The sequence below is a fragment of the Bacillus sp. OTU530 genome (assembly GCF_038440375.1).
On the sequence record NZ_JASATP010000004.1, the window covers coordinates 173,015 to 230,685 of the forward strand.

At 41.6% G+C, this 57,671-nt stretch carries 49 protein-coding genes, 1 pseudogene and 3 other annotated features (2 of these 53 running past the window's edge); of the genes and pseudogenes, 18 read left to right on the top strand and 32 right to left on the bottom strand.

Annotation, left to right across the window (positions count from 1 at the left end; genetic code table 11):
• From AAHB12_RS04510 to AAHB12_RS04540, 7 genes are all read right to left on the bottom strand, one after another.
• Positions 1-706: the 5' portion of an ABC transporter permease gene (locus AAHB12_RS04510; protein WP_410776939.1), read on the bottom strand. 125 nt of this gene lie to the left of the window's left edge; the window shows 706 of its 831 coding nt (coding positions 1-706); the start codon lies at positions 704-706; the stop codon falls past the left edge of the window.
• Between the two features lie 50 nt (positions 707-756).
• Positions 757-1,782, bottom strand: coding sequence for an aliphatic sulfonate ABC transporter substrate-binding protein (locus AAHB12_RS04515; protein ID WP_342044448.1), 1,026 nt, complete (start codon positions 1,780-1,782; stop codon positions 757-759).
• A 15-nt stretch (positions 1,783-1,797) separates the two neighbouring features.
• Positions 1,798-2,589, bottom strand: coding sequence for an ABC transporter ATP-binding protein (locus AAHB12_RS04520; RefSeq protein ID WP_246040296.1), 792 nt, complete (start codon positions 2,587-2,589; stop codon positions 1,798-1,800).
• 299 nt (positions 2,590-2,888) lie between these two features.
• Complete coding sequence (locus tag AAHB12_RS04525) at positions 2,889-3,962, bottom strand: sulfate/molybdate ABC transporter ATP-binding protein (protein ID WP_342044449.1); 1,074 nt, start codon at positions 3,960-3,962, stop codon at positions 2,889-2,891.
• Between the two features lie 16 nt (positions 3,963-3,978).
• Positions 3,979-4,848 (bottom strand): sulfate ABC transporter permease subunit CysW, encoded by an 870-nt coding sequence (cysW, locus tag AAHB12_RS04530; protein ID WP_342044450.1) that lies wholly within the window; start codon positions 4,846-4,848, stop codon positions 3,979-3,981.
• A 10-nt stretch (positions 4,849-4,858) separates the two neighbouring features.
• On the bottom strand, positions 4,859-5,686 hold the full coding sequence (cysT, locus tag AAHB12_RS04535; RefSeq protein WP_129729348.1) for a sulfate ABC transporter permease subunit CysT: 828 nt from the start codon (positions 5,684-5,686) through the stop codon (positions 4,859-4,861).
• 39 nt (positions 5,687-5,725) lie between these two features.
• Positions 5,726-6,778 (bottom strand): sulfate ABC transporter substrate-binding protein, encoded by a 1,053-nt coding sequence (locus AAHB12_RS04540; protein ID WP_129729297.1) that lies wholly within the window; start codon positions 6,776-6,778, stop codon positions 5,726-5,728.
• Between the two features lie 622 nt (positions 6,779-7,400).
• On the opposite strand from AAHB12_RS04540, the gene AAHB12_RS04545 reads away from it, so the two are divergent.
• The 5 genes from AAHB12_RS04545 (at position 7,401) to AAHB12_RS04565 (ending at position 9,452) form a co-directional block, all read left to right on the top strand.
• The gene (locus AAHB12_RS04545) at positions 7,401-7,562 is read left to right on the top strand and encodes a Fur-regulated basic protein FbpA (protein WP_129729295.1); all 162 of its coding nucleotides are present in this window, start codon (positions 7,401-7,403) and stop codon (positions 7,560-7,562) included.
• A gap of 15 nt (positions 7,563-7,577) precedes the next feature.
• Complete coding sequence (locus AAHB12_RS04550) at positions 7,578-7,718, top strand: YezD family protein (protein WP_342044451.1); 141 nt, start codon at positions 7,578-7,580, stop codon at positions 7,716-7,718.
• A gap of 408 nt (positions 7,719-8,126) precedes the next feature.
• Positions 8,127-8,288 carry a Fur-regulated basic protein FbpA gene (locus AAHB12_RS04555; RefSeq protein WP_129729291.1) on the top strand — a complete coding sequence of 54 codons (162 nt, stop codon included), beginning with the start codon at positions 8,127-8,129 and terminating at the stop codon, positions 8,286-8,288.
• A 33-nt stretch (positions 8,289-8,321) separates the two neighbouring features.
• Positions 8,322-8,462 carry a YezD family protein gene (locus AAHB12_RS04560; protein WP_129729289.1) on the top strand — a complete coding sequence of 47 codons (141 nt, stop codon included), beginning with the start codon at positions 8,322-8,324 and terminating at the stop codon, positions 8,460-8,462.
• 201 nt (positions 8,463-8,663) lie between these two features.
• Positions 8,664-9,452 (top strand): EcsC family protein, encoded by a 789-nt coding sequence (locus AAHB12_RS04565; RefSeq protein ID WP_342044452.1) that lies wholly within the window; start codon positions 8,664-8,666, stop codon positions 9,450-9,452.
• Positions 9,453-9,928: 476 nt separating this feature from the next.
• Here the strand turns inward: AAHB12_RS04565 and AAHB12_RS04570 are convergent, their stop codons facing one another.
• From AAHB12_RS04570 to AAHB12_RS04595, 6 genes are all read right to left on the bottom strand, one after another.
• Positions 9,929-10,894: a sporulation protein gene (locus AAHB12_RS04570; protein WP_342044453.1), complete on the bottom strand. Its 966-nt coding sequence runs from the start codon at positions 10,892-10,894 to the stop codon at positions 9,929-9,931.
• Positions 10,895-10,952: 58 nt separating this feature from the next.
• Entirely contained in the window at positions 10,953-12,275 is a 1,323-nt protein-coding gene (locus tag AAHB12_RS04575; RefSeq protein ID WP_129729283.1) for a hemolysin family protein, read from the bottom strand.
• A 158-nt stretch (positions 12,276-12,433) separates the two neighbouring features.
• Positions 12,434-12,844: a MerR family transcriptional regulator gene (locus AAHB12_RS04580; RefSeq protein ID WP_342044454.1), complete on the bottom strand. Its 411-nt coding sequence runs from the start codon at positions 12,842-12,844 to the stop codon at positions 12,434-12,436.
• Between the two features lie 509 nt (positions 12,845-13,353).
• Positions 13,354-14,187: a BglG family transcription antiterminator LicT gene (gene licT / locus AAHB12_RS04585; protein WP_342044455.1), complete on the bottom strand. Its 834-nt coding sequence runs from the start codon at positions 14,185-14,187 to the stop codon at positions 13,354-13,356.
• Between the two features lie 322 nt (positions 14,188-14,509).
• Complete coding sequence (locus AAHB12_RS04590) at positions 14,510-15,457, bottom strand: alpha/beta hydrolase (protein WP_129729277.1); 948 nt, start codon at positions 15,455-15,457, stop codon at positions 14,510-14,512.
• Between the two features lie 508 nt (positions 15,458-15,965).
• The gene (locus AAHB12_RS04595) at positions 15,966-16,937 is read right to left on the bottom strand and encodes an NAD(P)H-dependent flavin oxidoreductase (RefSeq protein ID WP_129729275.1); all 972 of its coding nucleotides are present in this window, start codon (positions 16,935-16,937) and stop codon (positions 15,966-15,968) included.
• Between the two features lie 977 nt (positions 16,938-17,914).
• Between AAHB12_RS04595 and AAHB12_RS04600 the strand changes: the two genes are divergently transcribed.
• Positions 17,915-18,820 (top strand): cation diffusion facilitator family transporter, encoded by a 906-nt coding sequence (locus AAHB12_RS04600; RefSeq protein ID WP_129729273.1) that lies wholly within the window; start codon positions 17,915-17,917, stop codon positions 18,818-18,820.
• A 284-nt stretch (positions 18,821-19,104) separates the two neighbouring features.
• Here the strand turns inward: AAHB12_RS04600 and AAHB12_RS04605 are convergent, their stop codons facing one another.
• Positions 19,105-20,349 carry an NAD(P)-dependent malic enzyme gene (locus tag AAHB12_RS04605; RefSeq protein ID WP_342044456.1) on the bottom strand — a complete coding sequence of 415 codons (1,245 nt, stop codon included), beginning with the start codon at positions 20,347-20,349 and terminating at the stop codon, positions 19,105-19,107.
• Positions 20,350-20,641: 292 nt separating this feature from the next.
• On the opposite strand from AAHB12_RS04605, the gene AAHB12_RS04610 reads away from it, so the two are divergent.
• Complete coding sequence (locus AAHB12_RS04610) at positions 20,642-21,529, top strand: LysR family transcriptional regulator (protein WP_342044457.1); 888 nt, start codon at positions 20,642-20,644, stop codon at positions 21,527-21,529.
• A gap of 143 nt (positions 21,530-21,672) precedes the next feature.
• On the opposite strand, the gene AAHB12_RS04615 is transcribed toward AAHB12_RS04610, so the two are convergent.
• A complete protein-coding gene (locus tag AAHB12_RS04615) occupies positions 21,673-22,971 on the bottom strand; it encodes a hemolysin family protein (protein ID WP_446715516.1) in 1,299 nt (432 codons plus the stop codon).
• Positions 22,972-23,240: 269 nt separating this feature from the next.
• Here AAHB12_RS04615 and AAHB12_RS04620 point away from each other — a divergent pair, with 269 nt between their 5' ends.
• On the top strand, positions 23,241-23,432 hold the full coding sequence (locus tag AAHB12_RS04620) for a hypothetical protein (RefSeq protein ID WP_129729265.1): 192 nt from the start codon (positions 23,241-23,243) through the stop codon (positions 23,430-23,432).
• 448 nt (positions 23,433-23,880) lie between these two features.
• Here AAHB12_RS04620 and AAHB12_RS04625 read toward each other — a convergent pair whose 3' ends face one another.
• A complete protein-coding gene (locus AAHB12_RS04625) occupies positions 23,881-24,180 on the bottom strand; it encodes a YxcD family protein (RefSeq protein WP_342044459.1) in 300 nt (99 codons plus the stop codon).
• Complete coding sequence (locus AAHB12_RS04630; protein ID WP_342044460.1) at positions 24,168-24,593, bottom strand: hypothetical protein; 426 nt, start codon at positions 24,591-24,593, stop codon at positions 24,168-24,170. The genes AAHB12_RS04625 and AAHB12_RS04630 overlap by 13 nt, the downstream gene beginning before the upstream one ends.
• 169 nt (positions 24,594-24,762) lie before the next feature.
• Between AAHB12_RS04630 and AAHB12_RS04635 the strand changes: the two genes are divergently transcribed.
• The gene (locus AAHB12_RS04635; RefSeq protein WP_342044461.1) at positions 24,763-25,542 is read left to right on the top strand and encodes a DUF1836 domain-containing protein; all 780 of its coding nucleotides are present in this window, start codon (positions 24,763-24,765) and stop codon (positions 25,540-25,542) included.
• A 401-nt stretch (positions 25,543-25,943) separates the two neighbouring features.
• Here the strand turns inward: AAHB12_RS04635 and AAHB12_RS04640 are convergent, their stop codons facing one another.
• Positions 25,944-26,354, bottom strand: a complete 411-nt coding sequence (locus AAHB12_RS04640) for an Lrp/AsnC family transcriptional regulator (protein ID WP_129729259.1) — start codon at positions 26,352-26,354, stop codon at positions 25,944-25,946.
• A 131-nt stretch (positions 26,355-26,485) separates the two neighbouring features.
• Here AAHB12_RS04640 and AAHB12_RS04645 point away from each other — a divergent pair, with 131 nt between their 5' ends.
• From AAHB12_RS04645 to AAHB12_RS04655, 3 genes are all read left to right on the top strand, one after another.
• Entirely contained in the window at positions 26,486-27,244 is a 759-nt protein-coding gene (locus AAHB12_RS04645) for an MBL fold metallo-hydrolase (RefSeq protein WP_342044462.1), read from the top strand.
• A gap of 218 nt (positions 27,245-27,462) precedes the next feature.
• On the top strand, positions 27,463-28,776 hold the full coding sequence (locus AAHB12_RS04650) for an MFS transporter (protein WP_129729255.1): 1,314 nt from the start codon (positions 27,463-27,465) through the stop codon (positions 28,774-28,776).
• 226 nt (positions 28,777-29,002) lie between these two features.
• Positions 29,003-30,277 carry an MFS transporter gene (locus tag AAHB12_RS04655; protein ID WP_342044463.1) on the top strand — a complete coding sequence of 425 codons (1,275 nt, stop codon included), beginning with the start codon at positions 29,003-29,005 and terminating at the stop codon, positions 30,275-30,277.
• A gap of 87 nt (positions 30,278-30,364) precedes the next feature.
• Here the strand turns inward: AAHB12_RS04655 and AAHB12_RS04660 are convergent, their stop codons facing one another.
• The 7 genes from AAHB12_RS04660 to AAHB12_RS04690 all read right to left on the bottom strand — a co-directional run bounded on the left by AAHB12_RS04660 (position 30,365) and on the right by AAHB12_RS04690 (position 40,824).
• Positions 30,365-31,459, bottom strand: coding sequence for a bifunctional 3-deoxy-7-phosphoheptulonate synthase/chorismate mutase (locus AAHB12_RS04660; RefSeq protein ID WP_129729251.1), 1,095 nt, complete (start codon positions 31,457-31,459; stop codon positions 30,365-30,367).
• An 81-nt stretch (positions 31,460-31,540) separates the two neighbouring features.
• Positions 31,541-31,772, bottom strand: a binding site (T-box leader).
• Between the two features lie 76 nt (positions 31,773-31,848).
• Positions 31,849-32,079, bottom strand: a binding site (T-box leader).
• Between the two features lie 101 nt (positions 32,080-32,180).
• Positions 32,181-32,999, bottom strand: a complete 819-nt coding sequence (locus AAHB12_RS04665) for a uroporphyrinogen-III synthase (RefSeq protein WP_129729249.1) — start codon at positions 32,997-32,999, stop codon at positions 32,181-32,183.
• A gap of 228 nt (positions 33,000-33,227) precedes the next feature.
• Entirely contained in the window at positions 33,228-34,691 is a 1,464-nt protein-coding gene (cobA, locus tag AAHB12_RS04670) for a uroporphyrinogen-III C-methyltransferase (protein ID WP_129729247.1), read from the bottom strand.
• A gap of 120 nt (positions 34,692-34,811) precedes the next feature.
• Positions 34,812-35,147, bottom strand: a complete 336-nt coding sequence (gene nirD, locus AAHB12_RS04675; RefSeq protein WP_129729245.1) for a nitrite reductase small subunit NirD — start codon at positions 35,145-35,147, stop codon at positions 34,812-34,814.
• A 156-nt stretch (positions 35,148-35,303) separates the two neighbouring features.
• On the bottom strand, positions 35,304-37,715 hold the full coding sequence (gene nirB, locus AAHB12_RS04680) for a nitrite reductase large subunit NirB (RefSeq protein WP_129729243.1): 2,412 nt from the start codon (positions 37,713-37,715) through the stop codon (positions 35,304-35,306).
• Positions 37,716-38,342: 627 nt separating this feature from the next.
• Entirely contained in the window at positions 38,343-39,698 is a 1,356-nt protein-coding gene (locus AAHB12_RS04685; protein WP_129729241.1) for an aspartate kinase, read from the bottom strand.
• A gap of 238 nt (positions 39,699-39,936) precedes the next feature.
• Positions 39,937-40,824, bottom strand: a complete 888-nt coding sequence (locus AAHB12_RS04690) for an AraC family transcriptional regulator (protein WP_129729239.1) — start codon at positions 40,822-40,824, stop codon at positions 39,937-39,939.
• A 145-nt stretch (positions 40,825-40,969) separates the two neighbouring features.
• Between AAHB12_RS04690 and melA the strand changes: the two genes are divergently transcribed.
• Positions 40,970-42,289 (top strand): alpha-glucosidase/alpha-galactosidase, encoded by a 1,320-nt coding sequence (melA, locus tag AAHB12_RS04695; RefSeq protein ID WP_342044464.1) that lies wholly within the window; start codon positions 40,970-40,972, stop codon positions 42,287-42,289.
• A 461-nt stretch (positions 42,290-42,750) separates the two neighbouring features.
• Positions 42,751-44,070, top strand: a complete 1,320-nt coding sequence (gene brnQ, locus AAHB12_RS04700; RefSeq protein ID WP_342044465.1) for a branched-chain amino acid transport system II carrier protein — start codon at positions 42,751-42,753, stop codon at positions 44,068-44,070.
• Between the two features lie 169 nt (positions 44,071-44,239).
• Here the strand turns inward: brnQ and msrA are convergent.
• A pseudogene (gene msrA, locus AAHB12_RS04705) lies at positions 44,240-45,173 on the bottom strand (peptide-methionine (S)-S-oxide reductase MsrA).
• Positions 45,174-45,424: 251 nt separating this feature from the next.
• Positions 45,425-45,638: a binding site (T-box leader), on the top strand.
• 40 nt (positions 45,639-45,678) lie between these two features.
• Between msrA and proB the strand changes: the two are divergent.
• Both proB and AAHB12_RS04715 read left to right on the top strand, forming a co-directional pair.
• The gene (gene proB / locus AAHB12_RS04710) at positions 45,679-46,770 is read left to right on the top strand and encodes a glutamate 5-kinase (protein ID WP_342044466.1); all 1,092 of its coding nucleotides are present in this window, start codon (positions 45,679-45,681) and stop codon (positions 46,768-46,770) included.
• Positions 46,771-47,008: 238 nt separating this feature from the next.
• Positions 47,009-48,256 carry a glutamate-5-semialdehyde dehydrogenase gene (locus tag AAHB12_RS04715; protein WP_342044467.1) on the top strand — a complete coding sequence of 416 codons (1,248 nt, stop codon included), beginning with the start codon at positions 47,009-47,011 and terminating at the stop codon, positions 48,254-48,256.
• A gap of 147 nt (positions 48,257-48,403) precedes the next feature.
• On the opposite strand, the gene AAHB12_RS04720 is transcribed toward AAHB12_RS04715, so the two are convergent.
• Positions 48,404-49,168: an NRDE family protein gene (locus AAHB12_RS04720; RefSeq protein WP_342044468.1), complete on the bottom strand. Its 765-nt coding sequence runs from the start codon at positions 49,166-49,168 to the stop codon at positions 48,404-48,406.
• Between the two features lie 128 nt (positions 49,169-49,296).
• On the opposite strand from AAHB12_RS04720, the gene AAHB12_RS04725 reads away from it, so the two are divergent.
• Positions 49,297-50,214, top strand: a complete 918-nt coding sequence (locus AAHB12_RS04725) for a metallophosphoesterase family protein (RefSeq protein WP_165350846.1) — start codon at positions 49,297-49,299, stop codon at positions 50,212-50,214.
• A gap of 40 nt (positions 50,215-50,254) precedes the next feature.
• On the opposite strand, the gene mscL is transcribed toward AAHB12_RS04725, so the two are convergent.
• Positions 50,255-50,653 carry a large conductance mechanosensitive channel protein MscL gene (gene mscL / locus AAHB12_RS04730; protein ID WP_129729344.1) on the bottom strand — a complete coding sequence of 133 codons (399 nt, stop codon included), beginning with the start codon at positions 50,651-50,653 and terminating at the stop codon, positions 50,255-50,257.
• A gap of 237 nt (positions 50,654-50,890) precedes the next feature.
• On the opposite strand from mscL, the gene AAHB12_RS04735 reads away from it, so the two are divergent.
• Complete coding sequence (locus tag AAHB12_RS04735; RefSeq protein ID WP_342044469.1) at positions 50,891-51,610, top strand: class I SAM-dependent methyltransferase; 720 nt, start codon at positions 50,891-50,893, stop codon at positions 51,608-51,610.
• 172 nt (positions 51,611-51,782) lie between these two features.
• On the opposite strand, the gene AAHB12_RS04740 is transcribed toward AAHB12_RS04735, so the two are convergent.
• From AAHB12_RS04740 to AAHB12_RS31670, 4 genes are all read right to left on the bottom strand, one after another.
• On the bottom strand, positions 51,783-53,363 hold the full coding sequence (locus AAHB12_RS04740; RefSeq protein ID WP_342044470.1) for a SagB family peptide dehydrogenase: 1,581 nt from the start codon (positions 53,361-53,363) through the stop codon (positions 51,783-51,785).
• Between the two features lie 24 nt (positions 53,364-53,387).
• The gene (locus AAHB12_RS04745) at positions 53,388-55,328 is read right to left on the bottom strand and encodes a TOMM precursor leader peptide-binding protein (protein ID WP_342044471.1); all 1,941 of its coding nucleotides are present in this window, start codon (positions 55,326-55,328) and stop codon (positions 53,388-53,390) included.
• Complete coding sequence (locus AAHB12_RS04750; protein WP_342044472.1) at positions 55,325-57,280, bottom strand: putative thiazole-containing bacteriocin maturation protein; 1,956 nt, start codon at positions 57,278-57,280, stop codon at positions 55,325-55,327. The genes AAHB12_RS04745 and AAHB12_RS04750 overlap by 4 nt, the downstream gene beginning before the upstream one ends.
• Positions 57,281-57,445: 165 nt before the next feature.
• Positions 57,446-57,671, bottom strand: the 3' portion of a protein-coding gene (locus tag AAHB12_RS31670) for a heterocycloanthracin/sonorensin family bacteriocin (RefSeq protein WP_446715514.1). It continues 44 nt past the right edge of the window; only the last 226 of its 270 coding nucleotides appear in the window; its start codon lies beyond the right edge, outside the window; its stop codon occupies positions 57,446-57,448.

The following is a 57,671-nucleotide window of genomic DNA, read 5'->3' on the forward strand; positions in this document are numbered from 1 at the left end:
CCGTGCGGGTAAATTGTCTAGCATCCATAATGAGGTATCCAATTCCCTCGCTAGCTCCCATTAATTCTGAAACAACTAATCCAAGCCAAGCTGCACCAAGTGACAATCGGACCCCAAGCAGAATATTTGGCAGAGAAGCTGGTAAAATGAGCTTTGTTACTTGCTGCCAGCGGCTAAATTCCAGAATGCGCGCTACATCAAATAATTTTTTGTCTACCCCTCGTATACCAAGCAATGTGTTGACATATAACGGGAAGAATGCACCAAGGGCAATTAATAGGATCTTTGATAGTTCGCCTAGACCAAACCAGAGAATAAATAACGGCGCCAATGCTAAGTGCGGTACTGTGCGCAGCATTTGCAAGGATGGATCCAAGAATTGCTCCATTTTATTGGAAAGGCCCGTTACTGTCCCAAACAAGAGACCTAAGCTGGCACCTAATAAAAATCCAATAAGGGCACGGGTAACGCTAATTTTCAAGTGTCCAAACAGTTCCCCCGACGCTATCAGCTCCTGAAGGGAAGCCAAGATATGTAAGGGTGCTGGCAATACTGTATTCGGTACATGTAAAAGTGATACGGCTAACTGCCAGATTACTAATACAAAGATTGGTACAACTAAGCCCCGAAACATTACACCTGTAGTGCTGCTAAAAGAAATCCTCTTCCGTTGTTTAGACGCGATCGGCTTTCCGATGTTACCGATGGAACGAACGGGTGATACTGCTGTTTTTACCTTATTCACCCTACATCACCTCACTTATTCTGTTCTTCTTTTATTTCTTGTAATGCTTTCTTAATATATGAATTATCAACTACTTGAGATGTATCAATTTTCTTCGTAATGGCTTGAAGAGAATACTGAAAATCTGCGGTATCCTGCTGTGCCTGGATAATTTCCTCTGTAATTGGCAGATTCAAGGATTGATTGTTTTCAAGTATATGACCCACAATATCCTTATCGATTTTTTTCGCATTTGCATACAACTCGATCGCTTCAGTACGATTTTCTTTTTCGAAAAGACGAGCTTTTTCGTACACCTTTAGAAAACGCACAACCAGTTCCGGATGTTCCTTTGTAAATGCAGTCCGTGCAATGACAAAGCCCGGTGAGTATACATTTAAGGATGCGCCGTCTGCCAATATTCTTGCGTCCTTCTGAATGGTTTGGAGAGAAACGAACGGCTCCCAAATTGACCATGCATCTACTGCTCCTGTTTCAAATGCAGGCTGTGCCTCATCCGGTTGTAGTTGAATAACCTTCACATCCTCCGGTTTCAAACCAGCTTTATCTAACGCACGATATAATACATTAAATCCGCTGCTTCCTTTCGCTACTGCAATCTTTTTCCCCTTTAAATCCTTCAGCGTTTGAATTGAACTGTCTTTGCGAACAAGAATTGCATTTCCTTTTAATCCATCACTTGCCAGGGCAATTTCCTTGAATTGGATATTGGCTGCTTGGCCGGCAATTACTGGCGAATTTCCTACTGCTCCAAAGTCTAACCGATTTGCTGCTAATGCTTCAAAATGAGGCGGACCGCTTTGGAACACTGTCCATTTTACTTTAACCCCGACCTTTTTGAACTCTTCTTCAAACCAGCCTTTTTCCTTCGCAATTAATAAAGGTCCTAGACTTTGTTGAATTCCAATGTTTACTGTAAGATTTTCCTTACTTTCCTTTTTCTCGCTTGCCGTTGTCTCCTTTGATGCGCAACCGGCTAGAATAGCCATTACCAGTGCTGTAAGTATGAGTACAGAAATCTTTATGTTTCGAATCATATTCTTCATCCTCCCCTAAATACCCGATCCTTCAATGAGCTGAAGCTCTTCTACTTTTTCAAATTCACTTAATACCAATTGCCTGAATTCCTGAAAAGAACGACTTGCTCTTTTTCGGGGGTGTGGTAAATCCACTGAAATAATGTTGCTAATTTGGCCTGGTCTTGCGCTCATGATGACGATGCGATCAGCAAGATAAATAGATTCGTCAATGTCATGCGTCACGAGAATCATTGTCGTTTTCTTTTGCTGCCAAATCTCAAGCAACGCATCCTGCAAATGAGTTCTTGTGAAAGCATCAAGTGCACCGAACGGCTCATCGAGCAGCAGCACTTCTGGATCTCGCAATAATGCTCTTGCAATCGCTACCCGTTGTGACATTCCTCCAGATATCTCCTTTGGGTATGCCTTCTCAAAGCCTTTCAATCTTACAAGTTCAATGAGCTCATCCACCCTGCTTCGCACCTGAGGATCCTTTAGTGATAAGTCGGCAGCGATATTTTTTTCTACTGTTAACCATGGAAAAAGACGATGCTCCTGAAAAATAAATCCTTGTTTGATGCTTGGTCTGGTGATTGGCTCACCATTCAGGTGGATTGCTCCTTCAAACTCGTGATCAAGACCCGCAATTAGCTTCAGCAATGTGCTCTTACCGCATCCGCTAGGACCAATAACTGTAACAAATTCCCCTTTCTTGACTTGTAAATTAATATCTTGTAGTACCTTTACTTGCCCTTGAGACTTCACAAATGTTTTATCTAATGACGTAATCGAAATACTCACTGTGTTCTCCCTCCCTACAAAAATGGATTAGCTGCTCTCTTATTTGATTAACTCTCTGCCTTTACACATTGTAAAACCCCCTTAGCGTATGTAGTACGCTTTAAATACCCTTTTCTTATCTGTTAACTAGGATTAAAGAGCCAAAAAAGGTCCTTAACCCTTTTGCTTTGGCAGTTAAGGACCTTCGGTTTTTCCGATCAGTCAGGTAAACTATTTATTATCTTGTGGATAATAATAGTATGCATTACTCCTATAAGTCAACTAAGATTTTAAATAAATTTCCATACATGTAAAACATATACTCACAATCTAGGATTCACACTTCAAATTACAAAATCCTCTGGCACAAATACTTTCACTTCTTTTGGACGAACATAGACAATCTCGCCAACTTGGAGCCCTAGCTTCGTAAACTGCTCCTTGCTAATTTCTGCCTCTACATACTCATTCGTGTCCTCCCGCTTTAGCTCAATATGCACAACAGGACCAACAACGTGCGAATGGAAAACCTTAGCAGAGATGGCATCCTCGCTTTGTTTTACACGTTCAATGGACAAATGATGTGGACGCACATAGCCAATGGCATCTGTATCTAAAATATGGGAATGCTCTGGTGCTTCTAGCTGTGCGGAGCCAAGATTCAGCTTGCCTCGATGCAAACGACCGCGAAATAGATTGACGCTTCCTAGAAAATCATACACGAACGGACTGGCAGGATGATCATATACCTGATCCGGTGTCCCCATCTGCTCAATCTTCCCTTTGTTCATCACAACAATTCGATCGGCTACATCTAATGCCTCCTCTTGATCATGCGTCACAAATACACTTGTAATATGAAACTCATCATGCAGCTTCCGCAGCCAGCGGCGCAGCTCTTTACGTACCTTGGCATCTAATGCGCCAAAGGGCTCATCAAGCAGCAAAATCTTCGGTTCTACTGCGAGTGCTCGCGCAAGCGCAACACGCTGACGCTGTCCGCCTGATAGTTGCGCAGGGTAGCGATTGGCAAAGCCGTCTAATTTCACTAGACGCAGCAATTCATGTACCTTTCCCTCAATCACGGCCGCAGCCGGCCGCAGTCTCCGTTTGCGCGCCTTTAGCCCAAAGGCAACATTTTCAAATACGGTCATATGTTTAAATAAGGCATAATGCTGGAAAACAAAGCCGACCTCGCGATGCTTAACATGAACATCAGTTAAATCTTCTCCATCAAATAAAACAGACCCTGTATCCGCTGCTTCTAAACCAGCAATAATCCGCAGCAGCGTCGTCTTGCCTGAGCCAGAAGGGCCTAATAACGCAACAAGCTCCCCCTTTGGGATATCTAACTCAATATCTGTCAGCGCTTGAAATTCCCCATATTGCTTTGATACATTTCGAATTTGAATTGTCATCGTTTTTTCTCCTTTCTCACACTTCCCGCTTCTCTGTTCGCCACTCAATCCAGCTTTTCACGATAAGTGTGATGAGCGCCATAAGTGACATTAAAGAAGCTACAGCAAACGACGCGGAAAATTGATATTCATTGTATAAAATCTCAATATGCAGCGGCATCGTATTTGTCATTCCGCGTATATGTCCAGACACAACAGAAACCGCTCCAAATTCACCAATTGCTCGGGCATTACACAAAATCATACCGTATAATAAGCCCCATTTTATATTTGGAAGCGTAACCCGAAAGAACATATACCAACCGTTTGCACCAAGCGAGAGAGCAGCTTCTTCCTCCGCTGTCCCTTGAGATTGCATAATTGGAATAAGCTCGCGGGCAACAAATGGCAGCGTGACAAAGACTGTCGCAATCACAATCCCAGGTACAGAAAAAATAATTTTTAGTCCATGCTCTACAAGCCACGGACCCAATACCCCGCGCGGACTAAATAACAATACAAACACCAAACCGGCAATAACAGGAGAAACCGCAAACGGCAACTCAATGAGAGATAGCAACAGCTGCTTTCCTTTAAAGCGAAACTTGGTAATCAACCATGCCGCTGCAACTCCAAAAATAGTATTCAGTGGAACAACAAGTAATGTAACAATAAAAGTAAGACGAATAGCAGCAAAGGCATCACTATCTGTCACTGCGGCTGTATATACAGCTACCCCCTGCTCAAAAGCCTTTGCGAAAATGGTAATGAGCGGAATAAAAAGAAATAGAAATAAGTACAGAATCGCTATTGAAATAAGGATGATTTTCACAATTCTAGATTCACTTGTTGTTTGACGAGGTGCTGATGCGGTCTGTCTCGTCGTTTTTGATGCTGCCAGTTCCATACTTCTCCTCCTATTCACCTCGAAGCTCATGCCTGCGGCTCCATGCTTGAAGCAGGTTAATGATAAATAAAAACAGCAAGGAAACCAGCAGCATTACAACTGCAATGGCCGTCGCTCCCGCATAATCATACTGCTCAAGCTTTGTCATAATCATAAGCGGAGTAATCTCCGTTTTCATTGGCATATTCCCTGCGATGAACACAACAGATCCGTACTCTCCTAAGCCGCGTGCAAACGCTAATGAAAATCCAGCTAGTAAAGCAGGGAATATTTCAGGGAAAATAATCTTACAAAAGATTTGCAGGCGGGATGCTCCTAGGCTGGCGGCAGCTTCCTCCACTTCCCTCTCAATATTTTGCAGCACTGGCTGCACCATGCGCACGACAAAGGGAAGCCCGATAAATGTTAAAGCAATAGTAATACCAATTGGAGTAAAGGCAACCTGAAAAGGAAGGAGCTTTCCAATCCAACCATTCGGCGCATACAGCGTTGTGAGCGTAATTCCCGCTACCGCAGTAGGCAAAGCAAACGGCAAATCTATAAATCCATCTAACAAGCGTTTACCAGGGAAAGGATATCTAACCAATACCCAGGCAATTAGTAAACCAAATATGACATTGATACAAGCTGCTGCAAATGCAGTTCCAAAACTGATCTTATAAGAATGCAGGATCCGTTCACTTGTTACCACTTGAAAAAATTTGCCCCATCCAAGCTGTGAGGTCTTTATAAATACCATAGATAGCGGGATGAGCACAAATAAGCTCAAATACAATGTAGTAAAGCCGAGCGAAAGACCAAAGCCCGGCAAGATCTTTCGCTTCGTTGTTCTGCGTATATTCACCTTTCTTCACCCCATTGAGTACAACGACTCTCTTTATTTTTGGTAAATAGAATCAAACACTCCTCCATCATTAAAATGTCTTTCTTGTGCTTTCTTCCATCCACCGAATACTTCATCAACTGTGAACAATTTTACTTTTGGGAATTGAGATGCATATTTCGCAGCTACCTTCTCGTTACGCGGACGATAGAAATTTTTTGCTGCAATCTCTTGCCCTTTTTCTGTGTATAAATAATCCAGATACGCTTCAGCTACTTTACGCGTTCCTTTTTTATCTACTACTTTATCTACAACAGCTACCGGCGGCTCAGCAAGGATGCTAATAGATGGAGTTACAATTTCAAATTTGTCCGCTCCCAGCTCCTTCTGTGATAACAATGCTTCATTTTCCCAAGCAATTAAAACATCACCAATGCCCTTTTCTACAAAGGTAGTCGTTGCCCCACGCGCTCCAGAATCTAATACCGCAACATTTTTGTAAATATTTTTTACAAACTCCTGTGCCTTCTCGTCGCTATTACCGTATTTATTCAGAGCATATCCCCAAGCTGCTAAGTAATTCCAACGAGCGCCTCCTGATGTTTTCGGGTTTGGTGTGATAACAGAAACCCCAGCTTTCGTTAAATCATCCCAATCTTTAATTCCTTTTGGGTTTCCTTTTCGAACAAGAAATACAATTGTTGATGTATATGGAGTTGAATTATTTGCTAGCCGCTTTTGCCAGTCCTCCGACAGCAGCTTTTGCTGACTGATTGCATCAATATCATAGGCAAGTGCCAACGTTACAACATCCGCATCTAAACCGTCAATAACCGAGCGAGCTTGACTTCCCGATCCGCCATGTGATTGTTTCACTGTAACGGTCTGCCCGGTTTTTTCTTTCCAATATGCCGCAAACTCCTTATTAAATTCTTGATACAGCTCACGAGTTGGATCATATGATACATTAAGAAGCTCAATTGGCTTTGCTTTTTCCTGCTTCGCTGTGTCCCCCGTTGTCTCGGACGAGCATCCTGACAGCAAAATAAATGTAGAGAGTAAGATGCCCGCCTGTTTTACAATTGATTTTTTCTTCCATAACTTCATGTAAGTTCCCCCTTTTTATATAACAAAAAGCACACAACATGCCCTAGGGAGCAAACGTCGTGTGCCTTCAGTTGTCTGATCGGCTTATGCAATTTTAAGTCTCTTCAAAAAAATTGAATTGATTACTTGCACTCATTCTATATACACTATTCATATCTGTCAACTAAGAATTTAAATTTGAATAAATAATTTTAAAAAAACCTTCTCTCTTATAAGAGATTAACATACCTTTTCTATGCGAATTATATTACATTCAGCATGCAGAAAAAGAAACTGAATGTAATATAAGAAAAAGCAGAAAGAGGAAAATAAACAATGTTCCCAAATTCGTACATTCCTATTTTCTAAAATTACTGTAAATTAATTAAAAACATACTTGACTCATAGGAATAATACACTTTAGTATGGTGTTACATTCTATTTTGCTGATTGGTCTACCGAAGGCACCGAACTATGCTCGTATGGTGCCTTATAATTTATCCTAGCTTTACTTCGGGCTGTATGAAAAGATAAGGCATAGAGACACGAGGAGGGATAATATGACAAAACAATCGGGAAGAAGTGGTTCCACTTCAAAGAAAAGCATGAGGGTACACATGTTTATGATAGGACGCGTTATAAAATGAGTAATGAGTTCCGCAGTGCTTTGGAAAAACGAAAACAATACTTGATTGATCAACTGATTGCATCGGGCATTTATAAAAAAGGGTCTAAGCATCTCTTCGAGTGGACACTAAATGATCTTGAAAGAGAATACAAATGTGTGAGAAGGAAAAAAAACTAGTAAGGGGGAAATATTATGGCGGAGGTCAGTCAAGAAAAAATTAATTATATTCTAGATTTATTAGAGAGAATCAAATATGGGTCTGTAACAATCGTAATTCATGATGAAAAAATTGTACAGTTGGATGTAATTGAAAAGCATCGTTTATCCAAGTAGAGGATATACCTTGTGAAATACAGCTATTTTGTGCTACAAATTTATACACATACACCTATATCCTAAGACCATTTGGCCTCAACCAGATCACTGGAGAGTCGCCATTGTTCTACTAACACGCATTAAAACATACTTTATCAATCGGAATAGTGAATAAAACTCGTCGATTGATGAGCCCTGCCTTTGGACGAAGACAGAGGCGTAGTTGCCCTTATACTTTATTCCTAAAATTTCTCGCTACGTCGAGTTAGCTTCCGGCTAGAAATTTATACTTTCTTAAAGTGTAAAATTAATATAGGGACTATAGTTATGGATAGCTTCAATTGGGAATTTTGATACTTAAACCTCATCTTGCTGAATAGACTCTTTTACAAAAAGATACTTTTTAGTGATTGGATGTGTGTTAGAATGAACAATTTGCTCCGTTACGCTATAGAACAACGAAAACAATACTTGATTGATCAATTGATTGCATCAGGCTTATATACAAAAGAATCTACTTATCTTTTTAGATGGACGTTAAGTGACCTTGAACAAGAATATACGTTCGTCAAATGTATGAAAAAATAATACGAAATGTTTAAATTGGGAGGGGGATTATAAATGATAAAAACGAATCAAGAAAAAGCAGGTTACATCTTATCGTTATTAGAAAAAATTCAGTATGGCTCCGTGACCATTATTATTCAGGATGGGAAAATTATACAATTAGATGTAACAGAAAAACATCGATTATCCAAGTAGAGACTGTATGTCATATATCATCAATAGGGCCTCAAGCTCATGATTTGTTTGCTCTCTGAACCTTCCTTTCGAATTAACGATACCTTTAGAAATGCTTCCATCTTTCTAAAAACATTTCATTACGATGTTCTAGAAAATTTGACAATAATAGCTATTAAATAGGTTACAATAGTAATATGAATGAATGTAAGGAGAAAATAGATGCGAGAGCAAAATGAAGAGCTGTTAACACAATTGGAAGAAATCAAACAATGGGAGCAAGAACAAGAAGATCTTTGGTTCTGGGAAAAGTGGGGGAAAATTCCGTTTACAATCTTAGATAAACTTACACCAAAATTTCTCCACCAAAAGGTAAACGCCGTACTTGATGAATTGGTTCAGTATATTCATAGCGGCAGCCGATATCTTGTAAACAAGGAAGCAACTCTGCAGAAGCTTGGAACCAATATTTCTTTAGAGGATGTTCGTCACTTGCCGCTTCGCGAGATCGATCGGGTTGCCCAGGAATTTGCACAATCGCGTAAAAGATTAGCAACAGCACAAGGGGCGACAACGGGGTTCGGTGGAATTTTCACATTAACAATTGATATACCGGCTGTACTTGGCATGTCATTAAAAATTCTCCAAGAGATCGCGATCTGCTATGGGTATGATCCTCATGATGAAACAGAACGATTGTTTATTGTGAAATGTCTGCAGTTTTCTTCCTCTGACATCATCGGAAAACAGACAATTTTAAAGGAGTTGCAAAACTTTGACAACCGTGCCCATCAACGAGATGGCATTTCCCAAGTCGCATCCTGGCGTGAAGTCATTACTGTATATCGTGATAACTATGGCTGGAAAAAGTTATTTCAGCTCGTTCCAGTTGCAGGAATGGTTTTTGGAGCCTATTTAAACCGGAAAGCAATTGAGGATATCGCTGAAACAGGAAGAATGCTTTATAAAAAAAGAAGGATTTTAGAACGATTATCTGCAGAGGTTCAATAAGAAAGCTTCCAAAAGGTTGTACGTTATTCTAACAGCTTTTTAGATGGCGATTTACAAAAGCTTACAGTATAAAGAAAACTCGCTGATTGGCAAGCCGTTAGGCGAAGACAGAAGCGTAGTGGCACTTACACTGTACTCCTAAAATTTCCGACTACGTTGAATGACTTCCATCTGGAAAGTGTATACTTCCTACAGAGTAAACAAGAAAACCTCTCAGCACTAAGCTGAGAGGTTTTCTTTCCTGCACGATAAAAAAGTATAACTTTTCGAGGCGATATCTAGCTCCCATGGCCCCAAATGGCAGCGTAGGGCTAAACCTCCGCAACAGGAGTTTATCTCTAGTTGTCCATAGCGGAACTTTATCGTTTGAATCTAGTATTCTCTTTAATTCATCTAGTTCCGTTCATAAAAATATAGCTGTCTTGTCTATATTCCCCATAAAAGTCTACTAAAACAGGGAAACAGCCCTTTCTATATTAAAACTCTCCGTCATCTCCGCCGAAGAAGTCACCGAAGCCTGATTCTTCTTCAGAATCCTCTTCCTCAAAGCCAAGCGCTTCTCCAGCCGCTTCCAGCGCTTCACCCATCATTTCCTCTAACAGCATAGCCCCTAGAATTCCCATGGCCAGACCACCAACCATGCCAGCTACTGAACTGCCATGATGACCATGGCTGTGATGACCATGATGTCCGTATTTCTCATAGGAAAATGGATGCATAAAGCTATGCGGCTGTTCCGCAGCTTCAATAATAGTTTGTCTCAATATATCTACCAATTCCTCAGCATCCTGCAGAGTATCTTGATCTAAAAATAATTCCCGTTTCGCCTCGATTTCGTGATAAGCACCGCGACAGTCCACTTCCATCCAGATGCGTAAGCCGCCCATCGCTTCAGAAGCAAAGCGAAGTTCTATCTCGCTTACTTGTCCCGCAAACAATGTTGTCGGGAAAAATGCGAACTCTTGACCGTAAGTGTCCAGCTTACCAGAGCTTGGCTTTTCGTGGAACCCAAGCTGCTGGAGTGCCTGAAACACAGCTTGTACATCCTTTGGTGCTTCAACAATAAGACGATCAAGGTCCGTACGATCTACACCGCCGTCAATATCTAGGTGCGTATCAAAGTAATAGGAAACAGTTCCTCTAGAAACAGGCAGGTTAGCTGGAATCGTATAAGTGAACGGAATCGCCTTTTGTTCCTTTGGAAAAATCGTAAATGCGCTGCTAAGCGGAATCGTTGTAACTTCGCGTGCAACAGTTCCTTGCTTCGTATTAACATTCATTATCAGCTTGGCTGCCAGATGATTAATTTTTTGTTCCACTTCCCCGCCTTGGATCAAAACTTCTCCTTGCACCGTTTCATTTGCACGATACGGACGACCTTCAAAACGCAAATCAACCGTTGCTGCTCCTTTTCCCAAACGTGCTAAAAATTTCTTGAACATCTCCATCTCTCCTTTTAATAATTGTAAAGCTAATATGTAGGGAAAGCAGGCAGTAGCCCTATACAGTGGCTGCCTGCTGTTCTTGTTTCTCTTGACGACGAATTTCTACAAGCTTGACTTGGTGAGCATCCTTCTCTAACACCTTAAACTCATAATCATCCATTCTAATAGACTGTCCTTGCCCGATCTCATGATTTTGCGTCATCACCCAACCGCCAATTGTATCGACATCTTCATCAGTAATATGAATACCGAACAAATCATTTACATCGCTAATAAGCACTTTGCCATCGACGATTTTATGATGGTCATCAATATGCTGTACGGGCGGTTTTTCATCTTCATCATACTCATCGCGAATTTCACCAACAATTTCTTCTAAGATGTCTTCAAGTGTAACCAATCCCGCTGTTCCACCATATTCATCATACAAAATCGCCAGAGCAACCCGTCTTTTCTGCATCTCAAGCAGCAAATCATGGATTGGAACAGTTTCCATTACTTCAATAACTGGTCGCATAAAGCCACGGATAGACTTCGGTTTTATTTTTAAGCTGTCTGTATAATGGATGAAGAAGTCCTTCACATTGATCATCCCAATGATATCGTCCTTATCTTCACCAAAAACCGGATAACGTGTATATTTTTCAGTTTTAATAAGATTCATATGCTCTTCTATCGGGTCATCCGCATATAAACCAACAATTTCTGTGCGTGGAACCATAATTTCTTTTGCAATGCGATTGTCAAACTCAAAAATATTGTTTACATATTTATACTCAACCTGATTGATTTCTCCACTCTCATAGCTTTCTGATAAAATAAGACGCAATTCCTCTTCTGAGTGTACCGCTTCATGCTCGGAGGCCGGCTTTAATCCAAACCATCCAACAAGAATACGTGCAGAACTATTCAAAACCCAAATGAATGGGTAAGCAATCTTATAGAAAATAATAAGCGGACGAGCAAACAGCAAGGTAACCTGCTCTGCCTTCTGAATTGCCACTGTCTTTGGTGCCAGCTCGCCAACCACAACGTGCAGGAATGTAACGAGCGAAAAAGCTACAATAAAAGCACTCGTGCTGGCAACTGCATCAGATACATTTAACTTGTGAAATAGCGGCTCTAGCATATGGTGTACGGTTGGTTCCCCTAACCATCCGAGACCGAGCGCTGTTACAGTGATGCCAAGCTGACAAGCAGATAAATACTCATCCAAATGGGTTATAACACGTTTAGCAGATAAAGCGCCTCGTTTTCCTTCAGCGACTAGCTGATCAATTCGGCTGCTGCGTACTTTTACCACGGCAAACTCTGCTGCCACGAAAAAGCCTGTAAGAGCGATTAAAACTGCAATCATGATTAAATTAAATATCTCCAAGAACATCCCTTAGCTATAACAGCTAAGAGGTTCACCTCCCCGTTTTCTCCTATTGTATCTTTCTTGATTATTCTTCGTTGTTCCCTCTGAAGAAAATCTAGTTATGTTTAATAATTTACAATTTTTAAAATACGAATCTGCTTAGTTTACCACCCTCTCTATGCAAGCAGTACTGAAAGTGTGTGCACCAAGGCTGATGTTTGTGTGGATAAATGCTGTTTCAGTCGCTGCTTTTGTTCATCTGTCAAGGAGTCCAACAATGGACGAATCTGCAGCAATTCATGTTCAAGTTCATGCATCTGCTTTGAAATCCCGCTCAGCTGTTCCATCACAACATCTTTATTCTGACGTTCCAACTGTCGTTGCTGCAGTAATTCCTTAATCTCACAAAGAGGTACATGTATCTTTTTGTAGCTCTCAATATACTTCAATGTGTCAAGTGCTGTCTCATCATAATATCGATAGTTAGAATCCGAACGTTCAGCCTTCAGCAACCCTAAATTTGTATAATAATCGATAGTTCGTCTTGAAACATGGGCCAACTGCGCTAGCTCTCCAATTCGATACACATTCCCAACTAGACAACCCCCTTTGTAGCTGTTGAATTCAGCATAACACAATAAATACCGTACAGTCAAACGTTTAGGTTTTTTGGCAGGGTTTTATGAACTCAAAAAAAATAAAAAAAGACGCCTGCTCTTAATACAGCAGCGTCTTCTTCCTGATAGATACTTTACAATAATGATTTAGTAAAGCGTTGTATATGCTTCTTCATTTCATGCTCTTTCTACTTGATATTTTTATAAAAGTAACGTCTCCTCATTTGCTGTGAGAACATGTTGTCTTGTCCACAATGGTCTCCTAGCTAGAAGTTTATACTTTCTTACAATGTAAAAAAACCTAAATCACTACTAAGAGAGTACATCCCTTCTCTGTCAGCGATTTAGGTTTTGCCTGCTTAACCAGTAACAATCCTAAAATGAATCAGATACTTAATTTATGAGTGCACTGTAACAAGGTAAAAACCAGATGTCAACGCTTTCTTTTTTTAGTAGAAAATACATGCTAAGCAAGCTCTTTACTTTCGATTTACAACTCGTTCAATATGAATTGTTAAATACAGCATTTCTTCATTCGTTAACTCGTATGCATGCTGCTTCTTAATATATTCGTTTATCTTTTGTGTACATTCGAATGCTTCTTTATGCTTATTCTTTACCGCTTCAAATAGAAAATCATCCTGATCTTCCATATATGTTTTGCCAAATAATCGTTGGGCAAAGAATTTCAAATGTGTTACGAAGCGATAATAATTCAATGATTCCTCGTCAAACTGAATTTTAAAGTGATACTTTACAATATTTAAAATATCCTGCATCACCTTCGTGATATTTACGATGTTTGGCATTTCTTCATTCAATTCGGCATTCACAATATGCATTGCAATAAAGCCAGCTTCATCCTCTGGAAGGACTATGCCAAGCTTGTCCTCAATTTTAGTTAAAGCCTCTTTACCAATGGAAAATTCATCCTTATATAAGCGCTTAATTTCCCAAAGCAGCGCATTTTTAATGTCCATTCCCTTTTTATTTCGTTCAATGGCAAAATGAATATGATCTGTTAAAGATACATAGATGCTGTCATTTAATTCTCTGCTAAGCCTCATTTTGGCAGACTGGATAATTTCTTCAGAAACCTCCATATACTCCATAGGAATTTCGTATAAAAGCGTTTTAAATTTTTCTGAGATGTCCTTATTTTTTAATGAGAACACCTTCTCAATCCGTTCCTCATCTACTGGATCGCCTGGTTTTTTCTGAAATGCAAGCCCCCTGCCCATTATGACCAATTCCTCGTTTTGATCATTGAAAACACTAATAACGTTATTGTTGATTACTTTTGCGATTTTCATTGAGATCACCTTTATGAATATAAGTATATTATATAAAGAATAACGGTTAAGGTTTTGCCTGCTCTACCAGTAACAATCCTTCATGAAAGAATAAATTTAATTTATCATTGAAGAAGAGGAATAGCAACTGTTTTCAAAATCGATTTTCCCCTAGCTGGTGAAGTATCTTTCTGTCTAACCTTATAAAAAGGCTCTATCATACATCATTATATGATACTCCATTCATCATATCCATACACATTATATTCCTTTCTTTATAAACACAAAAACCTAACTCGTTCTCTCTAGGGAGAAATCGAGTCAGGTTTTACACATAAACTCCTTATTTTTGCATCACAAACGGCGTATTTACAAAATCCCTAATAAGCTCCAGTGCTTCTCTTCCTTCTTTCTGATCTGGAAATAGCGAAACAAAACCGTGAATCATGCCATCAAAGCGTTTTGCTTGTACATGCGTACCAGCCTGTCGAAGCTTTACTCCATATAACTCCCCTTCGTCGCGCAGCGGGTCATATTCAGCAGTGATGAGAAGTGTTGGCGGCAGATTGTTGAAATCACGTGCACGGATAGGAGATGCGTAAGAGTTAGCTGCATGCATCTCATCGCCTAAATAAAGTGTCCAAAAATAGGACATATCTACATTTGTTAAAACGTAGCCATCGCCATTTTCAATAATGGAGTCATACTCCGAATAAACACGGTAATGATAGTAATCTGTTGCAGGATACATGAGGACCTGTCTAGAGATGAACGATTTATTCCGATCTCGCGCCATAAGCGCAACTGCTGCCGATAAATTCCCTCCCGCATTATCACCGCCAATTGTGAGATTGGTTGGGTCTCCATTTAATTCAGCAGCATGCTCAAAAATCCATTCTGCCGCTGCATAGCAATCCTCCAGCCCCGCTGGAAATGGATGTTCCGGTGCCAAGCGATACTCCACAGAGATCACCTTGGCTCCTGTCTCGTTAGCGAGCAGTCTGCATGTGGTGTCATATTCTTCGATACTCCCTATCGTCCATCCCCCGCCATGTATATAGACAAATAGAGGAAAAGGTCCTTTTCCAGAGGGGGTATACATCCGAACGGGAACAGCTCCGTTTGGTCCAGGAATGAGGCGGTCTTCTGCTTTTTCTGCCGAAGGACGCGGCCCCACTGGCGGAAGCAAGGTAGTCATTGTACCACGCAATCTTACCATATCAATAGGGCTGTGTGGCGTTTCCTTTCGAGCTGCTTGAAGAAACTGCTTAACATACGGTTTTAACGTCATGATCACAACTCCTTTCGTGATTCATACACATATTGGGATAACAATAGGAAAATAGAAAACTAGTTTGATAGAATCAAGTGGTGTAAGGCGAAAATAGATACGTAAAACGATGTCTTTGGAGGAACTTAAGTGGCAATTTAATAGAGATGCATACAATTCATTCTATACTTAGATAATAAGCGACAAATTTAGCAACCTCCTTTTCAAGAACATTTGGACAAGTGCTATCTTGGAGTTAATTATTACCATCATAACTAGATGGCTTACGCCTGTCAATCAGAAAATGATAACGTTTTCTTTGGGATCCTATACGATTAATTGAACTACCCCCACCTACTCGCTAACGCTCCTTGAGGTGGGAGATTCCGTATCCTCTTCCTAGGAAGCGAAATACAGAGCCGTTCAACAGGCTTCTCATAGAGCAAATAGGGAGAGCTCACACTTCCTTGTAAGGGGCAAACATCACCGATCCTATGAAGAATATCGGCTCTTTTACCTCTCTATGTACCTACTCTACGCTTCTAAATATTCTGCCAAGACGCAATCGTCCTTCTTCAGCTTCGGAAATCATCTCATTCAATAGCTCTTGTACTGTAGGGATAGTATCAATAAGACCAACAACCTGCCCGGCCCAGCCGAACCCATCTGTTTCCTTTCCCTCATAAATATAACGGCAGTTAGCCTTGCCGCTAATCGCATCCTTTAAGTCTTCATACGTTGCACCTTCTTGTTCCCGGGCGATAATCTGTTGCGTATATTCTGTTTTTAACACACGCCCCGGTGCTCCTAATGTTCTTTTAATAATAACTGTATCTGTTTCCTTTGCATTCACAATCGCTTGTTTATATACTTCATTCGCATGAATACATTCCTTTGTTGCAATAAAGCGTGTACCCATCTCAATCCCTTCTGCTCCAAGTGCAAGCGCAGCTAATAAGCCACTGCCAGTTCCAATCCCGCCGCTAGCTAATACGGGTATGGATACAGAGGCAACAACACGCGGAATGAGTACCATTGTCCCGATATCATCACGGCCTATATGGCCACCGCCTTCCTGACCAACAGCCATCACTGCATCTGCACCAAGTGCCTCGGCTTTTTGCGCTTGTCTAACACCTGCGACAAGTACGAGCGTTCGAATATTTTCTCCCTGCAGCCGTTCAAAAATAGGTGTTGGGTTTGCGCCAGTGATAGAAAGTACCGGCACCTGCTCCTCAATAGCAACCTCCAGCAAATCCTTATATTGTCCATGATGTGCACCAATAGCAAAATTAACGCCAAATGGCTGACTAGTAAGCGTTCGAACCTTACGAATTTCGTCCCGCAGCTTTTCTGGTGTGCCAAGTGTCATAGCGGTAATTTGTCCGAGACCGCCTGCATTTGAAACAGCCGCCGCCAGTTCTGCGTAAGCCAGATGAGCTAAGCCGCCCTGTACAATTGGATATTGAATACCGAACATTTCTGTTACGCGTGTTTTCACTTTTTCCCCCCCTCTTTTTCCTCCTCTTTTTCCTCCTGCTTCTCGACTTCTTTCAAGTGCTGTATTCGCTTCAGAATGGTGAATTCCTGTTTCAATGAGCCGTATGAAACGGGTTACTTTCTAAATAAAGAAAACTCGCCCTCTAGCTAGAAATTTATACTTTCTTACAGTGCAAAACATTCGTATAGGCAAATTAACCCCCTGAATGAACACATTCAGGGGGAGATTTAATCATTCTGAGTCACTATAAATATATAAAGCTGTACTGTTTATTTGAAGTCTCGGCGGGTTCTTTACGTCGAGTGTCGTTACAGCCATAAAAAATAACCTCATTAATAAAAAGATGGGCAAATATATGACGTATGACGAGGCTTCTCCTGTCACTCATGTCCAATCAAATCGGCTCTCCTTATATGTAAGTAGGTAATCTGTTTAGATGACAATTATGTTCTACATCATATATCTCCCTTTTTGTGAAATATACGTTTATTATAACACGTCATCTCTATAAGTAATGCTGTGTCCATCTTTTTATTCCTTTCTCCTATCTTTCCTGTTTAATATGCATCAATTTATATGCTTTTATTTCACAAACGACACATCGTATTCAAAGTAAAACTATCGTGCATCTGAATGAACAATGAACAGGAAGGAAAGGATACAATACAGAAACAAAACGAGGCTAAATGGCAGAGACAAAAACAAACAAATCTTTAATTTCTAACGCTTTGCTATTTCTCAGTACGATACGTTTCTTTTTATTTGTCACAACAGGTAATGTGTATACATGTTATAAAAGTATAAAGGAAACTTGCTGATTGGAGAGTCATTAGGTGAAGACAGAGGCGTAGTTGCCCTTACACTGTATTCCTATAATTTCCGGCTACGTCGAATTTGCTTCCAACTGGAGATTAATCCTTTCTTACAGTGTAAGAAAAAATAGCCTATATCATTACACACTATAGGAGGTGACCAATTTGAAAACAAGCACAATTGCCTCTCTTTCCGTAGCCAGCAATGCGTTTATAGTAGCTCTAAAGCTTGTCATTGGATTTGTCACAGGATCCGTTGCTATTGTTTCTGAAGCAATTCATTCATCTCTAGATCTCGCTGCTTCTCTTATTGCTTTTTTTGCGGTACGCGTTGCAAGCAGACCACCTGATCCAAAGCATCCCTATGGTCACGGGAAATTTGAGAATGTATCGGGAACCGTTGAGACACTGTTAATTTTTGTAGCCGGCATATGGATTATTTACGAGTCAGTAGAAAAAATCCTGCATCCTGCTCCCATCCGGCTTCCTTGGCTTGGTGTAGGAGCAATGCTTCTCGGTGCCGTTATTAATTTTATTGTAGGAAAAACAGTGCAAAGGGCAGGAGAGAAGGCCCGTTCCGTTGCAATGCGCTCGAATGCTTTGCACTTATTAACAGATGTGTATTCCTCACTCGGCGTTGCTGCAAGCTTAGTGTTAGTCAGCCTAACGAACTGGACAATTCTAGACCCGATTATCGGAATTGCCATCGCGCTATATATTATGAAAGAAGCACTTCATCTTGTAAAAGAGGCATTCCACCCTTTAGTAGATACCGGGCTGTCTGACAAAGAAAATGCGACGATCCGCAGCATTTTGGATAAGTACCAAAACCGCTATCTTGAATACCATGATCTTCGTACACGCCGCGCAGGTTCAGAAGAACATATTGACCTCCATCTTGTTGTACCAAGCAACATGAAGGTCGAAATGGCACACGAAATTTGTAATGATATTGAGAAGGATTTACAACAAGTTCTGCACAATCCGAAAGTATTAATTCATATAGAACCAGAGCAGGAACGTATCTCCACAATACAGCAGGGAAAACCTGACTCAGGAAATGCCACATAATCAGAGTACGGGCTCTCAGCATACTTGTTTATGAGAAAAGAAAACGTCTGCCATCAGATTAAGCAGTTCTTTTTCGGAGTACCCGTAGCTTCTACTTTGTTCTATTGTAATTCACTACCTCTTCATGTCAATTAAAGTATTTTCCCAATCAAAAAGCTAAAAGCAGTGTGATTTCTTCTCTGAAATCCACTGCTTTTAGCTTTGTTGTGATGTTTGTTTCTTCTATATGGGTACCATGCTTACCCTCAGATGCACAGATTTTTTCTTTCGTCAGGGTAGTATCTTTATACAAGAACCGCTTTCTTATCAGCCGCTGCCAATAAGCGTTGTTTGATTGCTTCCGCGTTAGCTGTTCTTTGTGCAACACCCGTCTCCATGGCCGCGTTCGCAACAGCTGCTGCTACCTCAGCGGCAACGCGGTAATCAAATGGATCAGGAATAACATAATCAGCGTGAAGATCTTCCGTTGAAATTAATCCGGCAATTGCGTGAACAGCTGCCAGTTTCATTTCCTCATTAATTTCGCTCGCTTGTACATCTAACGCGCCTCGGAAAATGCCTGGGAAGGCTAAGACGTTGTTCACTTGATTTGGTAAATCAGAGCGTCCTGTCCCGACAACAAGCGCTCCAGCCTCCTTTGCCTCGTCCGGCATGATTTCCGGTACCGGATTTGCCATAGCAAAGATAATTGGTTGACGGTTCATTGTTCGAACCATGTCCTTTGTAACCGCTCCTGCAGCTGATACACCGACAAATACATCAGCCCCAACAAGCGCATCTGCAAGTGTGCCTTGTTTTTTCTCTTTATTTGTAATAAGTGCCATTGCTTCTTTAAATGGATTCATACCAACTGGGCGTCCTTCATAAATAATTCCCTTTGTATCACAAAGAATAACGTCCTGTACTCCCATACGAAGCAATAGCTTCACAATGGCCACGCCAGCCGCACCAGCACCATTTACCGCAACGCGAATATCTTCCATTTTTTTATCAGCTAGCTTTAAAGCATTGATAAGTCCAGCAGCAGTAACAATCGCCGTTCCGTGTTGGTCATCATGGAAAATTGGGATGTTACAGCTTTCACGCAGGCGTTCCTCAATTTCAAAGCATTTTGGAGCTGCAATATCTTCTAAATTTACACCGCCGAATGTCGGTTGAAGCAATTGTACCATCTCGACAATTTTATCAGCATCTGTAGTGTCCAAACAGATTGGGAATGCATCAACATCAGCAAATGACTTGAAAAGAAGAGCCTTTCCTTCCATAACCGGCATAGCTGCCTCAGGACCAATATTTCCAAGTCCAAGCACCGCAGTTCCATCCGATACAACCGCCACAAGATTTCCTTTCATCGTGTAGTCATACACTTTACTTTCATCCTTGTGAATTTCTAAGCACGGTTCTGCCACTCCTGGAGAATAAGCCAAACTTAAATCTTTTGCATCACGCACCTCAACCTTGGAGTGCACGCCTAGTTTTCCTTGCTTTTCCTTATGCATTTGCAATGCTTCCTCGCGTAAAGTTAACATACAATATCCCCTTTTCTGCTTGTTTCATCTACAGCAATTTGATATAAAGATTCTCGCTATACTCCCTCATCTGATACCTATCCTATTGTTCTACAACAGACATACTGAGCTGCTTTCCATTAACAATACATTCTTTGCCATACTGTCTACCTTACTCTTACAAAATATGTATTGCTTTGTTATGTAACATATAATAATATTGACAAAGCATAATGTCTAATTTATTATTTGCATCGTTTTCATGCATAATAGGTATTATTCGGATATTGGTAAAAAAGGGGATGAAAGCTCTATGGAATGGCAGCACATTGAATACTTTCAAGTAGTTGCTCGTATACAGCATATTACTCGGGCAGCCGCAGCTTTGTCGATTTCTCAACCAGCCTTAAGCCGTTCCATTGCTAGATTAGAAGAAGAGCTAGGCGTTCCGCTATTTGAACGGCAAGGGCGAACGATTCGGCTAAATCATTACGGGCAGCTTTTTTTAAAACGGACAGATCGTATTTTGAAGGAATTTCAGGATGGAAAACAGGAAATTCAAGACTTATTGAATCCAGATTATGGAGAGGTATCGTTCGGCTTTATGCCCACACTTGGCACATATCTCATCCCTACTCTAGTAGGAGCATTTCATGCTGATTACCCGCATGTTCATTTTCAACTTAAGGAAAGCGGCAACGATTTACTCATTAAACAATTAAAGTCAGGTGAAATTGATTTTTGTCTTGTTTCTGCAATTGAAACGGACAAACAAATCAATTGGACGCCTTTATGGAGTGAAGAATTATTTGTAATTGTTCCGAGCAATCATCGTTTAGCTGGCAGCAAAGTAGTTACATTGAAGGAAATTGCAAAAGAATCCTTCATCCTTTTAAAGAGGGGGAGCGGGCTTCGGAGTATTACAACTCAGCTATTTCACGAAGCGGGTCTTAGTCCAAATATTACATTTGAAGGGGAAGAGGTCCATACGATAGCGGCTTTCGTTGCAGCTGGTCTCGGAGTAACAATTATCCCTGACTTTAAAGGCTTCGATTGGTCGAATGTCTCACGATTACGTCTACATTCTCCAAAATGTAAGCGTGTAATTGGACTTGCCTCGGTTGAAGGGAGATACTTATCACCTACAGCCAAACGGTTTCAGCAATTTATTACGGATTACTTTACGGTTACAAACAGATAAAGAAAACTCGCCGATTGGCGAAGACAGAGGTGTAGTTGCACTTACACTTTGTTCCTGAAATTTCCCGCTACGTCGAGTTTGCTTCTAGCTGGAAATTTATACTTTCTGGTATAAAGTATAAAAAAGCAGGCAGCAACCCTATGCTATACGGTTACTGCCTGCTCCTCTATATCCTGCCTACGAATCTCTATTCGTTTGATTTGATGGGCATCTTTAGCTAGCACCTTAAATTCATAGCCGTCCTCTTCAAGAATTTGACCTGGTTGAATTTCATGATTTTGGGTCATCACCCAACCGCCGATTGTGTCTACATCTTCATCATCAATGTGCAAACCAAATAAATCATTTACATCGCTAATTAGCACCTTGCCGTCAACAATTTTATGATAATCGGTAATATGCTGCACAGGCGGCTTTTCATCCTCATCATATTCATCACGAATCTCTCCGACGATTTCCTCTAAAATATCCTCGAGCGTAACAAGTCCTGCGGTTCCACCATACTCATCATATAAAATGGCCATTGGAACACGCTTTTTTTGCATCTCAAGCAGTAAATCATGAATCGGGATCGTTTCCATGACCTCAATAACCGGTCGCATAAACTGCCTAATGGACCGCGGTTCTGCCTGTCCCCCATCCATGTAATGAATAAAGAAATCCTTTACATTCACCATACCTATAATATGATCCTTATCTTCCCCAAAGATAGGGTAACGCGTATACTTTTCAGTTCGAATAATGCTCATATGCTCAGAAGCTGGATCCTCTGCATACAAACCAACAATTTCTGTACGCGGAACCATGATTTCCTTAGCAATCCGATTATCGAAATCAAAAATATTATTTACGTACTTATACTCAGCCTGATTGATTTCTCCGCTCTCATAGCTCTCTGACAAAATAAGACGCAGCTCTTCTTCAGAGTGGGCAGCTTCATGTTCCGAAGCTGGTTTTAATCCAAATATTCCTGTTATAACACGAGCTGAAGTGTTAAGTGTCCAGATGAATGGATATGCGACTTTGTAAAAAAGAATTAAAGGCCGAGAGAATAATAGTGTAATGCGCTCTGCCTTTTGAATCGCCATTGTCTTTGGCGCTAATTCCCCTATTACAACGTGTAAAAACGTCACAATAGAAAAAGCAGCGATAAAGGAAATGGTTCCAGCAACCGAATCAGAAAAGCTCAAATGTTCTAACACTGGCTCCAACATATGATGCACGGTTGGTTCTCCTAGCCAACCAAGCGCAAGTGCTGTTACAGTAATTCCGAGCTGACATGCCGATAAGTACTCATCTAGATGTGTAATAACATGCTTCCCGGATAAAGCCCCGCGTTTTCCTTCTAAAACAAGCTGATCGATACGGCTGCTCCGTATTCTTACAATCGCAAACTCTGCTGCAACAAAAAAGCCTGTAAGAGCAATTAAAATTGCAATCATGACTAAATTAAATATGTCCAAGAACGCCCCTCAGTTCAATGAACTAAGGTGTTCACCTCCCGTTTCTCCTACCTTATTCTATATGTTATCAGTATTATACTTTACGTAAAACTGTACAGTCAAACGTTATAGTTGAAATGACTGCTCTAGAAAAGCTTTCTTCTTATTCAACAAGCATGTTGAAATTATATTTTGACTTTTTGACAATTTTGTGAATAATAGAATGTAAATAATTCATCTTTTACATATATGCGAAGGAGGAACTTGACATGCTGGATATACTTAGCCCATACTCTATGCTTGGATTTATCTTCTTCGGTGTTAGCATTAGTTTCATCATCGCCCTACATATAAAAATCTACTCAAAATGCAGCTGGGAACTGTTTGCCAAAATTATTTCCAACGGTCTTGGCGTGACACTGCTTTTATGTACATTGGCAACACTCAGTCATTTGTATTAACTCTACTATAGCAATTGAACTACTCCCACCTACTCGCTAACGCTCCTTGAGGTGGGAGATTCCATATCCTTTTCCTAGGAAGCGAAATACAGAGCCGTTCAACAAGCTTCTCATAGAGCAAATAGGGAGAGCTCACACTTTCCTGTACGTGACAAAGTCACATCCTTCACTTACCACTGGGCTACACCCATCACGTGCTTGAAGTGGGGGTCTTCTGTCGGAAAATGATAAAATGCTTAAAAGCTAATCATTTATATATTTTTCGTAAATGATTAGCTTTTTTCACACTGTAGGAAAGTATAAATTTCCAGACGGAGGAAAAAATAGGCTATGAAGAAAAGCTTCTTCATAGCCTGAACACATACAGGAAGCATAGAGCCTCCTGTACCAGGGGGAAATTGCTATATCTGAACACAGCAGCGGAACTGTGGCAGACTTATTATCATGCTTATTCTCCAACTGTCGCAAACGCGATGATGCCCTCTTCATCATGAAGTTCAAAGCGCAGCCTTGCAGAGAATGGATCAATATTCTGCTGGGTATCCAGCCAAAAGCGAAGCGCCTCAATCATATTGGCTTGGATTAAAATTTGCTGACGATTGTTTACTTCTACTTCAGCAGAGTAACCATAATCGTCATCATACATAAGCTCTACAACTACCTCATGAGGCTGTACCTGTCGTTTCTGAGCGATGTATAAGCAAAGGGCATTAATAATTTGCTGTTCGGAAATTTTTAGCGACGCCATGCTTCCATCTCCTGTTGTCGCTTCTTCTTCTTCCAATACTTAAATAGTTTGACTCCTATCATAACAATTCCAGCCAGCAGCATCATGTTAACAAAAAACGCGAGTATAGCACCAATTGGACCAAGACCAGCAAACAAGCTGCCAAGAAGTAATCCGCCAATTCCGCCAAGAAGCATTCCTTTTAGAAATCCGCCGCTCTTTTTAGCTGTTACCGGCGCTTTGGACTCCTGTTGTAACTTAGATGAATTTACAGTTGAATCTTTCTTTTGGACAACCGTTTCGTTCTGAGTTGGACTATACGATTTTCTTCCTGACTTGTATCCTTTTGCTTCTGCCGAATCAGGAGAAATAAAGCTGATAGCTGCGAACATAAGCATAAGCGCTGTTAGAAATCCGATGAATTTTTTCATCATACGTAGAATACTCCTCTTTTCTTTGCTAGATTTTATAGAGTTCTTATGAACCTATTATATGAACTATTATAAAGAACGTCAAGTGTTAAATAGTTTCATAGTTTGACTTTCTAACGAATAACTAATAAGATAAGGTCATAAGAACTCCATATTGCTCGAGGTGGGAAACATGAATATCCTTCAGCTAACAAGAAAAGAGATGGCGGACCTGCTTCTTTCCCTTAAGGGATGGAACGAGAAAAAAGCACTAACGGTTTTGCAGGATGCTTGGATCAAGTCTCGCAAAACAGAAACAACGTACGAGATACCAATGAATGCATTCATCACAACCGCCTTGCCGCCTATTTTTGAAAAGCTCGTAAAAACAGAAGAGCTCGATATTGGCTTTTCCCTTAATGAAATCGGTGCGCTTGGCAATCAGATTCAGCATACAAGCTTCTCTGTAACCGCCTTGCAAAACTGGGTAAAGCGGGATTTGAAGGATATGGTCGGTCCCCCGCAAAGAGGGAAGAAATATTCTATTGAGCAAGCCGCTCTTTTATTTATCGTAGAAGATTTAAAAACAGCGCTGGACTTTGATTCCATTCGCAAGCTGCTTAGTTTAATTGTAAATGATCCGTCAGATAGAGATGATGACTTAATTAGCCCGATCCGTTTATATTCGGCATACTCCTCTCTATTTGAGAAACTGAATTTCAGGGAAGCGACTGCTGCCTCTGGAGGAGACGCCATTATAGCGATTGAGCAGGAAATTGAAGCAAGGGCAGCTGATTGGGCCAACTCATTTCCTAATCTTCACGCGAATCAACGGGAAGCGGTTCGAAATGTCATTGTAATTGCAGCCCTGTCTGTACATACTGCCCATTTCCAAATGCTTGCAAAGCGCTACGTGTCCGCCACTCTTTTTTTACAAAACTTAACAATTAGCAATCCGAAGCAGGCGGAGTAGGAATGTATGTTGCCTGCTTCGTTTGCTTTTATCAAAAAAACAGATGAGAAACTTCTCCTCAAGGAATGCAGGCCTGTAACTGTCAAACTTGTACTGCTAACATGAGCATTTGTTAAATTAAGCTTATATACTTCATGACTTCATAAATAATTAAGATGAAGAGATACATAAAAATCATGAAAATTAACAAAGAAAATAAGGTGGGTACAAAAAGACAGGAGATCCAAGAAGGAATGAATATACCTTCTTGGATCTCCTGTCTTTTCCTTGAATATTGAATGGTTTGCTCTATTAGCCCTATTAAGAAAGCCGCTAATCGGGTTGTTGGAGCATAATCTTAAACTTTTGTCTCCTATAACCTGAGTATGTTTATTCACAAACATCCCATTTTTATTGCTGCACTATTTACTAATAACAATCGATAATTTATAGTTTGCATGCTTGTTTAAGTCTACCAAAAATTGATCTAATAGTTCATGAGATGGAAATTTACATTCAAGAAGATAACAACCATCTCCGCTAATTTTATAGTTATTTATTATATATTTCTCTTGTGTTTCTATAAATGAGAGATAAGGTTGATGATAAATGCTTTGTGTAAAGATAGTAATAAAAGCATGTATAAAACACCCTAATTTAACCTGATTCACTTTAATTGTGTAACCCTCAATTACTCCATTATCTTCTAACTTCGTAACTCTAGCCGAAGTAGCTTGCCCAGTCAAATGAACTTTCTCTCCTAATTCCTTCATAGTAATACGACTATTTTTAGATAATTCTTCTAATATTCGCATGTCTGTTTGATCCAACATGAAATCAACTCCTTTCAAAATTCAAGTCAAACGGTAAAAACACTTGATTTTATCTATGTAAATAGTACCTGCCCATATTATAAACTAAGCACAAGCAGCAAACGCAAATAAAAAGAAAAGGAGTTATCGATATGAATATCCAACAAATCAGAAATGCTACGCTCGTTGTCCAATATGCTGGGAAAAAGTTTTTAATTGACCCATTTTTAGCAGAGAAGGGTACATACCCTCCTTTTCCTAATTCGTTAAGGCAAGATCAATTTAATCCGTTAGTTAGCTTACCTATATCAATTGAAAATATTATTAACGTAGATGCTGTGATTGTCACTCATCTGCATTTAGATCACTGGGATGATACTGCCAAAAAAGTATTGCCAAAAGATATCAAAATTTTTGTACAAAATGAAGAGGATGCGACAGAAGTTCGAAATGCTGGATTTCAAAATGTAGAAGTGTTACAGGAAGAGACAGTCTTTGGGGACATCCAATTAATGAAAACAAAGGGCGAGCACGGAAGAGGAGAAATATTAAAGCTTGCTGGTTTAGTGTGTGGCGTTGTCTTCAAACACCCAACTGAAAAGACGTTATATGTAGCTGGAGATACGGTCTGGTATGAGGCGATTCAAGAAGTGATTGATACACATCAACCAGAAGTAATTGTGGTAAATGGCGGTGATAATCAATTCCTTCAAGGCGGCTCTCTTGTCATGGGCAAACATGATATCTATGAAATGTCTAAAGCTGCCCCTAACGCAAAAATTATTTCGGTTCATATGGAAGCTGTCAACCATTGGACATTATCCAAAGAAGAACTAAAAAGCTTTGCTTATGAAAAAGGAATCTCCGCTAATCTTTTAGTGCCAGATGACGGCGAATCATACACATTTTAAGCTAAAAACGGACAGATAGACATTTTTATGTTACGTTTAATTGTGAATTTTAATTTTTATTTTGCATAGTTTTGAAGCATTCATTTGCACTGGAGAAATACAAGGGGCTCGTGATTATGTTGTTAATAATCATGAGCTTCTTCTTATTTATTTAAGTATTGCTCAATAGTCTGCCAAAGCTTTTAATTAAAAAACTATTTTATTAGGAGGTGCAGTTTATGATAGCTGAAACAGAAGATATAAGCAGACCAAAACAGCAGCCTGTTTGGTTACAGGATTATATTGATTCACCAGAAAAACAACAACGGCTCTATAAAAAAACATTAAGAATTGTGATCCTCTCGCAAATCTTTGGAGGAGCAGGACTGGCAGCTGGTATAACGGTAGGTGCACTTCTCGCCCAAGATATGCTGGGAACGGAAAGTGCAGCGGGGATTCCCGTTGCCTTACTCACTTTAGGATCTGCAGGGTCCGCACTGCTGGTAGGCCGGCTTTCACAACGTTTTGGGCGCAGAGCCGGACTGGCAGCCGGCTTTCTTGCTGGTGGATTAGGTGCGATCGGTATTATAATCGCCGCCTTAATCAACAGTATCTTGCTTTTATTCGCTTCCCTGCTTATTTATGGGGCGGGTACTGCCGCAAATCTACAAGCACGCTACGCAGGTACAGACCTGGCGACAGCTAAACAGCGGGCAACTGCTGTGAGCATGGCCATGGTTTCTACTACCTTTGGTGCTGTAGCGGGTCCTAACTTGGTCGATGTGATGGGACAATTTGCAAATTCTATTGGTGTTCCAACTTTGGCTGGTCCCTTTATCTTAGCAGCCGCTGCTTTTATCCTTGCCGGATTGGTTCTCTTGCTTTTTCTTCGTCCAGACCCTTTGGTTGTGTCTACAGCCCTAGCGAATGCCCAGGAGGAAGAGCATATGGTGCAGGAAAAACTGAATGCGGAAAATTCTACAATCAATAAAAGAGGAATTGTCGTAGGTGCTACCATTATGGTTTTGACTCAATTTGTCATGGCAGCCATTATGACAATGACACCGATCCACATGGGACATCATGGCCATGGTTTGAGGGAAGTGGGCTTGGTCATAGGCTTTCATGTAGGCGCTATGTATTTTCCTTCACTTGTTACCGGCCTGCTTGTAGATAAAGTCGGTCGTACTGCAATGGCCGTTGCTGCGGGTGCCACACTTCTGGCCTCTGGTCTGCTGGCAGCTTTTGCGCCAGCAGATTCAATGGCACTGCTTATCTGCGCGCTAGTCCTGCTTGGTGTTGGCTGGAACTTTGGATTAATAAGTGGAACTGCTCTCATTGTAGATGCAACACATCCATCTGTTCGCGCCAAAACACAGGGGTCGGTTGATGTCTTGCTGGCATTATCAGGTGCCTCGGGCGGTGCGTTATCGGGAATAGTAGTGGCTCATTCTAGTTATGCAGTACTATCACTTTCTGGAGCTATCCTATCACTTCTGCTTATTCCTGTAGTTGTTTGGTCTCGTAAGACTTCAAGCAAAGAACTAATATAAAGTTTTTATCTAGCAAGGTGCAATTAGATTCTAATAAAAGGGCAGCTTTCGGCAAAAAATCGAAAGTTGCCTTTTTCTTTCGTATTCAATCAATCTAAACCCTGCTTAAACAATAATGAAGTAAAATCAAGGTATGCGCTTTCAGTGTTATACAAACGTATTGAGTGTTATATATAGTTTCGATATAAAATAACTACATTATTATCTAGGAAATGTGGGTGAAGCTTTGAAGCGGATTCATTATAGTTGGATTATTTTAATTATTTCTTTCTTCTCTATTATTGTCGCTGGAATTGTCCGGTCATCATCGGGGGTTTTCATAGATCCTTTCGAGAAAGAATTCGGCTGGGACCGATCTACCATTTCATTAGCTTTTGCAGTTGGCCTGTTTTTATATGGCATATCTGGTCCATTTATGGCAGCATTAATTGAAGTGCTTGGATTAAAGAAAATGATGGTCACCTCTATGGCAATACTGTTGACAGGAATCTTGCTAACCTTTGTGATGCAGCAGCCTTGGCAGCTGATTATGATTTGGGGTGTTATTATCGGGTTAGGGTCCGGATTATTTTTAACGGTCCTAAGTCCATATATTGCAAATCATTGGTTTGAGAAAAAAAGGGGACTTGCAGTAGGGATATTAACTGCAAGTACAGCCACAGGTCAGTTAATACTGCTTCCCGTCTTAGCCCTGCTTATTGATCATTATTCGTGGCGATGGGCGGTTGGATTGATTATGATTCTTAGTTTTATCATGCTTGTTATCATCTTATTGTTTATGAAGAATACACCAAAAGATATGGGTATACTCCCATATGGACTGGAGAAAGAAAGACAAGAGAGCAATGAATTTGAAAAGAAAAATCCGATTATGATTGCTTTTAATGGCTTATTTGAGGCAGTGAAGGTTAAGGAATTCTGGTTATTAGCGGGGAGCTTCTTTGTTTGTGGCCTTTCAACGAGTGGATTAATCGGTACACATTTTGTTTCTTACTGTATGAGCTTCGGAGTTCCTTTAGTTACATCTGCCTTGCTGCTTTCATTCATGGGGATTTTTGACCTTGTAGGTACCACTGTTTCAGGTTGGTTGTCAGATCGTTTCGACAACCGTTGGCTATTATTTTGGTATTATAGTCTAAGGGGAGCTTCCCTCCTATTACTTCCTTATGCTTTATTTGAAGGTTCCTTTACTTTGCTCATTATCTTTTCTGTGTTTTATGGACTTGATTGGATTGCAACTGTACCGCCAACTATCGGTATTTCCAGACAAATCTTTGGTGTGAAAAAAAGCGGCATTGTTTATGGATGGATTTTCGCATCCCATCAGGCAGGTGCGGCAGTAGCTGCTTTTGGTGGAGGGATTATTTATGAAATACTCAATTCTTATAAATGGGCATTTCTTCTTGCCGGAATTTTTTGCTTGCTGGCGAGTTTATTTGTAATTGTAATTAAAAAACAAACACCCGCATCCATAAGGACAGAAGAGTCATTAAAAGCATAACTTTTCTGTGGAAATGTAAAAAAGGATAGAGCATGCAGAATTCCCTGCTTGCTTCTATCCTTTTTTCTACCTTATAAAAGGGATATTTTATCGTACTAACTGTGCTCCTGCCAACGCATCACGGAAGCCTTTTACCTCAGCCATGAATTTGTGGAATTCAGGAATATTCATTTGCTGCGCAGCATCAGAAAGCGCCACAGCAGGATCTGGGTGAACCTCAGCCATAACTGCATCTGCACCGATTGCCAATGCTGCTTTTGCTGTTGGAAGCAATAGATCCTTTCTTCCAGTAGAATGTGTTACGTCTACTACAACTGGTAAGTGTGTTTCTTTCTTTAAGATTGGTACTGCAGAAATATCTAATGTGTTACGAGTCGCTTTCTCGTATGTGCGGATTCCGCGTTCACATAGGATGATTTGATCGTTTCCTTGTGAAATGATGTACTCAGCTGAATTGATGAACTCTTCAATTGTTCCAGCAAGACCGCGTTTAAGTAATACTGGCTTATTCACTTTTCCTGCTTCTCTTAGTAAATCAAAGTTTTGAGAGTTACGTGCTCCGATTTGGATTACATCAACGTACTCAAGAGACATTTCAATGTCGTTTGGATTTAAAATTTCACTGATGATCGCTAAATCGAACTCATCTGCAACTTGACGTAAAATTTTCAATCCTTCTATTCCTAAGCCTTGGAAATCGTACGGAGAAGTACGCGGTTTGAATGCTCCGCCACGCATTAATTTCAAGCCTTGCTCCTTCATTGCTTGCGCTACAGCGCGCACTTGCTCGTAGCTTTCTACTGCGCATGGTCCCATTACGAATGTTTGTGTTCCGTTTCCAAGCAATTCGCCCTTCACATCAACAATTGTGTTTTCTTGCTTCTTCTTACGAGATACAAGCAATGCTTTACGATTGTCATCTTCTTGCAGCTCTAAGCTTGCTTGGAAAATCGTTTTAAAAATATGCTGCAGTGTAGATGTTTCGAAAGGACCTTCGTTGTTCGCAGCAATCATATCAAGAGCTTGGCGTTCACGTACTGGGTCAAAACGTTTCGTACCTTGTAAATTCTTTTGTTGACCAATCGCCTTTACTACTACTGCACGTTCGTTTAACAAACGTAAAATTTGCAAGTTAATTTCATCCACCTTATTACGCAATACTTCTAATTCATTAACTGTCATATCAAACTTCCTCCTTATGATTAGCAAAATGGGATAATAGCTTAAAAAACTTTATAAAAAATCGCCCCTATCGTTCAAAACGATAGGGACGATAAAATATCGCGGTACCACCCTAGTTGCAGACAAAAAGCCTGCCTCTCTTCCTTGTTAACGATCATTAGACCGTCTTTCCCTTCATAAAAGCAAATGCCCTTACTACGAAAAAGATGCTCCGGGATTGTAATTCGTGTTTATCTATGCACTGATTCGCACCAACCATCAGCTCTCTGCAGCAGGGAGATATACACTACTAGCTTCCCATCTTCACACTATTATAAAGTTGTTTGTTTACAAAAGCGAACACGATAATACTACTATCTAAAAAACAAAAAGTCCCTGCTGAATATATCAGCAGGGACGATGATTATCGCGGTACCACCCTGATTGCAGACAAAAAGTCTGCCTCTCTTCCTTGTTAACGATCATTAGACCGTCTTTCCCTTCATAAAAGCAAATGCCTTTACTACGAAAAAGATGCTCTGGGATTGTAATTCGCATTTATCTGTATACTGATTTGCACCAACCATCAGCTCTCTGTTATAGGAAGATAAACGCTACTTTGTTCCCTTCATTGCTCAATTATATGAAAGTTCATTTTGTTTGGATTCTTATGCTTTTCATTATATGATCGACAAGATAACATGTCAATTATTTTTTTCAGAATAGTTTGTCCACTTGTTTTTTAGGCTTGGGACTTTTCCTGTGTATAGTACTGCGCCAGTTTCATAATCGCGCTGCCCATTCTCTCTTCCTCCGGCACAACCATTCTCTCAATTCCTACTTCCCGTAAAGCCGCAGCTGTTACCTTTCCCACCGCGACAGCTACAATATTGCTTGCAAATGCGTCAAGCACCTGCTGCTCCACCCCTTTGTTTCTTGCAAACTCCATAAGGAACCGAGCCTGTGGTGTGCTTGTAAAATTCACAGCATCAATTTCTCCGCCGAGCATTTCAGAAAGCAATTGCTCCATTACGTGCCCCTCAGGCGGAACATGGTGGTACGGTAAAAGCTCATGGAAGGACGCACCACGTTCTTTCAAAAACTCAACAAGCTTTGGTGCCGGGTCGCCATGAAGCTGAAGAGCAACCCTCTTTCCTTCAAAAGAAAAGGACTCCAGCTCTCGTACAAGACCTGCCGTACTGCCGTCATCATCACGCACAAGCGGCTGTAGACCAAGCTTTTTCAGCATATTCACTGTTTTATAGCCCCTTGCAGCAATGCTGGTACGCTGCAGCGCACCAAGAAATGCCGCTTCTTCTCCCATTTTCGTTGCGATCTTATACAAAGTTTCCAGTCCAACACCTGTTGTAAATAGCGCCCAATCAAAACCACCTTGAATAAGACGGTGGATATCCTCTTCTACACGTGAATCGTCTAAAAATACTGTTCCTTGCGCAGGTCGGATAAGAGGAATTCCTCCTAAATTTTGCACAAGAACACTCATTTCCTCCGAACGGCGTGGACCGACGAGGGCGATTCGTTTTCCTTCAAGCTTTTTCATCTGCAATCCCCCTTCAAATAAGCAGAACTTGGCCGCACCAACCTTTGGAAAGCTTGGCGCTGGCCGAGTTACATTTATACTTTATGTTTAAAACTTCCTGCTACGCCGAATAACTTCCTAGCTAAAAATGTAGAATCTCTAGCCAGGAAGTCAATCGGTTGCAAACGTTCTGTTTACCATATTACATGATTTCTTCAAGAAATCATACTCTGATTTCCTTATTTTACATTACATTCCGCTTTGCTGAAGACATTCAATAAGTGCTCCTCTTTCCGGTACATACGGCATACCGACAGGCTTAAACCCGTAAGCCTCTGCTGCTTGCCATGTTTCAGAGCCCATGCAAATGATAGCTGCTTCCTGCATAACTTTCTCCAAGTCCAATCCGCACTGATGTGCCTCGTCGACGAATGTAGAAACAGAGGCAGCACTCGGAAAAATAATCGTATCAAGCGTCATATCCTGCAGCATTCTTTGAAATACAGGAATAAACCGTTCATCGATCTGCTTACGGCTTGTCACAAACCGATCATGCACTCCGTATTTTGCTGTATAGTGGGAGCTGCGCTTGCGAAGCTCACTATCACCCACGATTAATAATTTGCCCTCCTGCATATTTTGACACACATCTGCGGCAAATCCACGTTCCCTTAATGCGCGTACAGATTTAATAGAGCCACCGAAGAACTTCGCTCTCACTTGACGCACATCAATTCCTTGTCCAATTAACGCTTGGAAGAAATCATGTACACTTTCCGGGGCGTGAAACAAGATGTTGTCATAGGAAGCAATCTTGTTAAGAATGGTGACATCAATCGGCGCAGGAACAGCACGCCATTTCGGAAACTCTATTACATCCGCACCTTGTTCAGTTAGCTCCCTTGCAAGCTTACTTGGTTCAGCGCTTGTACGTGCCAACAATATTTGTCGTCCAAATAAAGGCTTTTTCTCAAACCAGCTTAACTGCTTGCGGATAGCTACAATCTCTCCGACTAATGTAATAGCTGGATTTCCAAATTGCTCAGCTTTCGCTTTTTCATAAATCGTCTCAAGCGTTCCTTCCAGCACTTTTTGACGCCCCATTGTTCCCCATTGAATTAAGATAACTGGAGTTTCCGGCCGCTTTCCATACCGCACTAGATTTTCACAGATCCAAGATAGATTTGCGATACCCATATAAAAAGCAATCGTATCAACACCTTTAGCTAACCCTTCCCAGTTCACGGATGGCTTCCCGCCTTCTCCTTTTCCATGTGCAGTAACAACAGCGAATGAACCTCCATATTCGCGATGCGTAACAGGAATGCCGGCATATAAAGGGGCTGCAATTCCAGATGTAATGCCCGGAACCATCTCAAACGAAATACCATACTCCGTGAGCGCTGCGGCTTCCTCGCCAACTCTGCCAAATATTCCTGGGTCTCCTCCTTTTAAACGTACAACTGTTTTTCCTTCAAGAGCTTTCTCTACAAGCAATTGATTAATTTCCTCTTGTTTTAACGTGTGACATTTTGGCTCCTTGCCGCAATAGATGAACTCACAGCCTGCAGGAGCATGATCAAGCAGCTTCGCGTTAATAAGACGGTCATATAAAATTACATCCGCTTTTTCAATTGCTTGCATCCCTTTTACTGTAATTAAGCCGTTATCTCCGGGGCCGGCTCCTACTAAAAATACTGTTCCCTTCTTCATCGTGTGTCCATCCTTTCTACTGATTTTCGCTTGCAATCCTCACTGTATGAAAAGAACCCCTTCAAGCGTTCCCCTGCCTGAAAGGGTTCTTCTATTCTTATTTCTTTGTCATGACCCGGATTAAGAAGCGAGAATCTTCTTCTCCTCTACATGCAGTACAATCTCTTCAGTCTTTTCGTCAATTTCTACCTTAAACGTCTCTACGCAGCCTTCGTCTGGCTCTTGCACAAGACCGTCAAGTAAGTTAATCTTTTGGTCATGAAGCGGACAGTACACGTGGTGGTCGCAAATGATACCTTCTGACAATTTTCCTGCCTTATGAGGACATTTGTTTTCAATCGCCTTAATTTCACCAGTAGAAAGCCTAAATAATGCGATTTCTAATTCTCCAATTTGAATCGTTCTTGCGCTTTTCTCCGCAATATCAGACAATTTGCCGACAACAACCTTTTTCATTTCCAGTCCCCCCTGATTTATATACAAAAATCGGAATCGGCCTAGTTTTGCTCCTTCAGGAGAATGTTCTCCGGCAACGAAAACAATATTTGCCGGAGATTCTTCTGCAGACGGCAGCTAGACAACTACTTTCATATTTTTAAAACCTGCCACACCTTACAATGTAGCCAGTGGCTCAAATGTCGAGCTAAGCTTTCCTGTTTCGATAATTTCCTTCCAAGGATCTTTCATTAAGCCCAATGTCTTGTCAATGCGTCCAACTAAAGCAAGACGATCTTCCTTCTTCTCTAACGCCTGTTGAATTGTCGCTAGACCAAGACGCTCTACCCATTCAGATGTACGCTCACCGTAGTTTCCTGTTTCGCGGTAGTATTGAAGGTAAGCACCCGTCCATTCCAATACGTCCTCTGATGTTTTCACCTTGCAGAGTAAGTCACCCGCTCTAAGCTTCGTACCGCCATTTCCGCCGGCATACAATTCCCAACCGCCGTCAATCGCAACAACGCCAAGGTCTTTAATGCCAGATTCCGCACAGTTACGCGGACAACCAGAAACAGCTAATTTCACCTTCGCTGGCGTATTAAGACGCTCAAATTTCTTCTCTAAATCAATACCCATTTGGATTGAATCTTGTGTACCAAAACGGCAGAACGTGGAACCAACACATGTCTTAACCGTACGCAACGCTTTTCCGTACGCATATCCAGATGGCATATCCAAGTCAGCCCATACCTTCGGAAGATCTTCCTTCGTTACTCCTAATAAGTCAAGTCGTTGTCCGCCTGTGAATTTCACCATTGGGACGTTGTATTTTACTGCTACGTCAGCGATTTTCTTTAAGTCACTTGGTGTTGTAACACCGCCGTAAATTCTTGGAACAACTGAATACGTTCCATCCTTTTGGATGTTTGCATGATTCCGCTCATTTACAAAGCGGGACTCCCTTTCGTCCTCATGCTCTTCTGGCCATACCATACCTAAATAGTAGTTAAGCGCCGGACGACATTTCGAGCAGCCTTCCTCGTTCTCCCACTCAAGTACGTTCATTACTTCTTTTGTTGTTGTCAGCTTCATCGTACGAATCGCTTCAACAACTTCCTCACGGCCAAGCTTTGTACAGCCGCACATTCCTTCTGCTCCTGCTTGCACGCCGTCAGCTCCAAGTACGTATGTTAGCACGTCCTCTACAAGCGGTTTACAGCCGCCGCATGATCCAGACGCTTTCGTACATGCTTTAACATCACTTACGCTTGCACAGCCCTTCTCTTTAATAGCACTTACAATCGCACCTTTGGAAACGCCGTTACAGCCACAAACAATCTCGTCATCCGCCATAGCTGCAATGAGTTCAGCTCCAGACTTCGCTCCGCCTGCACTCTCTCCAAGAAGAACTTCTTTTTCTTTGCCTGTAACGTCCTCGCCTTTTCGAATCATTGAGAAGATGCGGGAGCCGTCACTTGTATCTCCAAACAATACAGAACCGATTACTTTGCCGTCTCTAATTACAACCTTCTTATACACGCCTTCAAAGTCATCTTGAACGCGAACAGAACGCGTATCCGGACCATCCATAAATTCTCCTGCTGAGAATACATCTACACCAGATACTTTAAGCTTTGTTGACACGACAGAACCTTGATAGCCTTCTCCTTCAACACCCGCAAGCTTCTTCGCTAAAATATTTCCTTGTTCATATAACGGTGCTACAAGTCCGTATGCAATGCCGCGGTGCTCAGCACATTCGCCGACTGCATATACGTTCGGGATGCTCGTTTCTAAATAGTCGTTTACAATGATACCGCGGTTAACTTCTAAACCACTTTCACGGCCAAGCTGTACGTTCGGGCGAATTCCAACTGCCATTACAATCAGGCTGCCTTCAACCTCTGTATCGTCAGTGAAGCGTAAGCCGCTTACTCGCTTGTCACCTAAAATTTCTGCTGAGTTTTTCTCCATCAAAAACTTCATGCCTTGATTTTCTAATTCTTGCTGAAGCATACGAGATGCTGTTGCATCAAGCTGTCTCTCCATCAAGTATGGAGCAAGGTGGACAACTGATACTTCCATGTTTAAGTTTAACAAGCCTCGCGCTGCTTCCAATCCAAGCAAGCCGCCGCCGATAACGATCGCCTTCTTGTATTCCTTCGCAGCAGCCAACATCGCTTCGCAATCCTTAATGTCACGGAACGCGATTACGCCTTCCTTGTCTGCTCCTGGAAGAGGAAGCATGATCGGTAAAGAACCTGTAGCAAAAATCAACTCATCATACGAAACTGTAATACCACCGTCAGAAGTAACCGTTTTTTGTTCTGTGTCAACTTTTCTTACACAGTGTCCTGTATGAAGTGTAATATTGTTTTCTCTATACCATTCCCAGCTATTTAAAATAATGTCATTCATGTCAGAATCGCCGGCTAACACCTTGGAAAGCAGGATACGATTATAGTTTGGATGAGGTTCTTCCCCAAACACTGTAATGTCATATTGGTTTGGATTCAGCTTTAGAAGTTGCTCAATACACCAAATTCCCGCCATTCCGTTACCAATGAGAACTAATTTCTTTTTCATTCCCGCCACACTCCATTTCGTAACTATTTATAACTTATGATGTTATGTTTGCTAACATGAATTAAATGTACCGGAGTTTTCTGAACATTTCAACTGGATAATTCATCTATTCTTCACAAATAGCTAATGAAAACGCTATCAACTTTCGACAAAAAGCGACATATAACGTTGCTTTTCCTGACATTTCCCTTAAATCCCCTCTGCACACGCTTTCATAGCTACGTAAGAAAAGCGAACATACTTAGTTTGTATTCCCACAAACAAACAGCATTTTTGGAAATTTATATAAACAAGGGGGAGAGAAAATGGAATTGACGTTCGTAAGACAATACCGAGTTTATTTTGATGAGCTAGCAGAGGGAAACAAGATATAGTTATATGCTTTATGTTTCACTGCAGGAAGGTATAAATGTTCAGATGGGGGCTTATCCGTTATGAAAATGTAAAGAAAACTCACCGATTGGTGGGCCCTGCTTTTGGGCGAAGACAGAGGTGCAGTTGCCCTTATACTGTATTCCTAAAATTTCCGACTACGCCGAATAGTCTTCCAGCTGGAAATTCATATTTTCTTACAGCACAAAAAAGATGCCTCCCCAAAAGGAAGCATCTTTTCACATATTTTCTCTATTAGTTATTATTAAAAAATGCATCGTAAAGTGCACGAACCGCTTTTTGTTCATCTACTCCCTGCACACCATACATCATGCTCACCTCAGAAGAACCTTGGTTGATCATATCGATGTTTACGCCAGCCTTTGAAAGAGCTGTTGCTGCTTTTGCTGTTGTTCCTATGTTTTGTTGCATGCCCTCGCCCACAATCATAACCATAGCTAAATCACGCTTCACTGTAACGCTATCTGCTTGCAACTCATCTTTAATACGTTGAACGATTTGTTCTTCCGTACCTCCGTCAAGTTGCTTTTGACGCACAATAACAGAAATGTCATCAATGCCAGATGGTGTATGCTCATACGATACATCGTAATCCTCCAAAATATGGAGCAATTTCCGTCCGAAACCGACTTCTCTGTTCATTAAATATTTACTTACATAAATGCTGGCAAAACCGTTATCACTCGCAATTCCTGTGACAGGGCCATTCTGATGCTCGCGCTCATGCGCAATCTTTGTCCCAGGCGCAGATGGATTGTTTGTATTTTTAATTACAACCGGAATTTGTGCACGGAACGCAGGAATTAATGCTTCATCATGGAATACAGCAAATCCCGCATAGGAAAGCTCGCGCATTTCACGATATGTTAACTCTTGAATCGCCTTTGGATTAGAAACAATATTTGGGTTCACTGAATACACGGAGTCAACATCGGTAAAGTTTTCATAAACCGCTGCCTTGACGCCGTTTGCCAAAATAGAACCTGTAATGTCAGAGCCGCCGCGCGAGAATGTAACAACTGCCCCTTCTTTGGAATAGCCAAAGAAACCTGGGAAAATGATGATACCAGAACGGTCGCGCAGTGCATATAGGTTTTCATAAGATTCTGGAAGCACCTGTGCATTGCCCGGCTCGTCCGTAACAAACAGACCCGCTTCCTTCGGATTTACATAATGAGCTTCTACCCCTTGAACATTAAAATACGCCGCAACGATTTTTGCGCAGTTATCCTCTCCGCTCGCAACTACCGCATCACGGAATCTCGCTGCATCACTGCGGTCACCATGCAGGATCTCAAGCAAATCCATAGAAATGCGGTCAACTACCTCAGCAGATACTCCTAAATAATCAGCAATTTCCTTATAGCGGGCTACTACCGCTTCAAAAGCTTCCTTCCCTTCGCCTGAGCTTAGGTATTGCTCTACGCAGGAAAGAAGCAAATCTGTTACTTTAATGTCTTCTTTAAATCGTTTCCCTGGTGCAGATACAACAACAACTTTTCTCTCAGGGTCACTCGTCACAATATTGAAAATCTTTTGAATCTGTTCACCAGAAGCAACAGATGTACCGCCAAACTTTACAACTTTCATTTTGAACCCCCATCATTACATCCACGAATAAACATCGTGCTTATTATAATTGAAATTAAGTTTTATTATCTCTCTATTTTTTATTTGTTGCAATCCCTTTTATTACACTTGTAAGAAATTATAAATTTCCAGCTAGAAGCAAACTCGACGCAACGGGAAATTTTAGGAATACAGTATAAGTAGGGCTCGCCAATCGGCGAGTTTTCTTTAATAAAAGCAATACTTTTCCAAACTGATTTCATCGGATGATAATATGATCGATCGGAAGAGTCCCTTTCCCTTCCCGAAACCTCCCTGCAGATACTCCGACAATGCGTTTAAATACCTTGTTGAAATAATTTGCGTTTGCGTATCCTGTTTTGGCTGCAATCTCTCCAATCGGAAAATTCGTCTGCCTCAGCAGCTGAACAGCCTTTTCTATTCTGATTTTTGTTAAATATTGCATGGGAGTTATACTCATTTGCTCCCGAAATTTATTGATAAAGTAATATTTGGACAAGTTAGCAGCGCTAGCAATATCTTCAGCCACAATGGGCTGCTGATAGTGCATCTGCATATAATAAAGCGCTTTAGACACATCTGATGAAATTCCTCTGTCTAAGTTATCCATTTGTTTAGCGAACCTATAGCATTCCATCACACATTCATATGCTTTAGCTGAAGCAGAGTAAGCATCTAACAGCTTTTGTTCCGCCACTTGCTTATATAGCTCAATTAAGCATTGGATAATTCTTGCCTCAATTGAGATTGTAACTACAGTCCCGCAAGTACGCCGTATGTACTCCCAGCATTTCGCTGCCTCATCACCGTACAGCGTAATATGAATAAATTCCCAACGGTCTGAGTTGTCCGGTAAAAAATAGCAGTGTTCACTCGGAACATCAACAAAAAAGGCTTGACCTGGCTCTAGTGAAATAGATTTTCCATCTATTTCAATCATCCCTTTACCCGACAGTGTGTATTGAAGAATATAGATCCCTTGTTCATCTCGCTCCATCCCGTCCCAGCGGTATTCCTTCGACGTTCGCTCCTCCCATCCGATGGACCATATCCCTGCAACATGCTCCTGACTCTGTTCATGAAATCGAGGGCCATATGATCCAAACCCCACCTTTTGATATAACAATATTTTACCCTCCTATCACACTTTATTACCGTTGATTCCCATATGCTCGTAGGTTTAACATATATTATAGCAGAACCATTACAAAAAAAGATTCAAAAGCTACAAATAAGCATCAGAAATATTTTACCTTTTAGGGGGAGTTAAAATGGGAAAAATCACATTTCTTGGAGCAGGCAGCACAGTTTTTGCAAAAAACGTACTAGGGGATTGTATGCTAACACCAAGTCTGCAAGGATTTGAATTTGCTTTATATGATATTGATTTAGAACGTCTGAGAGACTCAGAAAATATGCTAAATAACCTAAAAGAAAGCACAAACAGTACAGTTCGAGTGAAAGCGTATACAGATAGAAAAGAAGCACTGCGCAATGCTAAATATGTTATTAACGCCATTCAAGTTGGCGGCTATGACCCTTGCACAATTACAGATTTTGAAATTCCAAAACGATACGGTCTCCGTCAAACGATTGCTGATACAGTCGGAATCGGCGGCATTTTCCGAAATCTTCGTACCATACCGGTGATGCTTGATTTCGCCCGTGATATGCAAGAGGTTTGTCCTGACGCTTGGTTTTTAAACTACACGAACCCGATGGCTGCGTTAACAGGCGCTATGCTTCGCTACGGCGGTGTGAAAACAGTTGGATTATGCCATAGTGTGCAAGTATGCGTTCCTCATCTATTTCAAGCACTCAGCATGCCGCTTGATAACGTTCAGTGGAAAATCGCAGGGATTAACCATATGGCATGGCTGCTTGAAATCACACGTGACGGTGAGGACTTGTATCCAGAAATTAAGCGCCGCGCTTTAGAAAAACAAAAAACGAAGCATGACGATATGGTACGTTTTGAACTTATGCAACGCTTCGGCTGTTACGTTACGGAATCATCCGAGCATAACGCTGAATATCATCCATATTTCATTAAAAGCAACTATCCAGAGCTCATCGAGCGCTTCAATATCCCGTTGGATGAATACCCGCGCCGCTGCGTGAAGCAAATTGAGGATTGGAAAACAATGCGAGAAGAGCTTGTTCATAACAAAAACTTAACACATACGCGCACACATGAATATGCTTCCTATATTTTAGATGCGATGGAAACAGATGTACCATTCAAAATTGGCGGCAACGTTTTGAATACAGGCGGACTCATAAGCAACCTTCCTGAAAAAGCAGTCGTAGAAGTGCCTTGTCTTGTTGACCGGAGCGGTATCACTCCTACGTATGTTGGTGAGCTTCCGGAGCAATTGGCGGCTTTAAACCGCACAAACATCAATACACAGCTGCTCACAATTGAAGCTGCCATCACTGGTAAAAAAGAGCATATTTACCACGCAGCAATGCTTGACCCACATACGGCAGCTGAGCTATCTATGGATGATATTGTTTCACTATGTGACGATCTAATTGAGGCTCATGGAGATTGGCTGCCAGCTTTCAAGTCAAACTATATTCAAATATAATAAAAATGAGCTATGCGCAAATAAACAATATAATATAAGAAAACCTGCACCAAGCCTCATATTTGGTGCAGGTTTTTTGCTGTAAACGATTATATCAAGCTATCTTCTCCAAATATCCAAAGAGAAGAATAGTCTTAAAATTCAAAACCCCAAAAATATTGACATAACATTTTCCTCTTGCTAATCTTTATTTTAGAATAAAAAATGATGACAAGACGAATCGAATATAGTTGCTTCCTGTATAACAGGGAATCGGCGTGAGACGAAGGACATTGCTGCAAGTCATCTCCAAAATGCATAAAAGCCTATGATGGTTCATCTATCATTTAAACGGGGTATAAAAATAAAGAGACGTATCGTACTGTTTTTCTGCAGAAATAAGATTCATTGCGAGCACGCTCGTACCTATTTAGATGGGGCGGGCTTTTTATGCTGTTCATCAAGAGAAAGGAGCTACATCTATGAAACAGAGAGACATTTTACTTATTGGACTAATGCTATTTTCTATGTTTTTTGGAGCTGGAAACCTGATGTTTCCTCCGCTATTAGGAGCTCAAGCTGGTACATCCCTTTGGCTGGCTCTGTTCGGCTTTATCGTAACTGCAGTTGGTCTGCCTTTATTTGTACTGATTGCAATTTCGCTTGTAAAAGGAGGGGCGCAAGAGCTAGGCAATCGTGTCCATCCTCGCTTTAGCTCTGCCTTTACCGTTATCGTATACTTATCTATCGGACCGTTTCTAGCAATTCCGCGCAATGCAAATGTCGCATATGAAATGGGATTCAAACCATTTATCGACAGCTCGCCGCTTACGCTATTTATCTTTACGGCTATTTTCTTCGCCTTCGTCTACGCGATAAGTCTAAATCCATCAAAAATGGTAGATTATATGGGCAAATGGATTACACCTATTTTGCTTTTGGCGATGGCTGTGCTATGCATCGCTGCCTTTACGCAGCTCCATGAGCCGCTTCAAGCTCCAAAAGCAAAATATGAAGCATCTGCTTTCTTTGCAGGCTTTATTGACGGCTATTCTACGATGGATGCACTAGCTTCTCTTGCCTTTGGTATCGTTATTTTAACAGCGTTGCAGCAGCGCGGAATCACAGATTCACAGAAGCTAACGCGCTATACAGCCAAAGCAGGTTTCATTGCCGGTATCGCTCTAGCAGCCGTTTATATTACGCTCGGTCTACTAGGTGCAAAGATGGCGCCGCAAGGTTCGTTTGAGAATGGAACAACCATCCTTTCTAGCGCAGCAAGCCTGTTGTTCGGACAGGGCGGCAATATGCTTCTTGGTTTTATTTTTACATTAGCATGCTTTACAACATGTGTTGGCTTAACAACTGCCTGCGGACAATATTTTGCAAAGCTTGTGCCAAAGGCAAGCTATAAAACAATGGCATTGATAGTTACGCTCGTAAGCTTTGGACTTGCAAATTTAGGTTTAAATCAAATCCTTACAGTCTCTGTGCCGTTTCTTGTTATGGCATATCCATTAACTATCGTGCTCGTAGCTCTTGCCTTTTTGCACCGTTTCTTTGCAGGCTCACGAGCGGTATATGCGAGTGCTATGCTATTTACAGGGATGTTTTCGTTGTACGATGGACTTAAAATGTTCGGCTTAGAATCGTCAATCCTAAACAATGTAACAAATTCACTTCCGTTTTCCGCAGCCGGATTAGGCTGGGTCGTTCCAGCAATTGTCGGGGCAATTGTCGGAAGCATAATCAGCCGCTTTGGCTCACAGCAATCTACGCACAAAACAAATCATGCATCTTAAAGGAAACTCGCCGATTGGCGAGCCCCGCCCTTGGGCGAAGACAGAGGCGTAGCCCTACTTATACTGTGTTCCTAAAATTTCCTTCTACGTCGAATTCGCTTCTAGCTGGAAATTTATACGTTCTTACAGTGTAAGATAAAAGGTCTTGCCAATTCATCGGCAAGACCTTTTATCGTTTTATTTGAAACAAAATAAGAAAATCTCCATATCCTTCTCTTTCCAAATCCTCTTTTCGGATGAATCGCAGCGCTGCAGAATTCACCTCATAGTAGGAGGAAAGGCGGCGGCCTAGATAAGAGTCTCCTTCCCTGCTACGCACCTCTATCTCGCCGTCATTCTCCTGCTCCTTTACACTTGCGAACATAACCGGTTTTCTAAAAACGGGTCTGCCGCAGCCAGAGTTAATTTTGTCCTTGGAACTGAATAGCGGCTCTCCAGAAACGATGTCTACATATAACCCTTCCAGCTCACAATCCCAATACTCATTTTGAAATGGAGGTTCCATGCCATTTTCCTGCGTAACGTAATATTGCATTGCTGTTAGCTTGGCTTGTAAATAAGACGTGTCCTTAGGGCCAGTGCTTCTTAATGAAAGCGTCACGTCCTGAGCCTTGCCGATACATTTTGTAGCGGAACGGGTTTTTCTTGTGATAATCCTGATGATATTCCTCCGCTGGGTAGAAGGTAGATGCCGGTAAAATGGCGGTCGCAATCGGTTTTTGAAAATGGCCGCTTTCCGCTAATGCACGTTTGGATGCCTCCGCCTGCTGCCGCTGCTCCTCTGTATGATAGAAAATGACTGTTTGATAGGATTGCCCGCGGTCGTAAAATTGCCCGCCGGGATCCGTCGGGTCGATTTGCTGCCAATATAGTTCAAGCAGCCTTTCGTACGGCATACGATTCGGATCAAATGTAATTTGCACAGCTTCGTAATGCCCGGTCGTTTCTGAGCAAACCTCTTTGTAGGTCGGGTTTTCTGTATGCCCTCCTGTATAGCCTGATACAATGCCAAGCACACCATCTATCTCTTCAAACGGTGTAACCATACACCAAAAACAACCTCCAGCAAAGGTTGCCAGCTGCGCATTTGTATGTTCATTCATTCTTTTCACCTCGTTATGAAAAATATGGTACTGTTGTGATTATATCATGTTCATTCTTTCTTCCAAACGAGCATGCTTCCCTCGGCAGATTAGCACTTTTGTTAAAGATCCTGTTTGAATATGGATAGGCAATGAAAAAGACTATGCAGCTGTTAGAATATCTAAATTACAATTCCGAATTAGAAAGAAATACCTCTTTCCGCTTGACATCAGACGATGATTTACGGCATAATATTTTAAAAATTAAAATACAAAGAGCATTGAAAGGGACTAGTAAATATCCCTTCTTTCGATAGAGAGTGGAATCCACAGGCTGGAAGATTCCTCGAGAAGAAGCTATTGAACCTGCCCTGGAGCTTTCGGTGATAAACTGAACGTTCGCCTGCGTTACAGGTGTTGAGCGGATATGCTTTATGCATATCAAAAAAGGTGGTACCGCGGAATCATGACCCTTCCGTCCTTTTTATAAAGGATAGAAGGGTCTTTTTATATTGGAGGGGAAAATGTGAAAAAGCAACGTATTGTCGTGAAAATCGGGAGCAGCTCGCTTACGTCTGACGGCGGCGGTATTTGTATAAAAAAACTAACAGATCATGTAGACGCTTTAGCAAAGCTGAAGCAAGCTGGGCACGAGGTTGTACTTATCTCATCCGGTGCGGTTGCTGCTGGATTTACAGAGCTTGGCTATCCATCGCGCCCCGTAACAATTACCGGAAAGCAAGCAGCTGCTGCTGTCGGACAAGGTCTGTTAATGCAGGCCTACACAGAAGCCTTCCGGAAGCATCACATTGTAGCTGCACAGCTTCTGTTAACACGCGGCGATTTTTCAAGGAAAGAGCAATATAGCAACGCCTTCGCAGCCTTATCGGAGCTGCTTGACCGCTCTGTGCTCCCGATTATTAACGAAAATGATTCTGTTTCTATCGAGGAGTTAACATTTGGAGACAATGATATGTTATCAGCTCTTGTAAGCGGGCTCGTTCAGGCAGATACGCTTATTATTCTTACAGATATCAATGGGCTATATGATAAAAACCCACGGCAAGATGCATCCGCTAAGAAATATGCTTTCCTTCCTGCTATTACCGATGAAATTGCTGCATTTGCAGGCTCATCTGGTTCCAAGGTCGGTACAGGCGGCATGAAATCTAAAATTGATGCGGCACGAACTGCCTTATCGCTTGGCGTCAGCGTCTTTATCGGAACAGGATCCGGTGCGGAGAAGCTAACAGACATTTTAGAAGGAAAAGGCGACGGAACCTATATTGGCAACGCACCGCAGCGTCTTTTAAAAAATAATAAGCAATGGATTGCGCTGCATTCGTTTGTAAGCGGACAAGTCATTATCGATCAAGGTGCAGCAGCAGCTATCCTTCAGCAAGGAAAAAGCTTGCTGCCAGCAGGCGTTACATCAGTGCGCGGCAGCTTCCACGCAGGTGAAGTTGTTGAAGTTATAAACGAAAAAGGAATTGTCATCGGAAAAGGTCGAATTAACTATGATGCACCTGAGCTGGAGCGGATCAAAGGAAAGCAAAGCAACGAAATCGCATCTAAGCATTATGAAGTCATCCATCGGGACAACTGGGTAACTGTCTAAAGAAGATTGCGTGATTGGCGAGGGCAGAAGCATAGTTCTTATACTGTATTTCGAAAATTCGCGACTACTCCAGCTGGAAATTTATACTTTTTTTAAAATGTAAGAAAATCAGCCTTAAGCCTGATTGGTTGCTGGTTTAAAGCATTTGTCACTAGAAGTGCGCAGGTGGCATGTACTAGACAATCACTTAGCTCTAGGCCATACTTATCCTAACCAACTAAAAAGGGGGATTTTATCAATGAGTGAATTATTGACAAAAGCAAAGTTGGCAAAGCAAGCAGCAAGCGAGCTCGTAACAAAATCAACAGAGCAGAAAAACGCAGCCTTAGCCGCAATCGGAAAACAGCTTGTAGAAGAGATGGATTATCTGCTTGCAGAAAATAAAAAAGACATTGAAGAGGCGAAGGCAAAAGGAACATCTACATCTTTAATCGACCGCCTTACTTTAAATGAGGCACGCATCCATGATATGGCCGATGCGATGAAACAGCTTGTTGAGCTGCCAGATCCTGTTGGAGAACGTTTAGAAGCATGGGAGCGTCCAAACGGCTTGCAAATTGAAAAGGTACGTGTTCCCCTCGGTGTTGTTGGTATGATTTATGAAGCGCGTCCAAACGTAACTGTCGATGCCGCAACCCTTTGTTTAAAAACAGGAAATGCTGTCATTTTACGAGGAAGCTCCTCAGCAGCTCACTCCAACAAAGCTCTTGTGCGTGTGATTCATCATGCTTTAGAGAAAACGGACATTCCAGTCGATGCTGTTCAGCTGATTGAAGATACGAGCCGTGAAACAGCTTCCCAGCTCTTTACACTAAATGATTACTTAGATGTGCTAATCCCACGCGGCGGCAAACAGCTCATCCAAACAGTTGTAGCGCAATCGTCTGTTCCTGTATTGGAGACTGGTGCCGGTAACTGTCACGTCTTTATCGATCAATCAGCGGACGAGCAAATGGCAACTGATATTGTAGTAAATGCGAAGGTTCAACGTCCTTCTGTCTGCAACTCTATTGAAACCATTCTCGTTCACGAAGCTTGGGCAAGCCGTCATTTAGCTAAGCTTGCTGCAGCATTGCAAGAAAAAGGCGTAGAGCTTCGCGGCGATGAAGCAACACGTCAGCTCATTCCTGCCGTGCATGCTGCAACAGAAGAGGATTGGGAAACAGAATACAGTGACTTAATTCTAGCTATCAAAATTGTCGCAACCACAGAAGAAGCGATTGCTCATATTAATCAATATGGTACAAAGCATTCAGAAGCAATTGTAACAAATAACGATGAAAGTATTGCAAAGTTCTTTACATCCGTTGATGCAGCGGCCTTATATCATAATGCCTCCACTCGCTTTACAGACGGCTTTGAATTCGGCTTTGGCGCTGAAATCGGCATTAGTACACAAAAGCTGCACGCACGTGGACCAATGGGGCTTCCTGCTCTTACATCTACAAAATATATCGTGCATGGCACTGGACAAATTCGGCAATAAACTATGCTAAGAGTCCAGTATGCATATCTCCATAAAAATGCATAAGCTTCACAAGGTACATGAAAGCGGGATTTTTCGTCCCGCTTTCATTCGTTGTATGTGAGGAAGTTTAATACTCATTTTCCTGTAGAGCCTTCTTCCAGCACGCTAATTTCCTTCTGTAACAAAAAATGAAAATTCCCTTTCCTTCACTACTCCATCTGCATACACACGCTCTGTAAAGCAAATATCCTCCTTTTTTCGAAGCAGTACCGTAGATGATCTTGTCCCGTAATCTGGCGTTTGAATGAACAACGGAGACAGCTTCCGCTCCCAATCAAGCGAAACCCCTGTACTCGGAAGCTCTTCATCTGGCGCTTGCTCTGCCTGCTGCAATGTTGCAAATAAACAATCAAATAGATTACCCTCGGCAGCTTCTAGGCAGCTCTTCAGCCCTTCCTTCCCTTTTTGAACCTTCGGCCATGGCGTGTCGAGCAAATGATTACTTAATCCGTACAATCCTGGAGGCAGCAGCCGAATTTCATTTTCTACATTAGAGTAGTAATATAATGAATGCATATCCCCGACAATTAGGTTATAACCCGGGTATGCATCACGTTGCTGCTGCATATACCGCATATAGCATTCTGGTGAATCCTGCCCCGTTAAAAACTGACTCACAACCTCGCCGCGAGAACGCTTATGTTCTGTGCTTTCTGCCGGATTTCGATAGTTTGTAAGAGCAGCAAAGCGTCCCTGCCTCGTAATCCCCATCCAAGTCCCCATTTTCTCTAAATCCCGCCCCCCGAGTACATTTGGGGCGTCGTCCCAAAAATGTGCGGGAGCTGTCGGTCTATGATAAAACTCATCACGATTTGCAGCTACAATCAGGTCGATATTATCCATTTTATAAGCAAAAAGAATTAAACACATGTTTATCACTTTCCTTCCAAAGCATGCTTTTCTTCACTATATCATAATTGGTTTTCTTCCCACTAAACGAAACCCCCTCTTGCTTTTATGCATACGATAAGGTATCACTTTGTAAGGAGTATAACCGCATGACAACGTTAAATCAGGAGTCGTTAAATCTATTACAAAAAAGGTCATTTCCAGATGATGAAATACAGTTTATTATTCTTGGTGACAGCCATATAAACTCTTATGGTTGGAACGGTCATACAATGCAGCATGACCTAGACAAAAATGGAGAACGCTACAAAAAGATTCTGCAGCATATTGTAAAACATCACGGTTCTTCCGCGGCTTTTGTCATTCATGGCGGGGACGCCATTGGTGACGGTGTGATTAAAGGCATTAGCAAAGCGAAACAAAAGGAAGCAAACTTTCGCGCCTTTGTAGATATTACAAAAGAAATATTATTTCCAAAGGAGCTGCCGATTTTCGTCACAATCGGCAATCATGATTTCATCCTTGAAGATGATGAACTATCTCCCCGACTGTTTGAAGCATATATTGGACCTGTTAAAGGAGAGATATTGATTCCAGATTCAAATATAGCCTACATCTATCTTCCAACATACTTCGAAGACTTAAAAGGCTCACCTTATTTTTATGAAGAAGACCTAGAGTGGCTGAAGAGGAAGCTCGTTACACATCCATCCGATCATTACCTAATCGACTTTCACGCCGACTTACGCGTAGGAGCCTTTAAACAAAATTCAGCCAATGACCATTACGCTTTATCAGCGAATGAAACACAAGCATTTTTTCAACATATAAGCGCAAGCGTTAAAGGCATTTTCAACCACCATCGGCATTTTTCATATGAGTACACCGCTTCATTTCAAACACCCAGCGGTACTCACCAAGTTCCTTATCTTGTTACCGGATGCGGCGGTAATAGCACAAGCCGCAACAACAGTCCAAACTATTTCGTTTGTACCATGAGCAACCTCGATACGTCAGAGCCATCCCTTGACTTTACACCAGTCACAGTCCCGGGCTTGCAGAGCTAAAAAGCCGCCTTTTGGGCGGCTTCATCTTTTCCTTTAGAACTTATTTATCGGTTTCCCTTTGTATACCTTGCTTTAAAACATCACGAATTTCTGTTAACAATTCTTCTTCTCTGCTTGGCTTTGGTTCCTCCTGCTTCTCCTCTGTTTCCTGCTTCCTCTTTAACTTGTTAAAAAAGCGAATAAACATAAAAATAGAGAACGCAACAATTAAAAAGTCGACAATAGTTTGCAGAAAACTGCCGTATTTCACAACCGCGTTGCCGACTTGGATTTGTAAATGCGTAATATTAATACCGCCTAGCAACAACCCTACGAGCGGTGTAATAATATCTGCGACCAAGGAGGTTACGATTTTCCCGAATGCGGCACCAATAATAACCCCGACAGCCAAATCCATAACATTTCCTTTGAATGCAAACTTCTTAAATTCCTGCCACATATCTCTTGCCCACTTTCTTTCATTATCTCTCTTGATTTCCTCATTGTACCATCTTTTTTCCCGATAAAGAAAACTTGCCGATTGGTTACTGATTTCGGATTCCAATTCCCTCCTCCATTTAATTAGGGTTGGTTTACTAACGTTAATTCCCTTAGCTATATCATCATAAGATACGCCTTAAGAAGGAACCATCTTTTTTTAGTTTCATATTATGTAAAAAAGATAGGCGAAGGGGAGGTGGTTCTAATTAGAAATTCAATTTATTTGGATGCTTTGTCCAAATTTGGGGTTGGCGGCGCACACCCCGGTGGTATCAATCTAACAAAAAAAATATTCAAGACTGAGGAAATTAACGAAACCTCTTACATTTTAGATGTAGGGTGCGGAACAGGTCAAACAGCTGCCTATTTAGCTTCCCGATACGGAGCAAAAGTAACAGCAATGGACATCAATCCAATAATGATAGAAAAGGCCAAAAATAGAATGACTAAATACCAATTACCAGTTGAAATTATTCAAGGCTCAATAGAGAACTTTCCTTTAGCGGATGGGAGATTTAATTTTATTATTTCCGAATCTGTTCTTTCTTTTGTAAATAAGCCTAGAGCACTTAAAGAAATATTTCGATTATTGAAGAATGGCGGTCGGTTTATTGCAAATGAACTTACCATGAATAAACAGCTTGAGACAACTAACGAGGAGGAAATAAAGCAATTTTATGGATTAGATTCCGTACTTATGGAGAAGGACTGGGTCACTTTATTTGAACATACCGGTTTTAAACATATAAAAACTCGGGTGCAAGAGCATTCTAACTTCCAGAACAATCCACTACCTGAATTTACGTACTCAGCGCATATCGATCCTCAACTTTATCAGATAATAACTCAACATTTTCATCTAATGATTAAGTATCAAGGCGTTTTGGACTATCGAGTATTTTCATGTACTAAATAGTTGTTTAAAAGCTTTAACATAGAAAAGGCCTACAGAGACCGACCAACTGCAGGCCTTTTTTATGTTATTGTTTAGATAAAGAATGGTAATTCCCTTATATCACTAGTCCAATCATTGGAGTCTTCAAATTCACTTGCATCAATTCCACATTGCTTCTTTACTCTTGTCTATCCTAACTATTCAAAATTCCTTTTAACCAGGCCCGAGGACGGTATGGACCTACAGGGATTTGGATGAGGCTCGTTATTTGTTTCGAATCGGCTCTGTAAAGGTCATCACATTGCTTCGTATTAAAACCTAATAGTGGGTGCCCTCCCATACCTAAGGCACACGATATCAAGAGCAGCCGTTGCACGAGTATACCCGCTTCCATCTGTTGAATTCGGTATCCTCTATATCCCAATTCCTCCTTAAGGTGGTCCTTGTCACCAACAACATGCAGGCAGAGCGGCACTTGAAACAGATTTACATTGGGCATCGTTAATCCATATTGTAGAAACTCCCGATAATCCCCTTGCGTTATCCTGCAAAGTCCATGAGCGCTTTTGTCATAAAAGTAAGCACCATTTGGAACTCCCTCCACATTATAAAAACAGCCGTACAAAGAAACACGAGTATGAGATTTTCCATGTGTGCCGTCAAGATCATTATGGTAAATCACGGAGAAAGACTCTTTAAACAAAGTCGCTAGCTGGGTTTGACTAACTTTCCCCATCATAAAATCAATATCAGGAGAATGTCTCTCTCTGCAAACAGAAGCAAGATCGTACGAAAAGGACTCCGTAAATGGGAGCAAGATGGATTCCGTACCAAGGGACCTTTTAACACGATCATCTTTTTTTATCTTCACAAATGACTGCGTTGTTTCAAACATCGATGCTTCATTCATCTCTTTGAGCATGGGGTAATCAAGGATTCTCTTTGAACGGTTATAGGTTTCAGCTTTTAGCAATGGCACTTCCTTCGACAATTCAGCGGCAGAAACATGTTCTTCTCTATTAATGTTGTCAACACATTGGGCAGATGGATAAATAGATAATGGGATCATTGCATAGACACTTTCGTCCTGTTCGGATAGTCCAAGCAAATGATTAATAGACCGATCAAGAAATTGGTAACATACCTGTGATGAGAATCCCATCCGATCAGCCACTTCTATCGCTTGCCCAATTATCACACCGGCATCTAACCCTTGAAGCCTGTAGGAGAAATTATTATATTTGTAGAAGTTTTTCCAAAAAACTGTCGAGACAAAAACAGTGCAGAAGCAATCAGAAACATCACAATTCCCAAGACTTCTAGACAAGTAGGAATCGTAATTTCCTTCTCTGAGCAATTGGAGTCGATGATGGGCCACATCGTAATGGTAGATTCCCTTTGGTACGTTCTCCAGCTTTATATACACATATAATTCATTGGGATACAATGCCCCACCAGAGGGAACAAACCTTCGTAATAGCTGGGCATAGCTTACAGCAGTTCTTTCCTCGGGGTCCTCAAGAAAAGCTGATTGAGCGTATTGTGTTATGCCGTATACATACCATAAGAAATGACCAAGCTCTTCTAGTCCGGGCTCTCCATGGGCTTCTCGTCTATCGAGAGTTAACGGTACATCTCCGGTCAGTGGAATCACTGGTAAGCCGCGGTACAGTTTATATGGTAGTGGCGCATCGTCCCAATCCACTTGCCAATCTGGGGGATAGAGTTTTTCCGTGTCAAAGTGAAGGTGGTGCAAAAATGTTTCCAGTTTCAATCTTAGACACCTCCTACTTTTCAATTATGGGAACGGGTGTGGATATGGATTAAGCTGCTCATACGATAACGGCTGTTTGGTAAATCCAAGTTTCATCGGTACTTGGAGGACCCTTTCCAGCCCTTTAACACGGGTAAGGTGATGTCCGAAAGTCATCGGTAACATGCCAGGAATCAATACCTTTACACAGAATAATCCGTTCCGTTTGGTTATAGGTGTCGTCTGATCCACCACAATGACCTCGAGGTCCAACTGGCGGAACCTCTGAAGAATATCCTGTAGATCATCCTTCAAATCGGTATTCGTGGGAGGCTGTTTAAATTCCTCAGCAAATGTTCGTAATGGACGATGATTATCCAATAAAAAGCTCAGCCGGTCCTCTGCTTCCCGCAGACCGTAGAGCAGGCCATGGTCCTCCATCGAACGGACTGCAAATGGATCTTTTAGCATTTTTTCATACTTCTGCCGGTTTTCCTCCAATATTTTGTCATGCCTAACCATCATTCCAGCAAGCTCGTAAATCGAACTTTTTACAGCTCTAACAGGATCAGGACTAGCCCCTGCTGCACAAATGAGGTTTACACCCTTTGATCTTCTGTTTTTTGCCAATGCAAATACGCTGGGAATCTCCTGTTCCATCGTCGAATTGTAAAAATAAACGTCATATCCCGCCACCTCACGTAAACGGTCGACCATCAGTTCTAATTCTTTATCGTTAGCAGAACGAAGGTCAAGACGAGGAAGGGGCAGCTTGGCATACCATGTTAACAAGAAGGAATCTCGCTCGACGACCTCCATAATCCCATGGAAAATGGCCTCCTCCAAGCTTCCTCCCAATGCACACCCGTTGGAGGTTTCATAAACAAAGCCCTCCCCATTGCCCAAACTGTAATAGGCAAGTAACTCCGGAACCAGTATAGGACGTTCTTGTAAAAACGAATAACCCCAAACCCAATTCATTGGCACCTCAGGGTGAAACGGTTTAAACGGAAAATGAGGCTTTGCATATTGTTCCTGATCATGTAAACCTACTGTTGCAGGATTTAATGCGATATGCTTTAAATTATGATAACTATCATGAACTTTCTTCCTTTTGCCTTGAGGCTCGATTCCGCAATATCGCTCCAATCCCTCCAAAATGGCCGTAAGCCTACTCATTTCATAAGAATTAGAACGGCCAGCTACTCCCTCGTCCACTCCAAACAACGGCATGTTAACCAAAACATCGGCAAATGGGAGCCTGAAATCCGCCATTTCTCCATTCATGATTCCAGTACGATCATCCAGATAGTCTTCGACTAACACTGTTTTCAATTCACCCATCGAACGGCAGCGGTAACCGGCACCATTTAATTTAGGACTAGCTTCTAAGTTAATTTGTGCTAACTCCGGCGTGTCGTCAGGTATTGGACTGCAAATCGGGCACAATGGATCAGGCAAGAAAAAGTGACTGGAGGTCGTTAACATTCTCAGATTGGTAATGAACATCCTTTCTTCCAAGGAGGAGGGTTCTCCCTGAAGAATTTTTTGCACTTCGTTACTGATCAAGATTGCCATTTGCATTAACCCCGTTCGGGAAACCCATGCATCACGGGGCACACCTGCTCCTTCAGTCAACCTCATCTGAATCTCCCACATTTCACGACGATCGGGTCCGGCTATCAAGCGCCGTTTATCGGCACAGAGGGAACATCCAGGTTTGTTGTGGCGTATCAATGGACCAATGATACCATCACCAAATGAAACGAAACCTCGAAGCCAAGGGATACCGGCGTTCCTGAATCTCTGTTCCGCTTTTTGATGAAGGGATGGATGCCAAGCATCATCGAGGACCAGACCTAATTCCGTATCTTCGGGAATCTCTTCCAAAATGCTTTGACGTCTTACTAGATACCTAGTGGACAATTGATCACAGACATATTCTGCTAATAAACCGTCTCCGTCAATGAGGATATGTGCAGTCATTTGGAATCCCCCTCTCGTACCTGCACACCATATACCCCTGCCAGCCCTTGTTTTAAAAAGGGCTCAATCGATAGATCATAGACGAATAACTGTTTGTTGTTTCGGTTCAAGACCTCAATGGCAGATTGTAATAGTTCCAATTGTGTCATTTCCTCACAAGAGGGGATTTCAAGTTTGATATTCTTTTTTTCCAGATAAATCATAGAATCCTTCTCTTGCCTCTCTAAGGAATTTATCTCGTTTTGAGCATCGAAAAGTGCTTGCTGCAGTGTGTTTCGCAACGCCAATATTGCATTTAAACCTACCCCTGTATACAAACGGTCATTTGACCTTACCCATACAACTGGGAAGCCTGCTACATCCTCTTTTAAACCAATAGCCGGTGAACCCTTCAAGGTAGTAAGGGCATTTAAATAAAATCTGCATTTTTTATCTTCTATAGCTCCCATCGGCACACAATAAACCGTATTTAGCTGATCCGACCCTCTTTTTTTCAATTCTTCATCCAGATAGGCTTGCAGTCCTCGACAAACAGCCTCTGCGGTTGTTTCCCCTGAACCAATGCCTATAAAACCCTCTGGAAGATTCGCACCAGCCCTATCTGTCTGATTCTTGACTCTAAAATCTATCATTTTTGACACATACATTTCAATACCCTTCAAACCGGCAGCTCTGCTTGCTTCTTCATGTGTCAGTTCCGAACAGACAACTTCCGGCAGCAGTTCTGCCGGTCCCTCTGACAAAGGGGAAACAGCCTGAACATAGCACTGGGAAAGAGGAAGCTGTGGCAAATCCCGTTCTTCCCAGGTATGGAAAATACCTATTTCTTTTGAAGTTAATCGACTGAAATATTCCAAAAGCAAATCCTGTTGTTCATTCCTGTCGGATTCATGTTTCAGTCTTAGATCAAGGTCTTCAACCAGTTCGGGAATACCACTTTTAGACGTTACGGATGGATGTGTGAGGAAGGAATGCCAGTCTCCTTCCAGCGTTTCGAGATTAAGCATATAAATTTGATTACTTTGATCGGAACCTGCAATTCCTGTAGCCTTCTTGAAAAATTCGAATGCAGAGATATTCGCCAAAATCGCTCCTGATGTGGAAGAGAAGACCTGCGGCTCTCCATCGGCTTGCACGGCAGATTGATGAATTCTGCGCCAGGCAGACTCGAAGCATCCCTCTGATTCTGAATGAGTTAACGGTCCGGTGAGCCCTACTTTGTCTAAATAGACGGCCGGGAGAAATGCCTTCATTTCTTCTTTGCAAATTTGATTCAGATTTCGTAATTCATCTACATTTCTATCCTGCGAGACATACAGAATCCAATCATAGGGCTGAATTGCTTCTTTCCAAAAATTTGCCCCCTCCCCTTTATGAAAGGGTACTTCCTTCATCTCAACCTCGGAATCTTTTTTTCTGGCATTTTCTACCAAGCCATTCAACCGCAACCTATTGGTTGGAACCGTATCTGTTATCATGACGTTTAATTTAGGCAGTCCCGATTCGATTAAAGCAGCAATCAGAGATACCATGAAGGGACCAGAGCCGACAGTCAGAACCTTAGCCTGACGATATACTTGAAATTGGTAAGCGCCTGACTCGGCAAAATTCTCGATGAATTCAATTTGTGAAGCATATTTTTCAAGAACTTGACGACTTAATTGATGGGGAATATCTTTGCTGACATCGCGAACAAATCCATTCTTATATAACGTTTCTCCGATCTCGTATACCCTGTCACGATACGGTGGCGTTAACCCTTGAGTCAGAGCTCCCAATGTTTGCTCCCCATTGAACATCGGGAGCAATGTTTCAATCCACTGATAGATCGTTTGGCCTTCCATTCGGAATGAATTTAAGTTATTTCTAAAATAGACCCCCCCCTTCTGATCCGGGAGAAAAAATGTATCCCTTTTGACCTTCAGACGTGAGGACGAGTTAATATTTTCCATTTTAGCTCCTCCTTATTCCTAATCGTTACTACTTACGCACTATTAGTTTATGTACGATTTTTTGTCCAATATGTTTAAACAGTAAAGTAGTGCCCCTGCAGCACAGATTCATGCAGGGGCACTTTCTTTCGTAAATTAATGTTTTTTGTGAGTTTACAAAACCAATTAAATAAAACCGAAACCGATACCAAAACAACTAAATCCAAAGCCGAAACAACTAAATCCAAAGCCGAAACAACCGAAGCAGCCGCCACAACGGAAGCAACCGCCACAACGGAAGCAACCGCCACAACGGAAGCAACCGCCACAACGCCCAAACACACGCAAATCCTGGGCCTGAGCCTCGATTGGAACTAACTCTCCTACATGATAAGGGTCGATTCCCAACCCT

Coding starts and splice junctions, on each gene's coding strand:
- AAHB12_RS04515 (WP_342044448.1), bottom strand. CDS start 1,782: ATGATTCGAAACATAAAGATTTCTGTACTCATACTTACAGCACTGGTA.
- AAHB12_RS04525 (WP_342044449.1), bottom strand. CDS start 3,962: ATGACAATTCAAATTCGAAATGTATCAAAGCAATATGGGGAATTTCAA.
- cysW (WP_342044450.1), bottom strand. CDS start 4,848: ATGGAACTGGCAGCATCAAAAACGACGAGACAGACCGCATCAGCACCT.
- AAHB12_RS04540 (WP_129729297.1), bottom strand. CDS start 6,778: ATGAAGTTATGGAAGAAAAAATCAATTGTAAAACAGGCGGGCATCTTA.
- AAHB12_RS04545 (WP_129729295.1), top strand. CDS start 7,401: ATGAGTAATGAGTTCCGCAGTGCTTTGGAAAAACGAAAACAATACTTG.
- AAHB12_RS04550 (WP_342044451.1), top strand. CDS start 7,578: ATGGCGGAGGTCAGTCAAGAAAAAATTAATTATATTCTAGATTTATTA.
- AAHB12_RS04555 (WP_129729291.1), top strand. CDS start 8,127: ATGAACAATTTGCTCCGTTACGCTATAGAACAACGAAAACAATACTTG.
- AAHB12_RS04560 (WP_129729289.1), top strand. CDS start 8,322: ATGATAAAAACGAATCAAGAAAAAGCAGGTTACATCTTATCGTTATTA.
- AAHB12_RS04565 (WP_342044452.1), top strand. CDS start 8,664: ATGCGAGAGCAAAATGAAGAGCTGTTAACACAATTGGAAGAAATCAAA.
- AAHB12_RS04570 (WP_342044453.1), bottom strand. CDS start 10,894: ATGTTCAAGAAATTTTTAGCACGTTTGGGAAAAGGAGCAGCAACGGTT.
- licT (WP_342044455.1), bottom strand. CDS start 14,187: ATGAAAATCGCAAAAGTAATCAACAATAACGTTATTAGTGTTTTCAAT.
- AAHB12_RS04590 (WP_129729277.1), bottom strand. CDS start 15,457: ATGACGTTAAAACCGTATGTTAAGCAGTTTCTTCAAGCAGCTCGAAAG.
- AAHB12_RS04605 (WP_342044456.1), bottom strand. CDS start 20,349: ATGTTAACTTTACGCGAGGAAGCATTGCAAATGCATAAGGAAAAGCAA.
- AAHB12_RS04610 (WP_342044457.1), top strand. CDS start 20,642: ATGGAATGGCAGCACATTGAATACTTTCAAGTAGTTGCTCGTATACAG.
- AAHB12_RS04615 (WP_446715516.1), bottom strand. CDS start 22,971: ATGATTGCAATTTTAATTGCTCTTACAGGCTTTTTTGTTGCAGCAGAG.
- AAHB12_RS04620 (WP_129729265.1), top strand. CDS start 23,241: ATGCTGGATATACTTAGCCCATACTCTATGCTTGGATTTATCTTCTTC.
- AAHB12_RS04625 (WP_342044459.1), bottom strand. CDS start 24,180: ATGGCGTCGCTAAAAATTTCCGAACAGCAAATTATTAATGCCCTTTGC.
- AAHB12_RS04630 (WP_342044460.1), bottom strand. CDS start 24,593: ATGATGAAAAAATTCATCGGATTTCTAACAGCGCTTATGCTTATGTTC.
- AAHB12_RS04635 (WP_342044461.1), top strand. CDS start 24,763: ATGAATATCCTTCAGCTAACAAGAAAAGAGATGGCGGACCTGCTTCTT.
- AAHB12_RS04640 (WP_129729259.1), bottom strand. CDS start 26,354: ATGTTGGATCAAACAGACATGCGAATATTAGAAGAATTATCTAAAAAT.
- AAHB12_RS04645 (WP_342044462.1), top strand. CDS start 26,486: ATGAATATCCAACAAATCAGAAATGCTACGCTCGTTGTCCAATATGCT.
- AAHB12_RS04650 (WP_129729255.1), top strand. CDS start 27,463: ATGATAGCTGAAACAGAAGATATAAGCAGACCAAAACAGCAGCCTGTT.
- AAHB12_RS04660 (WP_129729251.1), bottom strand. CDS start 31,459: ATGACAGTTAATGAATTAGAAGTATTGCGTAATAAGGTGGATGAAATT.
- AAHB12_RS04665 (WP_129729249.1), bottom strand. CDS start 32,999: ATGAAAAAGCTTGAAGGAAAACGAATCGCCCTCGTCGGTCCACGCCGT.
- cobA (WP_129729247.1), bottom strand. CDS start 34,691: ATGAAGAAGGGAACAGTATTTTTAGTAGGAGCCGGCCCCGGAGATAAC.
- nirD (WP_129729245.1), bottom strand. CDS start 35,147: ATGAAAAAGGTTGTTGTCGGCAAATTGTCTGATATTGCGGAGAAAAGC.
- nirB (WP_129729243.1), bottom strand. CDS start 37,715: ATGAAAAAGAAATTAGTTCTCATTGGTAACGGAATGGCGGGAATTTGG.
- AAHB12_RS04685 (WP_129729241.1), bottom strand. CDS start 39,698: ATGAAAGTTGTAAAGTTTGGCGGTACATCTGTTGCTTCTGGTGAACAG.
- melA (WP_342044464.1), top strand. CDS start 40,970: ATGGGAAAAATCACATTTCTTGGAGCAGGCAGCACAGTTTTTGCAAAA.
- brnQ (WP_342044465.1), top strand. CDS start 42,751: ATGAAACAGAGAGACATTTTACTTATTGGACTAATGCTATTTTCTATG.
- AAHB12_RS04715 (WP_342044467.1), top strand. CDS start 47,009: ATGAGTGAATTATTGACAAAAGCAAAGTTGGCAAAGCAAGCAGCAAGC.
- AAHB12_RS04720 (WP_342044468.1), bottom strand. CDS start 49,168: ATGTGTTTAATTCTTTTTGCTTATAAAATGGATAATATCGACCTGATT.
- AAHB12_RS04725 (WP_165350846.1), top strand. CDS start 49,297: ATGACAACGTTAAATCAGGAGTCGTTAAATCTATTACAAAAAAGGTCA.
- mscL (WP_129729344.1), bottom strand. CDS start 50,653: ATGTGGCAGGAATTTAAGAAGTTTGCATTCAAAGGAAATGTTATGGAT.
- AAHB12_RS04745 (WP_342044471.1), bottom strand. CDS start 55,328: ATGACTGCACATATCCTCATTGACGGAGACGGTTTATTAGCAGAATAT.
- AAHB12_RS04750 (WP_342044472.1), bottom strand. CDS start 57,280: ATGGAAAATATTAACTCGTCCTCACGTCTGAAGGTCAAAAGGGATACA.